The 44,431-nt window shown below is 46.7% G+C and carries 45 protein-coding genes; 41 read left to right on the top strand and 4 right to left on the bottom strand.

Going from position 1 to position 44,431, the window contains the following annotated elements:
• The first annotated feature begins 220 nt into the window (after window positions 1–220).
• Window positions 221–802, top strand: coding sequence for a TetR/AcrR family transcriptional regulator (locus LKD36_RS15295; RefSeq protein WP_308460136.1), 582 nt, complete (start codon window positions 221–223; stop codon window positions 800–802).
• 133 nt (window positions 803–935) lie between these two features.
• Complete coding sequence (locus tag LKD36_RS15290) at window positions 936–2,465, top strand: sodium/proline symporter (RefSeq protein WP_308460135.1); 1,530 nt, start codon at window positions 936–938, stop codon at window positions 2,463–2,465.
• Window positions 2,466–2,537: 72 nt separating this feature from the next.
• Here LKD36_RS15290 and glgD read toward each other — a convergent pair whose 3' ends face one another.
• Both glgD and LKD36_RS15280 read right to left on the bottom strand, forming a co-directional pair.
• Window positions 2,538–3,680, bottom strand: a complete 1,143-nt coding sequence (glgD, locus tag LKD36_RS15285; protein ID WP_118771567.1) for a glucose-1-phosphate adenylyltransferase subunit GlgD — start codon at window positions 3,678–3,680, stop codon at window positions 2,538–2,540.
• Window positions 3,674–4,882, bottom strand: a complete 1,209-nt coding sequence (locus LKD36_RS15280) for a glucose-1-phosphate adenylyltransferase (RefSeq protein ID WP_308460134.1) — start codon at window positions 4,880–4,882, stop codon at window positions 3,674–3,676. Before LKD36_RS15280 ends, glgD begins: the two co-directional genes overlap by 7 nt.
• A 251-nt stretch (window positions 4,883–5,133) precedes the next feature.
• Here LKD36_RS15280 and LKD36_RS15275 point away from each other — a divergent pair, with 251 nt between their 5' ends.
• The 14 genes from LKD36_RS15275 to LKD36_RS15210 all read left to right on the top strand — a co-directional run bounded on the left by LKD36_RS15275 (window position 5,134) and on the right by LKD36_RS15210 (window position 17,790).
• Window positions 5,134–5,280: a hypothetical protein gene (locus LKD36_RS15275; RefSeq protein WP_308460133.1), complete on the top strand. Its 147-nt coding sequence runs from the start codon at window positions 5,134–5,136 to the stop codon at window positions 5,278–5,280.
• A 97-nt stretch (window positions 5,281–5,377) separates the two neighbouring features.
• Window positions 5,378–6,460, top strand: a complete 1,083-nt coding sequence (locus tag LKD36_RS15270) for a sensor histidine kinase (RefSeq protein ID WP_118771565.1) — start codon at window positions 5,378–5,380, stop codon at window positions 6,458–6,460.
• Window positions 6,450–7,157 carry a response regulator transcription factor gene (locus tag LKD36_RS15265; RefSeq protein ID WP_308460132.1) on the top strand — a complete coding sequence of 236 codons (708 nt, stop codon included), beginning with the start codon at window positions 6,450–6,452 and terminating at the stop codon, window positions 7,155–7,157. The genes LKD36_RS15270 and LKD36_RS15265 overlap by 11 nt, the downstream gene beginning before the upstream one ends.
• 46 nt (window positions 7,158–7,203) lie before the next feature.
• Complete coding sequence (locus LKD36_RS15260; RefSeq protein WP_118771563.1) at window positions 7,204–7,854, top strand: endonuclease III domain-containing protein; 651 nt, start codon at window positions 7,204–7,206, stop codon at window positions 7,852–7,854.
• A gap of 92 nt (window positions 7,855–7,946) precedes the next feature.
• Window positions 7,947–9,146 carry an iron-containing alcohol dehydrogenase gene (locus LKD36_RS15255; protein WP_308460131.1) on the top strand — a complete coding sequence of 400 codons (1,200 nt, stop codon included), beginning with the start codon at window positions 7,947–7,949 and terminating at the stop codon, window positions 9,144–9,146.
• Between the two features lie 15 nt (window positions 9,147–9,161).
• Window positions 9,162–10,532 (top strand): aldehyde dehydrogenase, encoded by a 1,371-nt coding sequence (locus LKD36_RS15250; protein WP_308460130.1) that lies wholly within the window; start codon window positions 9,162–9,164, stop codon window positions 10,530–10,532.
• Between the two features lie 88 nt (window positions 10,533–10,620).
• Window positions 10,621–11,097 carry a GNAT family N-acetyltransferase gene (locus LKD36_RS15245; protein WP_118771561.1) on the top strand — a complete coding sequence of 159 codons (477 nt, stop codon included), beginning with the start codon at window positions 10,621–10,623 and terminating at the stop codon, window positions 11,095–11,097.
• 141 nt (window positions 11,098–11,238) lie between these two features.
• Complete coding sequence (locus LKD36_RS15240; RefSeq protein ID WP_308460129.1) at window positions 11,239–12,048, top strand: tRNA threonylcarbamoyladenosine dehydratase; 810 nt, start codon at window positions 11,239–11,241, stop codon at window positions 12,046–12,048.
• On the top strand, window positions 12,045–13,247 hold the full coding sequence (locus LKD36_RS15235; RefSeq protein ID WP_118771559.1) for an ATP-binding protein: 1,203 nt from the start codon (window positions 12,045–12,047) through the stop codon (window positions 13,245–13,247). The genes LKD36_RS15240 and LKD36_RS15235 overlap by 4 nt, the downstream gene beginning before the upstream one ends.
• Window positions 13,204–14,244 (top strand): [FeFe] hydrogenase H-cluster radical SAM maturase HydE, encoded by a 1,041-nt coding sequence (gene hydE, locus LKD36_RS15230; protein ID WP_308460128.1) that lies wholly within the window; start codon window positions 13,204–13,206, stop codon window positions 14,242–14,244. The genes LKD36_RS15235 and hydE overlap by 44 nt, the downstream gene beginning before the upstream one ends.
• Before the next feature lie 38 nt (window positions 14,245–14,282).
• Window positions 14,283–14,567, top strand: coding sequence for a type II toxin-antitoxin system HicB family antitoxin (locus LKD36_RS15225; RefSeq protein WP_118771557.1), 285 nt, complete (start codon window positions 14,283–14,285; stop codon window positions 14,565–14,567).
• Window positions 14,568–14,572: 5 nt separating this feature from the next.
• Entirely contained in the window at window positions 14,573–15,247 is a 675-nt protein-coding gene (locus tag LKD36_RS15220) for a response regulator transcription factor (protein ID WP_118771556.1), read from the top strand.
• Entirely contained in the window at window positions 15,247–16,650 is a 1,404-nt protein-coding gene (locus LKD36_RS15215; protein WP_308460127.1) for a sensor histidine kinase, read from the top strand. The genes LKD36_RS15220 and LKD36_RS15215 overlap by 1 nt, the downstream gene beginning before the upstream one ends.
• A 60-nt stretch (window positions 16,651–16,710) precedes the next feature.
• Window positions 16,711–17,790, top strand: coding sequence for a PepSY domain-containing protein (locus LKD36_RS15210; RefSeq protein WP_308460126.1), 1,080 nt, complete (start codon window positions 16,711–16,713; stop codon window positions 17,788–17,790).
• Between the two features lie 593 nt (window positions 17,791–18,383).
• Here LKD36_RS15210 and LKD36_RS15205 read toward each other — a convergent pair.
• Entirely contained in the window at window positions 18,384–19,985 is a 1,602-nt protein-coding gene (locus tag LKD36_RS15205; RefSeq protein WP_308460125.1) for a CTP synthase, read from the bottom strand.
• Window positions 19,986–20,215: 230 nt separating this feature from the next.
• Here LKD36_RS15205 and ftsH point away from each other — a divergent pair, with 230 nt between their 5' ends.
• The 4 genes from ftsH (at window position 20,216) to LKD36_RS15185 (ending at window position 26,019) form a co-directional block, all read left to right on the top strand.
• Window positions 20,216–22,126: an ATP-dependent zinc metalloprotease FtsH gene (ftsH, locus tag LKD36_RS15200; protein WP_308460124.1), complete on the top strand. Its 1,911-nt coding sequence runs from the start codon at window positions 20,216–20,218 to the stop codon at window positions 22,124–22,126.
• Window positions 22,127–22,220: 94 nt separating this feature from the next.
• Window positions 22,221–24,035, top strand: coding sequence for an excinuclease ABC subunit UvrC (gene uvrC / locus LKD36_RS15195; protein WP_308460137.1), 1,815 nt, complete (start codon window positions 22,221–22,223; stop codon window positions 24,033–24,035).
• A 95-nt stretch (window positions 24,036–24,130) separates the two neighbouring features.
• The gene (gene hprK, locus LKD36_RS15190; RefSeq protein ID WP_118771551.1) at window positions 24,131–25,060 is read left to right on the top strand and encodes an HPr(Ser) kinase/phosphatase; all 930 of its coding nucleotides are present in this window, start codon (window positions 24,131–24,133) and stop codon (window positions 25,058–25,060) included.
• 20 nt (window positions 25,061–25,080) lie between these two features.
• Complete coding sequence (locus LKD36_RS15185) at window positions 25,081–26,019, top strand: ROK family glucokinase (RefSeq protein ID WP_308460123.1); 939 nt, start codon at window positions 25,081–25,083, stop codon at window positions 26,017–26,019.
• An 83-nt stretch (window positions 26,020–26,102) separates the two neighbouring features.
• Here LKD36_RS15185 and typA read toward each other — a convergent pair whose 3' ends face one another.
• Window positions 26,103–27,926, bottom strand: a complete 1,824-nt coding sequence (gene typA / locus LKD36_RS15180) for a translational GTPase TypA (protein ID WP_308460122.1) — start codon at window positions 27,924–27,926, stop codon at window positions 26,103–26,105.
• A gap of 200 nt (window positions 27,927–28,126) precedes the next feature.
• On the opposite strand from typA, the gene LKD36_RS15175 reads away from it, so the two are divergent.
• The 21 genes from LKD36_RS15175 to eutH form a co-directional block, all read left to right on the top strand.
• Entirely contained in the window at window positions 28,127–28,756 is a 630-nt protein-coding gene (locus LKD36_RS15175; RefSeq protein WP_118771571.1) for a single-stranded DNA-binding protein, read from the top strand.
• A 263-nt stretch (window positions 28,757–29,019) separates the two neighbouring features.
• Window positions 29,020–29,316: a BMC domain-containing protein gene (locus tag LKD36_RS15170; RefSeq protein ID WP_118771548.1), complete on the top strand. Its 297-nt coding sequence runs from the start codon at window positions 29,020–29,022 to the stop codon at window positions 29,314–29,316.
• A 111-nt stretch (window positions 29,317–29,427) separates the two neighbouring features.
• Window positions 29,428–30,564 carry a 1-propanol dehydrogenase PduQ gene (locus LKD36_RS15165; RefSeq protein ID WP_118771547.1) on the top strand — a complete coding sequence of 379 codons (1,137 nt, stop codon included), beginning with the start codon at window positions 29,428–29,430 and terminating at the stop codon, window positions 30,562–30,564.
• Between the two features lie 23 nt (window positions 30,565–30,587).
• Window positions 30,588–30,938, top strand: a complete 351-nt coding sequence (locus LKD36_RS15160; RefSeq protein WP_118771546.1) for a BMC domain-containing protein — start codon at window positions 30,588–30,590, stop codon at window positions 30,936–30,938.
• Window positions 30,939–30,966: 28 nt separating this feature from the next.
• Complete coding sequence (locus tag LKD36_RS15155; RefSeq protein ID WP_178755788.1) at window positions 30,967–31,404, top strand: EutP/PduV family microcompartment system protein; 438 nt, start codon at window positions 30,967–30,969, stop codon at window positions 31,402–31,404.
• Window positions 31,405–31,426: 22 nt separating this feature from the next.
• A complete protein-coding gene (gene eutA, locus LKD36_RS15150) occupies window positions 31,427–32,857 on the top strand; it encodes an ethanolamine ammonia-lyase reactivating factor EutA (protein ID WP_118771544.1) in 1,431 nt (476 codons plus the stop codon).
• An 18-nt stretch (window positions 32,858–32,875) separates the two neighbouring features.
• Window positions 32,876–34,243 (top strand): ethanolamine ammonia-lyase subunit EutB, encoded by a 1,368-nt coding sequence (locus LKD36_RS15145; protein WP_118771543.1) that lies wholly within the window; start codon window positions 32,876–32,878, stop codon window positions 34,241–34,243.
• A gap of 20 nt (window positions 34,244–34,263) precedes the next feature.
• Window positions 34,264–35,163 carry an ethanolamine ammonia-lyase subunit EutC gene (gene eutC, locus LKD36_RS15140; RefSeq protein WP_118771570.1) on the top strand — a complete coding sequence of 300 codons (900 nt, stop codon included), beginning with the start codon at window positions 34,264–34,266 and terminating at the stop codon, window positions 35,161–35,163.
• A 19-nt stretch (window positions 35,164–35,182) separates the two neighbouring features.
• A complete protein-coding gene (eutL, locus tag LKD36_RS15135) occupies window positions 35,183–35,833 on the top strand; it encodes an ethanolamine utilization microcompartment protein EutL (protein WP_118771542.1) in 651 nt (216 codons plus the stop codon).
• Between the two features lie 65 nt (window positions 35,834–35,898).
• The gene (locus LKD36_RS15130) at window positions 35,899–36,450 is read left to right on the top strand and encodes a BMC domain-containing protein (RefSeq protein WP_308460121.1); all 552 of its coding nucleotides are present in this window, start codon (window positions 35,899–35,901) and stop codon (window positions 36,448–36,450) included.
• Between the two features lie 19 nt (window positions 36,451–36,469).
• A complete protein-coding gene (locus LKD36_RS15125; RefSeq protein WP_118771540.1) occupies window positions 36,470–37,945 on the top strand; it encodes an acetaldehyde dehydrogenase (acetylating) in 1,476 nt (491 codons plus the stop codon).
• 21 nt (window positions 37,946–37,966) lie between these two features.
• Window positions 37,967–38,248: a BMC domain-containing protein gene (locus LKD36_RS15120; protein WP_118771539.1), complete on the top strand. Its 282-nt coding sequence runs from the start codon at window positions 37,967–37,969 to the stop codon at window positions 38,246–38,248.
• A gap of 48 nt (window positions 38,249–38,296) precedes the next feature.
• Window positions 38,297–38,578, top strand: coding sequence for a BMC domain-containing protein (locus LKD36_RS15115; protein WP_118771538.1), 282 nt, complete (start codon window positions 38,297–38,299; stop codon window positions 38,576–38,578).
• A gap of 73 nt (window positions 38,579–38,651) precedes the next feature.
• Window positions 38,652–39,455, top strand: coding sequence for an ATP-binding protein (locus tag LKD36_RS15110; RefSeq protein ID WP_308460120.1), 804 nt, complete (start codon window positions 38,652–38,654; stop codon window positions 39,453–39,455).
• Window positions 39,452–40,066, top strand: a complete 615-nt coding sequence (gene pduL, locus LKD36_RS15105) for a phosphate propanoyltransferase (protein WP_308460119.1) — start codon at window positions 39,452–39,454, stop codon at window positions 40,064–40,066. The genes LKD36_RS15110 and pduL overlap by 4 nt, the downstream gene beginning before the upstream one ends.
• 10 nt (window positions 40,067–40,076) lie before the next feature.
• On the top strand, window positions 40,077–40,892 hold the full coding sequence (gene eutJ / locus LKD36_RS15100) for an ethanolamine utilization protein EutJ (RefSeq protein ID WP_118771535.1): 816 nt from the start codon (window positions 40,077–40,079) through the stop codon (window positions 40,890–40,892).
• Between the two features lie 31 nt (window positions 40,893–40,923).
• Complete coding sequence (locus LKD36_RS15095) at window positions 40,924–41,709, top strand: hypothetical protein (RefSeq protein ID WP_308460118.1); 786 nt, start codon at window positions 40,924–40,926, stop codon at window positions 41,707–41,709.
• Window positions 41,706–41,987, top strand: a complete 282-nt coding sequence (locus tag LKD36_RS15090) for a EutN/CcmL family microcompartment protein (RefSeq protein WP_118771533.1) — start codon at window positions 41,706–41,708, stop codon at window positions 41,985–41,987. The genes LKD36_RS15095 and LKD36_RS15090 overlap by 4 nt, the downstream gene beginning before the upstream one ends.
• 18 nt (window positions 41,988–42,005) lie before the next feature.
• Complete coding sequence (locus LKD36_RS15085) at window positions 42,006–43,355, top strand: 4Fe-4S dicluster domain-containing protein (RefSeq protein WP_118771532.1); 1,350 nt, start codon at window positions 42,006–42,008, stop codon at window positions 43,353–43,355.
• A 3-nt stretch (window positions 43,356–43,358) separates the two neighbouring features.
• The gene (locus LKD36_RS15080; RefSeq protein ID WP_118771531.1) at window positions 43,359–43,898 is read left to right on the top strand and encodes a BMC domain-containing protein; all 540 of its coding nucleotides are present in this window, start codon (window positions 43,359–43,361) and stop codon (window positions 43,896–43,898) included.
• Window positions 43,899–43,970: 72 nt separating this feature from the next.
• A partial coding sequence (gene eutH / locus LKD36_RS15075) for an ethanolamine utilization protein EutH (protein WP_308460117.1) occupies window positions 43,971–44,431 on the top strand: 461 nt, incomplete at its 3' end.

The raw sequence follows: 44,431 nt of genomic DNA, 5'->3' as shown, positions 1-44,431 counted from the left end.
GGCAGAGGTGGAAGCGCAGTAATGCGTGAAGCTGACTGTTACTAATAGGTCGAGGGCTTAACCAAGAGGTTTAGGTGGAAAGGTTTTGGAAAGAAAAAGTATTGACTGTATGCAGTTTTGAAGGTACAAACGTAAGAGATCATCACGAAAGTGATGATCTTTTTTTTCGGGAAAATTCATGATATACTGACAGAAGTAAAAAAATTGGAGAACTACGATAATGGCAAAGAAGAATCAGAAGAAGACAAAAAGTAAAATTGTATCTGCAGCATGGAAGCTTTTTTACGAACAGGGATATGAAGACACGACGATTGAGGAAATTATCGAAGAATCTGGCACATCGAAAGGCTCTTTTTATCATTATTTTGAGGGAAAGGACGCGCTGCTGGGTTCTCTGGCATATATGATGGACGAAAAATATGAGGAATTGGAGCCAACGATTTCAGAGGATGCCGATTGCTATGAGGTGCTTCTCTATCTGAATCGTGAACTTCTGACGATGATAGAAGAATCCATCAATGTGGAACTTCTTACAAGACTTTATTCCACACAGTTGACGACGCACGGGGAACGTCCTCTTTTGGATCATGGACGGACTTATTATAAATTATTGAAAAAGATTATCTCGAGAGGAAGGGAAAAGAAAGAACTGCGCACAGATATGAGTGTCAGTGAAATGGTGCGATATTATGCCATGTGTGAACGGGCGCTGCTTTACGAATGGTGTCTGAGAAAGGGAGAATACTCTCTTTCAGAAGAAGCGGAACGAAAATTTCCCATGATGATCGGTAGTTTGAAATAGACGAAATACTAGAATACATTCTGTACTTTACTCTGTATTGCATCCTATTCCAAATTGTAGTAGAATGCAGAGAAAGCGCGAAAACACAAGGTTTTTGCACAGAATAAAAGCAGAACGAGAGGAAGAATGTGTTATGAATACAGTACAGATACTGATGATGCTCACTATCCTGATTTACCTGGCAGCCATGATATGGATCGGTGCCATTCTTTCAGGAAAAAACAGAACAACGGATGATTTCTATCTGGGAGGACGAAAACTTGGCCCGTTTGTGACGGCGATGAGTGCAGAGGCCTCTGACATGAGCAGCTGGCTTCTTATGGGACTTCCAGGAGTTGCCTATCTGACCGGAACGGCAGATGCAGCGTGGACCGCCATTGGTCTGGCCATCGGAACCTATGTGAACTGGCTGGTAGTAGCGCAGAGACTTCGACATTATACACATGTGTGTAACAATTCTACGACGCTTCCGTTATTCTTTTCCAACCGTTACCGTGATGAGAAAAGAATCCTGTCCGTGATTGCAGCAGTACTGATTATTATTTTCTTTGTACCCTATACTGCATCCGGATTTGCAGCCTGCGGAAAATTATTTTCCAATTTGTTTGGTGTCAGCTATCTTCCGGCTATGATTATCAGTGCGATTGTAATCGTAGCTTATACGACACTGGGTGGATTCCTGGCAGCAAGTACAACAGATTTTGTGCAGAGTATCGTAATGACTCTGGCAATTGTTGTAGTATTTGGATTTGGAATTTCCAAAGTGGGAAGTTTTGATGCAGTTATCGAAAATGCGCAATCAATGGCAGGATATTTCAGTCTGACACAGATCTATGATCCTGTAACGAATTCCGCATCACCATATGGTCTGTTGACGATTTGTTCTATGCTTGCATGGGGACTCGGATATTTTGGTATGCCGCATGTATTACTTCGTTTTATGGCTATTGAAGATGCAAAGAAATTGAAACTTTCCAGAAGAGTAGCAACTGTGTGGGTAGTTATCTCCATGATTATTGCTGTATTCATTGGTGTGGTTGGAAATGCAATGACAAAGGCAGGTGTGATTCCGGTACTGGAAGATCCGGAGACGATCATCCTGGTAGTGGCAGATCTGATTTCCAGACATGGATTCCTGGCAGCCATTGTAGCAGGACTGATTCTGGCAGGTATTCTGGCAGCAACGATGTCTACTGCAGATTCTCAGCTCCTGGCAGCATCCTCCAGTGCTTCCCAGAACATTCTGAAGGAAGTCTTTGTTAAAGACATGAGCGAGAAGACCGGAATGGTAGTAGCACGTGTGACGGTGATGATTATTGCAGTTATTGCCATGTTTATTGCGAGAGATTCTGACAGCTCTGTATTCCAGATCGTATCTTTTGCGTGGGCAGGATTTGGTGCCTCCTTTGGACCGCTGGTACTTCTGGCACTGTTCTGGAAGCGTTCTACTCTGCAGGGAGCCTTAAGCGGAATGGTATGCGGTGGTGCCATGATATTCATCTGGAAGTTCCTGGTTCGTCCTATGGGCGGTGTGCTTGGTATCTATGAGCTGCTTCCGGCATTTCTTGTGGGACTTGCAGTAAACATCATTGTCAGCTTGCTGACACCGGCTCCGTCTCAGGAGATTCAGGAGGAGTTCGATAAAGTAGCAGCAATGAAATAATTATACATAAAGAACGTAAAATAACCCCGGATCCGAATAGATCCGGGGTTTCTCTTTATGCTCGTACAGATGTTATACCGTATGGAATTTGGCAATGTAGACAGGATAGGTCTCGGTGCCTTTCATTTCTTTACCGGCGGTTACGATAACATTTTTATCTGTGATCAGATACTCAATGTCAGCGCCTGCTTCAACGACGGTATCCTGCATGAGGATACAGTTCCTGACTTTTGCACCTTTGGCAATCTTGACACCTCGGAACAGAATACTGTTCTCAACCTCGCCCTCGATCAGGCATCCGTCAGCAACCATTACATTGTGTGCAGAAGCACCTTCCACATAGCGGGTCGGTGTATCATCACGGACCTTTGTATAGATCGGAGACGGAGAGAAGAGTGCATCCAGATTGTATTCATCCAGAAGCTTCATGTTCTCGTCGAAATAAGTCTTGATACTGGAAACGCATGCTACGTATCCGTCGTATTTATAACCCTGAATATTCAGTTTGTTGATCTGTGGAATCAGCACATCCCTTTCGAACCACTCCTGACCAAGAAGAGAAGCTTCTGTAATCAGGTCAATCAGAAGTTCCCGATCCATGATAATAATATTCAGGGAAAAATTCTGGATTCCTTCATCCTTGGAGTTTACAAGAATTTTGGTTACTTTGTTTCCATCCAGCTGCAGGGTATAATAATATCCCTTGGAATTATCACGTACTTTCGTGAACCCTTCCGGAATCTCCTGCTCATGATATACGATGGTAATATCAGCACCGCTTTCTGCATGTTTTTCTATCAGATCGGTAAAATCAAAGTTGACAGCCAGATGGCAATCTGCCAGTACGACATATTTTTCTTTATGGCCTTTCAGAAATTCAAGTACATTGGCTAACGCACCGGCACGTCCTCTGTAAGGTTTGGAGGATTTGTCTGCATAAGGCGGGAAAATGCTTAAGCCACCGTTTTTACGAACCATATCCCATGCACGACCAGAACCAAGGTGGTCGATCAGGGACTGATAATTATTGTTGACAATAACACCAATAGAATCGATTCCACAATTGGACATACTGGAAAGGATAAAGTCAATCATACGGTAACGGCTTGCAAAAGGAATGGAAGCCATCAGCCGCACATTTACCAGATCCGGTACAAAAGTATCATAGCTGTTGGGAAAGATGATTCCCAGTGTGTTCATGTTGGAGTTTACCATTGCTCTTCACCGCCTTTTACATTATTTCTGACCATGGCTTTGGGTCCGATCACAGCCCCTTCACCAATCGTAATACCGGAGCCGACAGTAGCTACTCCATGCTCATCACCTTCAGGCATGGCTCCAACCACGGCATTCTCCTTGATCGTTACATTTTCGGCAATAATACAATGGCGTACAACGGCACCTCGCTCGATAGTGGTACCGCCCATGACAACGGCATCTTCCACGACAGCACCTTCCGCTACTTTGACACCGGCGAAGAGAACGGAGTGTTTTACAGTTCCCTTGATACGGCATCCGTCAGTGATCATGGAGTCATGTACATCTGCAGAAGCACTGATCTTGTGTCCGGTCATGCCGCTGTTGCGACTGTAGATCTTCCAGTTGTTATCAAACAGGTTGATACCGCTGTGCTCTGGATCCATAACCTCCATATTAGCTTCCCACAGAGAAGAGATGGTTCCGACATCCTTCCAGTATCCGTTGAAATGGTAAGCATACATCTTGCGGTTATCTCTGAGGAGATTCGGGATAATGTTGTTACCAAAGTCATTTTCGGAGGTTGGATCCTGCTCATCTTCTTCCAGATATTTGCGAAGGATATCCCAGTTGAAGATGTAGATACCCATGGATGCAAGATTGGATTTCGGATTCTTCGGCTTCTCCTGGAACTCCGTAATCCGGTCATTTTCATCCGCTACCATCAGACCGAAACGGGAAGCCTCGTCCCATGGAACTTCCATGACAGCGACACTGAATTCGGCCCCTTTTTCCATGTGGAATCGAAGAAAATCGCTGTAATCTTGTTTACAGATCTGGTCTCCGGATAAAATGATGACATATTCAGGATCATAACGTTCAATAAATGAAATATTCTGATAGATGGCATTTGCTGTACCTTTGTACCAGTCGGAGCCGGATGCTTTTTGGTACGGCGGAAGAACATGAACACCACCATAAAGACGATCCAGATCCCAGGGCTGTCCATTTCCAATATATTCATTAAGAACAAGCGGTTGGTACTGGGTAAGAATACCTACCGTGTCAATACCTGAATTAATGCAGTTTGAAAGCGGGAAATCGATAATACGATATTTACCGCCGAATGGAACTGCAGGTTTTGCAAGTTTTTCGGTCAGTGCATAGAGTCTGGAACCCTGGCCACCGGCCAAAAGCATTGCGATCATTTCCTTTGCCATAATACTCCCCTCCTGAAGTGATATCTCATATACAATATTACTACAATGCCGAGAAAAATGATAGATGTTTTGTGCAAAATTTGCATACATTTCATGTGAAATAAAATTTACAAATTTCGACGTTAAAAATCAGCTAAGAAAAATGAATAGGAATTAACATCACGTTAAGATCGGCATTGACATATAGAAAGAAAAAAATACCTGTGATATGATTCCGATGATCAGATTTTAATGAGAAAAGAGGAGTGACTATGGGTAATTTAGGAAATATGCTGCTGGTAGCATTCATGGTAGTTCTGGGAGGCGTTCCCACAATCTATATTCTGGTGAGTCTGCCGGTAATTCTTGTTCAGAAAATTTACGGAATCGTAAAAAATGGAAAATCATTCTTTGATTAGAAAAAGAGAGGCTTTGCGACAGAGCCTCTTTTTTCTCAGATTGACATCAAGGGTGTTGCTGGGATATGATAAGGTCATTAAAAACGGAGAAAAAAGTATGGAAAAACTGAAGAGCCAGATTACGGTCAAAGATACTCTGATTACCATCGGAATTCTGGGTGCAACATCCGTTGCAGTTTATCTTCTGCAGCAATTTGTAAGTTCCAATTCAGACAGCCATGTGCCGCTGCTGTTTGTGCTTGCAGTTTTATTTATTTCCAGATTTACAGATGGATATATTTATGGACTTGTCGCATCCATGGTAGCAGTAGTAGGTGTTAATTATGTGTTTACCTACCCCTATTTTGAATTTAATTTTACGATTACAGGGTATCCGCTTACATTTTTGAGCATGCTGGCGGTTTCGATCAGTGTCGGAACACTTACGACACAGATCAAGCAGCAGGAGCAGATTAAGTTGGAAGTGGAAAAGGAGAAGATGAGGGCCAATCTTCTGAGAGCGGTTTCTCATGATATCCGGACTCCGCTTACCTCTATCGTCGGATCGGCTTCCGGTATTCTCGACAATCATGAGATTTTGACAGAAGAGAAGAAGATGGAGCTGGTACAGGATATCAAGGATGAGGCACAGTGGCTGATCCGGATTGTGGAGAATCTTCTGTCTGTCACACGAATTCATGGAGATAATACGCAGATCAAGACAGAAGAAGAGGTTGTGGAAGAGATTATCAGCAGTGCAGTGATCAAATTTGCAAAGCGGTTCCCGGATGTAAAAATAGATGTGGAGATGCCGCAGGAATTTCTTATGGTGCCCATGGATGGAATTCTGATTGAGCAGGTATTGGTCAATCTGCTGGAAAATTCGGTACTGCATGGAAAGACAACAAAACTGATCCGGATTGTAGTAATTCATGAACCCGGAAAACTTTTAGTTGCTGTGGAGGATGACGGCCAGGGAATTAAGCCGGAAGTGCTTCCGGAGATGTTTGAAGGGAAGATCCATTCTGAGGAGGATGGAGAAGAATATGATGCCAAGCGGAATATGGGCATTGGGCTATCTGTGTGCAAGAGCATTATCACGGCACATAAGGGCGGTGTGAAAGCGGAAAACATGAGCGCAGGCGGTGCCAGAGTGATGTTCTGGCTGCCTATGGAGGAGGACGAGACAGATGGAGATTAAAGACAGAGTCCTTGTCATTGAAGATGATAAAAGTATCCGGAATTTTATGAAGACGATTCTGGAAGCAAATAATTATGAAGTGATCATGGCGGTGAACGGGGCGGAAGCCTACAGCATGATTACATCCCAGTGCCCGGATGTGGTGATACTGGATCTGGGTCTTCCAGATATGGACGGCATGAAGATTTTAAAGAGTGTCAGAGAATGGTCCGGTATGCCGATCCTTGTGGTATCCGCCAGAAGTCACGAGCGGGATAAGGTGGAAGCACTGGATCTGGGAGCTGATGATTACATTACAAAGCCTTTTGGCACTTCTGAACTGCTTGCCAGACTGCGGACTGCGATCCGCCATGCAAGGTTTTCTTATCTTACACCGGAGGGAATGCAGACAGGGACTTTCCGTTCCGGTGATCTTGTGATAGACTATGATAAACACCGGGTTTACGTGGGAGAGCAGGATGCGGGTCTTACGCAGAATGAATATAAGATCGTGAGTCTTCTTGGAAAGTATGCGGGAAAAGTACTGACCTATGATTTCCTTATCAAGGAAATCTGGGGACCAAACATGAAGAATGATAACCGGATTCTGCGCGTAAACATGGCAAACATCAGAAGAAAGATAGAACATAATCCGGCTCAGCCTCAGTACATATTTACCGAGGTGGGTGTTGGTTATCGGATCGTGGATCCAGACTAGCGCGCTGTGGGTATGATGCCGGAATGTGGATTTGGGGATCATAACCATGAACGAAGAACAGAAGAAAGAGCGGACGCTGGAGATCATCAAGCGCCTGAAAAATGAATATCCGGATGCAGACTGTACGCTGGATTATGATGATGCATGGAAACTGCTGGTCAGTGTGAGGCTGGCAGCCCAGTGTACCGATGCCAGAGTAAATGTAGTAGTAGAGGATCTCTATAAAAAGTTTCCGAGCGTGGATGCACTGGCAGCAGCGAATGTAGATGAGATCGAGGAGATCGTTCGCCCATGTGGACTTGGTAAGAGCAAGGCACGGGATATCAGTGCCTGCATGAAGATGCTGAAAGAGGAGTACGGTGGGAAAGTGCCGGATGATTTCAACAAACTGCTGGCATTACCGGGTGTTGGCAGAAAGAGTGCCAATCTGATTATGGGAGATGTATTTCACAAACCTGCCATTGTTACGGATACCCATTGCATTCGACTGGTGAACCGGATGGGACTTGTAGATGGTATCAAGGATCCGAAGAAGGTGGAGATGGCGCTGTGGAAACTGGTACCGCCGGAAGAGGGCAGTGATTTCTGTCATCGTCTGGTGAACCACGGAAGAGATGTCTGTACCGCCAGGACGAAACCTCATTGTGAAAAGTGCTGTCTCAATGACATCTGTGAGAAGGCAGGAGTGGAAAAATAAGAGAAAATGAAAGGCCAGGCTTTAAAAAGCTTGACCTTTTTTTCGTTTCGCGTCAGTATAATAAGAAGAAATAGTTTGAGGAGCAAAATATTATGTTTGTATTAAGAAGAATCTACTGCCGCGTATTTCAACTGGCATTTCGTGCAGCACTGCCGGTGCTGCCTTATCGCAACCCGAAAATCATCCCTTCTGATGCCGGTATTCCTGATGTTTTGAGAAAGCATGGAGTCGGTTCCGTCATGATCGTGACGGATGCCGGTATTCGTTCCCTGGGTCTGACTGCGTTCCTGGAAAAAACGCTGAAAGAAAATGATATTTCCTATTGTATCTATGACAGAACGGTCGCCAATCCGACCATCTGGAACGTGGAAGAGGCGAAGGATCTGTATCTGAAGGAAGGCGCTCAGGCAATTATTGCATTCGGAGGCGGTTCTTCCATGGACTGTGCCAAGGCGGCCGGTGCGAGAATTGTAAAACCGCATCAGAGTATCAGCCAGATGAAAGGACTTCTGAAAGTACACAAAAAACTGCCATTGCTTATTGCAATTCCGACCACAGCAGGAACCGGAAGCGAGACGACTCTGGCTGCAGTCATCACGGACAGTGAGAAACATTATAAATATCCGATTAATGATTTCAGCCTGATTCCCCGATATGCGGTGCTTGAGTATCATGAAACGGTCGGCCTTCCGAAGATGATTACGGCAACGACCGGTATGGATGCCCTGACCCATGCGGTGGAAGCCTATATCGGAGGTTCTACGACAAAAGAGACGAGAAAGATGGCAGAAGAGGCGGTGACGCTGATTCATCAGCATCTGAAAAACGCATATGATGACGGACATAATAAGGAAGCAAGAAAAGGCATGCTTAAGGCTGCTTACTGTGCCGGTGTGGCATTTACCAAGTCCTATGTAGGTTATGTTCATGCAGTGGCACATTCGCTGGGCGGACAGTATGGCACTCCGCACGGACTTGCCAATGCGGTTATTCTTCCGGTGGTGCTTCGAATGTATGGACCGGCCTGCGAGAAAAAACTGGCATGTCTTGCAAGAAAAGCAGGGGTTGTGGATGAGAAACTGAATGACAGAGAGGCCTCCAGAGATTTTATCCGGTGGATCCAGAAAATGAATGATTCCATGGGAATACCAAGGACGATCTCCGGTATCCATGAAAAAGATATCTCCATGATGGCGAAACATGCTGATCAGGAGGGTAATCCGCTGTATCCGGTACCAGTACTCATGAACCGTAAAGAACTGGAGCAGATTTATTACAAAGTGAAAGAATAGGAGTATCGCATGTCCATGACAATAGAAGAAATGATAAAAAAACAGCAGGAATATTTTGCAGCAGGAAAAACATGTGAGCTTGCGCAGCGTATTCAGGCATTGAATCGGCTTGAGCAGGGAATTTTAAACTGTGAGCAGGAGCTATATGCAGCACTGAAAAAGGATCTGGGAAAATCCAGAGCCGAAAGCTACATGTGCGAGGTGGGACTGACGCTCTCTGAACTTCGTTTTGTGAAAAAGCATGTGCAGAAATGGAGCCGGGAGAAACGGGTTCCTACCCCACTGGCACAGTTTCATGCCAGAAGCTTTACTGTACAGGAACCTTACGGCGTGGTGCTCGTCATGTCACCGTGGAATTATCCGGTGCTTCTTACGCTGGAACCTCTCATCGGTGCGCTGGCAGCAGGAAACTGCTGTGTACTGAAACCGTCTGCTTACTCACCGGCAACATCTGCGGTGATGAAAAAGATGATTGCAGACGTATTTCCCGAGGAGTATGTAACGGTTATAGAAGGTGGTCGCGAGGAAAACCAGAACCTTCTTTCTCAGAAATTTGATTATATTTTCTTCACCGGCGGTGTGCAGGTGGGAAAGATGGTCATGGAAAAAGCAGCTGCAAATCTGACTCCTGTTACTCTGGAGCTGGGAGGAAAGAGTCCCTGTATCATTGATAAAAGCGCCAATCTGAAACTGACGGCGAAAAGGCTTGCTTTTGGAAAATATCTGAATTGCGGACAGACCTGTGTGGCACCGGATTATGTGCTGGTGCACGAAGCGGTGAAGGAGGAGTTCTTAAAGCTCCTGAAATCGGAAATCCGTGCCATGTACGGGGAAGATCCTCTGAAGAATCCGGACTATGGAAAGATGATCAACCGGAAACATTTTGACCGGGTATTGGGACTTATGAAAGAAGAAAAACTGATTCTGGGCGGAGAAAATGATACGGCGTCATTACGGATTGCCCCTGCTGTTATGGATCAGGTGACAGAGGATGACGCAGTCATGCAGGAAGAAATCTTTGGACCTCTTCTGCCGGTACTGACTGTTGGATCCATGGAAGAAGCCATTGCTTTTGTAAATCGCAGACCGAAACCGCTGGCACTGTATCTTTTTACAGAAAATCGGGAAACAGAGAAAAATGTACTGGAATATACTTCCTTTGGAGGCGGCTGCATCAACGATACCATTATTCATCTGGCTACATCCCAAATGGGATTTGGCGGCGTCGGAAACAGTGGAATGGGCTCTTATCATGGAAAGAAAAGTTTTGAGACCTTCAGTCATGAGAAAAGCATCGTGAAAAAATACACATGGATGGACCTGCCTATGCGTTATCAGCCTTATACCGGATGGAAAGAAAAACTGGTGCGGATGTTTGTGAAATAGAGGCTGCCATTGACAGACTGCCCCGACTGAGGGTATGATAAAAAAAGAGAAACTGGCACTGGGGGCGCCAACAGAAGGGGGATAAAAAATGCAGGTAACGATCAAAAAAGGAGTTCCGGAAAGACTGGAAGATTATGTGGATGTGATGCGTGACAGTGCGCTCTGGGATCATTATTATGTCCCGGATGAGAGCCTTTTGAGAGATACGCTGGCAGAAGGACTGAGAGATGGAACGGTATTTATTGCAGAGACCTCTTCCGGAGAGGCGGCAGGTCTGATGATTTGTGAATGGAAGGGAATGTTTGGACTGTGGCCCTATCTGGCACTTCTTGGCGTGAAGAAGAATTATCGGGGAATGGGCATCGGACATCAGTTCCTGGATACATTTGAAGCAATCGGAAGGGCAATGGGAGTCAGAAATCTCTTTATTTGTGTCAGTGGGTTTAATCCAAGAGCCAAGGCTCTTTATATGTCAAAGGGTTATAAAAAGGTGGCTTTGATCTCAGATCTTTATAAAGATGGCGTAAATGAAAATGTGCTGATGAAAAAGATTGGCTCATCATAAATAATTCTTGACCTTTCGTTGAGAATAGGGCAGAATTGTAAAAGTATTTTAAGAGACTGGACATAAACGAAAGATAGGCTCTGCCCGGGGATAAATGCGGACAGAGCTTTTCAATGTCCGGCAAAGGAGATGATGGAATCAATGTTGAATCAGTTTTCAAGAACAGAACTTTTACTTGGAAAAGAGAATATGGAACGCCTGGCAGATGCCAGAGTAGCTGTTTTCGGTATCGGCGGCGTGGGTGGATATACTGTGGAGGCGCTGGCAAGAAGCGGTGTGGGCACTCTGGACCTTGTCGATGATGATAAAGTGTGCCTGACCAATATTAACCGCCAGATTATTGCAACCCGCAGTACCATTGGAAAATATAAGGTGGATGTGGCAAAAGATCGCATTCTGGATATTAATCCCCATGCGGTGGTTCATACTTACAAGACGTTTTACATGCCGAACACGGCAGATCAGTTTGATTTCAGCCAGTATGATTATGTGGTGGATGCTATTGATACGGTGACTGGTAAAATTCAGCTGGTGGAGCAGGCGAATGCCTGCGGCGTACCGATTATCAGTTCCATGGGAGCCGGCAATAAGCTGGATCCGTCTGCTTTTGAGGTGGCTGACATTTACAAAACTTCTGTCTGCCCGCTGGCAAAGGTGATGCGCCGGGAGCTGAAGAAGAGAAGAATCCGCCACCTGAAAGTGGTATATTCCAAAGAACAGCCCTTAGAGCCTATCGACGATATGGCGATCAGCTGCAGAGAACATTGCATCTGCCCGCCGGGTGCTGTGAGAAAATGTACGGAGCGACGGGCAATTCCAGGAAGTACGGCATTTGTTCCGTCTGTCGTAGGTCTTATCATCGCCGGTGAAGTCGTCAAAGATCTGACCGTGAACCGGAAGGAAAAAGCACTAAAACAGCCGGAGACCACGGTAACAGGAGGTCAGGAATGAAAGTAATTACCATAGAAGAGCTGGAAAAGCTGGCTCCCGGAGAGGCAACCATCGTGGATGTGCGTCCCGAAGAGGAATTCCGGAGAGGTACTTTTGAAGGAGCCATCAACATTCCCATGAAAGAATTTTCAGACCGGATGGATGAGATTCCAAAAGATAAACCGGTCTGGTTACTTTGTCATACCGGAGAGCGTAGTGTGGAATATGTGGAGCTTCTCTGCCTGTCTGGCTATGATGCAGGAAATGTGGAAGGGGGGTACCGTGCATTCTTGCGCCTTCAGCTGGGAAGATTTATTTCCGAAGAAGACATCATGAAGGAGAAAACCAAAGAAATCGAGCGGAGCCTCATTAAAAAGTTCAGAAAATCCATCTGGAGAGCTTTTACCAAAGCAGTACAGAAATACGATCTCATCCAGCCGGGGGACAAGATCGCAGTCTGCATTTCCGGCGGTAAGGATTCTATGCTTATGGCAAAGCTTTTACAGGAACTGCAGCGTCATGGAAAATATCCTTTTGAACTGGTATTTCTGGTCATGAATCCGGGATACAATGCGGATAACTGGAAGATTATTCAGGATAATGCGAAGGTTCTGGGCATTCCGCTGACTGTTTTTGAAAGTGATATTTTTAACATTGTAGCAGAAGTGGATAAAAATCCCTGCTATTTGTGCGCCAGAATGAGAAGAGGCTATCTTTATTCCCATGCGAAAGAACTGGGCTGCAACAAGATTGCTCTGGGACATCATTTTGACGACGTGATTGAAACCGTACTTATGGGAATGCTCTATAGCGGAAAAGTCGAGACGATGATGCCGAAGCTTCACAGTAAGAATTTTGAAGGTATGGAGCTGATCCGGCCTATGTATATGGTAAAAGAGGCGGATATCAAGGCATGGCGCGATTATCACCAGCTGCATTTCATTCAGTGTGCATGCCGTTTTACTGAGAACTGCGCCACCTGTGGAGGAGCAAAGGGCTCAAAGCGGGATGAAATGAAAGAGTTGGTTGCAAAATTCCGTGAAACCAGTGACGTGATTGAGTATAATATTTTCAACAGTGTGCATAATGTCAACCTGCGGACCATTATCGGTTATCACAAGGATGACATGGAATATAATTTCCTGGATGACTATGACGATTGGGGGAAGACAGGTCATGGAGAAAATAGCACAGAAGTTTCTGGAGAATCAGAATCTTAATAAAGAAGAGTTCGTAAAGCTGATCCGGTGTGCCCATGATCCGGAGGTAAGAGAGCTTCTGGCAGAGCGTGCACTGGAGCTCCGAAAGAAATATTATGGGGATAAGGTCTATACCAGAGGTCTCATTGAGTTTACCAATTACTGTAAAAATAACTGCTATTACTGCGGTATTCGCAGGGGCAACCGGAATGCGAAACGCTACCGGCTGACAGAAGAGGAGATCCTTGCCTGCTGTGAAAATGGATATGAGCTGGGATTCCGGACCTTTGTACTGCAGGGAGGGGAAGATCCGTATTACAGCGACGAACGGATGGAACACATTATCCGAAGGATAAAAGAAAAATATCCGGAGTGTGCTGTGACCTTGTCCATAGGGGAACGTTCTATGGAGAGTTACCAAAGATTCCGTAAGGCCGGGGCAGACCGGTATCTTCTGCGTCATGAGACAGCGGATGAAACCCATTACCGGACGCTCCATCCAGAAGAAATGAGCCTTCAGAACCGTATGGAATGTCTTAAAAATCTGAAAATCCTTGGGTATCAGGTGGGGGCAGGATTTATGGTGGGTTCACCTAACCAGACCGAAGAATGTCTGGCAGAGGATCTTCTGTTTCTTAAGGAACTGGAGCCTCAGATGGTGGGCATTGGTCCCTTCATTCCTCACCACGATACAGCATTTGCAAAGGAACCGGCAGGGAGCGTGGAACTGACATTGTATCTTTTGTCTGTAATCCGGATTTTGCTGCCGAAGGTACTTCTTCCGGCAACGACGGCCCTTGGCACCATGGATCCTCGAGGAAGAGAAAAAGGGCTTGCCGTGGGAGCCAACGTGGTAATGCCGAATCTGTCTCCGGTGAAAAACCGGAAGCAGTATGAACTCTATGACAATAAAATCTGCACCGGTGAGGAAGCGGCAGAATGCCGCGGCTGTCTTTCCAGAAGAGTGGAAAGTGTAGGCCTTCATCTGGTCAGCGACCGCGGAGACGCAGTGGAATAACGATTCGCGTAAACAGCGAAGCGAAAGGAGAATGCAATATGAAATTCACATATCCGGCAGTGATTGGAAAAGAAGAAAATGGTTCCTGGAAAGCAGTACTTCCGGATCTGGCCTGCTGTGAGGCGGAGGCAGAAACTCTGGAGGAAGTGATTGAGAAAGCCAATGCAGCCCTTTACGACTGGATTGAACTGGAACTTTCCGAGGATGAGGTGAATCTTCCCCCGATTTCGGATCCAAGAGATCTGGAACAGCATCTGAAGGAGGGGCAGCAGGTCAGACAGATCTGCGTAAATATCCGTTTGTTTGATGGATGGGATGAGTAAAAATTATGAGACTATTGGTAGCGGAAGACGAACGGGATTTAAATGAGATTATCCTGCAGAAGTTAAAATCAGAGGGATACAGTGTGGATGCCTGCTATGACGGGGCAGAAGCCATGGATATTCTCTCTTATACAGAGTATGATGCAGTACTTCTGGATATTATGATGCCGAAAGCGGATGGATATCAGGTACTGGAGGCTCTGCGCGCGTCAGGAAAAGAGACTCCGGTTTTGTTTCTGACGGCGAGAGATGCCATTGAAGACCGGGTAAGAGGGTTGGATAGCGGAGCCTGCGATTATCTGGTAAAACCATTTTCACTGGAAGAACTGGCGGCAAGAGTCCGGGCGGCACTCCGCATTTCTCATGGAAAATCCACCAATCTGTTGACAATTGATGATCTGACGGTGGATTGTGGATCCCATCGTGTGACCCGCGGTGGAAAACTCATCGAACTTTCCGCAAAAGAGTATGCACTTCTGGAATATCTCATGCTGAATCAGGGCATCGTGTTATCCAGAGAAAAGATAGAAAACCATATCTGGAATTTTGACTATGAAGGCGGAACTAATGTGGTAGACGTTTATATCAGCTATCTGAGAAAGAAAATCGACGGTGGACATGAAAAGCGTCTGATTCACACCGTACGTGGCCGCGGCTACGTGCTCAGGGAGGAAGCATAGTGAAAAAATGGTCCATCCGTATGAAGATCACATTATGGTTTGCAGGGGCACTGGTTTTGATGGTGGCTCTGACTTATGGTGTTCTTTTATCGGTCAGTCATCAGGTGATTCAGAAGACCGTCAGGGACGGACTGATCGAGACGGTGGAAAATAATGTAGATGAAATTGAATTTTATGAGACTCTGGATGAGATGAATCTTGCCGGCGATGTAGATCAGTTTATGGCCTGGAAGGACGGATATCTGGAAGTAGATGACGACTTTCTGGATCAGGTGAACGGGATCTATACGGCATTGTATGACAGCAGCCAGAGTCTTCTTTATGGAGAAAATCCGATTGCCATGGAAAGTCTGGAAATACCGTTGGAAAATGCAGTAATCCGGAAATTGAAAGTGGAAGGTGTGCTGTATTATATCTTTGACCGGGAGCTTGAAGGAGAAGGTCTTGACGGTCTCTGGCTCAGAGGCGTAGTATCCGAAGAGCAGACCCGTGCGGAAATGTCTTCAATTACCCGGCTTTCCCTAGTGCTTATGCCGGTTTTGCTGATATTGGCGGTCATTGGAGGCTACATAATTGCAGGAAGAATGCTGTGGCCTGTCCGGAAAATATCGGAGACTGCGGAAGAAATCTGCAATGGAAACGACCTGAAAAAGAGGATTGATGTGGGAGAAGGGCAGGATGAACTGCATCAGCTGGCAGCAGGATTCAATGGTATGTTTGAGCGGCTTGACCAGGCCTTTGAGATGGAAAAGCAGTTTACCTCAGATGCTTCCCATGAGCTCCGTACACCGGTGGCAGTGATACTTGCCCAGTGCGAACTGATGATGGGCGAGGAAAAAAGTCCGGAAGAATATCAGCACGCGTTGAACGTTATTGAGAGGCAGAGCCGGAAAATGTCAAAACTGATTCAGGATCTGCTCATGTATACCAGATTGGAACTGAAGACAGATAAATACAAAAAAGAACAGGTATCTCTATCAGAAATTGCAGAATCTGTATGCGAAGATATGGCACTGATCCGTAGAAAGGGGATTACCCTTACCAGGCAGGTGCAGGAAGGAATTACCTGTTCCGGAAATCAGATGTTATTGACGCGGCTGCTTGTGAACCTTATTTCCAATGCCTATCGTTATGGAAAAGAAAATGGTCATATTTTGGTAAAGCTTGAAAAAAACACGGATGAGATCAGACTTTCCGTGGAAGATGACGGAATTGGAATTGCACGGGAAGAGCAGGAAAGAATTTTCAGAAGATTTTATCAAACTGACAGTTCCAGAACCGGAGAAGGAACAGGTCTTGGACTTTCCATGGTGCGGCAGATTGCTGAATTTCATGGCGGAACGGTTCAGGTGGAAAGTGTTCCGGGAAAAGGAAGTATTTTTACGTTTCTAATGTTTCTCTAATCTTTGTATTGTATGCTGTACCCATAACAAAGAACAACTGTCAGGAAAGGGGATTACAGTATGAAGAAGAGAACCATTATGACTACCGCCTGTGCAGCTGCAGCATTGGCGCTGCTTGGAACAGGAACCGTATTTGCAGCGGGAAGTATTGCCGAAAAGTCATCCATAGGAGCGGGAAATGCCATTAATTTCGCATTTGCGGATGCCGGAATTGATCCGGTAAGCGCCACAGATGTGGAAGCAGACTTTGATTATGAGCAGGGACAGTTCATTTATGATGTAGAATTTACTGCCAATAACACAGAATATGATTACTGGATCAAAGCATCCAGCGGTGCAGTTGTAAAGAAGGATGTAAAACTGCTTCCGGGAGCCCAGACTACGGCAAAGGAAGAGAAAAAAGAAGAGGCAAAACAGGAAACCGGCAGCAATGCAGTAAAAGAAGAGATAAAGCAGATTACGCTGGAAGAGGCGAAAAACAAAGCACTTACAGATGCAGGACTGAAAGCAGCGGAAGTGACATTTACAAAAGAAAAGGCTGACACAGAAGACGGTGTGCCGGTTTATGAAGTAGAATTTTTTAAAGACAATACAGAATACGAATATGAAATTGATGCAGTGAGCGGCAGCATCAGAAGCAAGAGCAAAGAGACCGAGACAGTCGTACAGAGCCAGCCACAGCAGTCCAGTCAGTCTAAGCAGGAAACGAAGACGGAAGTAAAGCAACAGCCAAAGCAGGAAACGAAGACGGAAGTAAAGCAACAGCCAAAGCAGGAAACAAAGACAGAAGTAAAAACGGCGGCTCAGCCGGCGGCATCGAGCACCATCAGCGTTGATAAAGCAAAAGAAACTGCCACCAGTCATGCAGGATTGAAAGTGGCAGACGTGACGTTCTCCAAGGCAAAGCTTGATAATGATGATGGAAGGCTGGAATATGAGATTGAGTTCTTCCGGGATGGAGTAGAGTACGATTATACCATTGATGCAGTGAACGGTTCTATTCTGGAATGCGATTCGGAATACCAGGAGACAGATGATGTCAATGATGATTTTGATGATGACGACTGGGACGATGATGATGATCATGACGATGATGATGATGACGATGATGATGATGACGATGATGATGATGACGATTGATAAAAACAGAAGTTTGTACACAAAATGACACTTTCAATGCGAAAAAGTACAAAAAAGGGTTCTCCATAAAAGGAGAACCTGAAAAGGGAGGATGCCGGAGACTGCTACTCCGGCATTATTATGAAAAAGTTTATTTAAAATGTTACTGGCTGTCTTTGTTTTGATGGTTTTATTATATGCAATAATCGTGAAGGAATCATGTGCATATCGTGAACCTTTTTTGAAGGATAAATGAACAAATTATGAACAACACCATATTTTCATGAAGATTTTTCGTTTGTGTGAGAGTTTGTTTTGTGAATGGAATCTTTTGCAGAAAAAATTACAGTGAAATGTAAAAAAACTGAAAATTCTACGGATCTATTTCAATAGCATTGACATCCGAAAAAAAGAGGTTATAATACAAATCATCAGAAGAAGATACGACTTCTGATAATTGAAAAGCGGAAACCAGTTATCAAGGGAGATAGCACTGAAGATCAGTACTGTCTCTTTATTTTTTGCTTTTCTCTATCCCCTTAGTAGTATATATATTCAACGCAAAAACTCTCAGGTTGTCCGGCCTGAGAGTTTTTGTGTTATATCTATTATTTTTATTTCGCCTTCAGTGCGGCTGCTACGAATCCCTTGAACAGCGGATGTGGGCGGTTTGGTCTGGATTTGAGTTCCGGGTGAGCCTGTGTGGCAATGAAGAACGGGTGATTCGGGAGTTCGATGATCTCCACAATTCTTCCATCCGGAGACAGTCCGGAGAGGGACATGCCATGATCTACGAGAGTGGAACGGTAATCGTTATTTACCTCATAACGATGCCGGTGACGTTCGTGGATCAGTTCTTCGCCGTACAACTCATAGGCCTTGGAGTTTTTATCAAGAACACATGGGCAGGAGCCGAGACGTAAGGTTCCGCCGATATCCTCCACGCCGTTCTGATCCGGCATCAGTGCAATGACCGGATAAGCGGTGTTCGGGTCAAGCTCGATGCTGTGTGCGCCTTCCAGACCGACTACGTGGCGGGCAAACTCTACGATGGAGAGCTGCATGCCGAGGCACAGGCCGAGGAATGGTACATTGTGTTCGCGGGCATACTGGATAGCGGTGATTTTGCCTTCGATTCCGCGGTGGCCAAAGCCCCCCGGCACGAGGATACCGCTCACGTCAGAGAGCAGTTCGTTCACATTTTCAGGAGTTACAGTCTCAGAGTCAATCCATTTGATATTGACTACGGCGTGGTTGTCAATGCCGCCGTGTTTCAGTGCTTCTACTACAGAAATGTAGGCGTCATGAAGCTGGATGTATTTTCCGACAAGGGCAACGGTCACTTCGGTGGTCGGATGACGCAGTTTGTTAACCATTTCGGTCCAGTCGGTCAGATCTGGTTCCGGGCATGGCAGATTCAGGCACTCGCAGGCTACCTGAGCAAGATGCTCCTGCTCCATGGCAAGCGGTGCTTCATAAAGGTATTCTACATCCAGATTCTGCAGTACGTGATCCTTCGGCACATTACAGAACAGGGCAATCTTGTCTTTGATGCCTTTTTCCAGCGGGAGTTCTGTACGGCATATGATGATGTCCGGCTGGATGCCCATTCCCTGCAGTTCTTTGACAGAAGCCTGAGTCGGTTTGGTCTTCATCTCACCGGATGCTTTCAGATAAGGAATCAGGGTTACATGAAGGAGAATGGCATTGTTGTGTCCTACCTCATGCTGGAACTGGCGGATGGCTTCCAGGAATGGCTGGCTCTCAATATCACCGACGGTTCCTCCGATTTCGATAATCGCGATATGTGTATCTTCGGAAGTGAAATTCCGATAGAAACGGCTTTTGATCTCATTGGTGATGTGTGGGATAACCTGCACGGTTCCTCCGCCGTAATCACCGCGGCGCTCCTTCTGAAGAACAGACCAGTAAACCTTACCGGTTGTTACGTTGGAATTTTTATCAAGACTCTCGTCGATGAAGCGCTCATAATGTCCCAGATCAAGATCGGTTTCGGTTCCATCGTCGGTGACGAACACCTCACCGTGCTGTACTGGATTCATGGTACCAGGGTCAATATTAATATAAGGATCGAATTTCTGCATGGTTACTTTATAACCGCGTGCTTTCAGAAGACGGCCCAGAGATGCGGCAGTGATTCCCTTGCCGAGTCCTGATACAACGCCTCCGGTGACAAATACATACTTTACTGGCATATGGCTGATTCCTCCTGAATGTATATATTAAAAAATTTTACCAAATTAAAAAAACATTATTTATTATATCTCCGCCACTTCCAAAAATCCATAAAAAACATACTAAAAATTTTACGGAATTTAGATTTATACTTATTTAATAATTCGTCACCAAATTTTCATCGGAGGTGTATTGATTTATAAAGGAAGGTTCACTATAATAAGAAGTGCTACGCGCAAGGAGGAAAAAGATGGACAAAAACACGACTCCGAACAGAAATGGAGACAACAAGAATAACGGAAGATTTCCAAAGAACACCCAGAACATGATGATGTTTCTGGTGTTTCTTATGATAGGCTTTCTTCTCTGGGGCTTTGTGCGGGATCAGTACACGCAGGCCACGACACAGGAAGTTACCTACGATAAATTTCTGGAAATGCTCGAAAACGATGAGATTGCATCCGTAGAGGATACGGGCGCGACCTGGGAGATCACTCCGAAGAGTGAGGAAAACAAGACGGTTAAAGTTACTTATTATACAGGAAAGATGGACGATGAAGGACTCCTGCCTCTCATGAAGGAAAAGGGCGTGGAGATTAAACCGTACATTCAGGATACCTGGTCAGTGATCATATGGAATATCATCTCAATTCTGGCACCGATCCTGCTTCTGTGGCTGGCATTCGGCCTGCTCATGCGCCGGATGGGCGGCGGTGGCGGCATGATGGGTGTCGGCAAGAGCAAAGCCAAGGTATATATTGAAAAAGAGACAGGTGTCACATTTAAGGATGTGGCAGGTGAGGAAGAGGCGAAGGAATCTCTCGTAGAGGTGGTGGATTTCCTTCATAATCCGGTGAAATATACGGAGATCGGTGCAAAGCTGCCGAAGGGCGCACTGCTTGTGGGACCTCCCGGAACCGGCAAGACACTGCTGGCAAAAGCCGTGGCAGGAGAGGCACATGTGCCGTTCTTCTCTCTGGCAGGTTCTGATTTTGTAGAGATGTTCGTGGGAGTGGGTGCTTCCCGTGTACGTGACCTTTTTGAGGAGGCAAAGAAAAATGCCCCCTGTATCGTATTCATCGATGAGATCGATGCCATCGGTAAGAGCCGTGATTCCCGCATGGGTGGAAATGATGAGCGAGAACAGACTTTAAACCAGCTGCTTGCAGAGATGGATGGATTTGAGAGCAATCAGGCCTGCATCATTCTGGCTGCAACTAACCGTCCGGAAGTTCTCGATCAGGCCCTGCTTCGACCGGGTCGTTTTGACCGCCGGATCATCGTGGAGCGTCCGGATCTGAAAGGCCGTGAGGACATTCTGAAAGTACATGCGAAAAATGTGAAGATGGATGAGACGGTGGATCTGGCAGCAGTGGCGCTGGCTACCAGCGGAGCTGTAGGTGCCGATCTGGCAAATATGATCAATGAGGCAGCTATCCTGGCAGTAAAACACGGACGCAGAGCTATCTGCCAGAAAGATCTCTTCGATGCCATGGAAGTAGTACTCATGGGTAAAGAGAAAAAGAACAAGATCTTAAGCGAGGAAGAACGAAAAATTGTTTCTTACCATGAAGTTGGCCATGCGCTGACCAGTGCCCTGCAGAAAGATGCGGAACCGGTACAGAAGATCACGATCATTCCGCGTACCAGCGGAGCTCTTGGATATGTGCTGCAGACACCGGAGGAGGAGAAGTTCCTGCTCTCCAAGAATGAGATTCTGGCACGTCTGGTAGTCTGCATGGGCGGACGCGCTGCGGAGGAAGTGGTATTTGACTCCATTACCACAGGTGCTTCCAATGATATTCAGCAGGCAACCAATCTGGCGAGAGCCATGGTTACTCAGTACGGTATGTCCGATAAGTTTGGTCTTATGGGTCTGGAGTCCAGAGAGAGTATGTATCTCGACAATGGCAGCGTCTTAAACTGCAGTGACGAGACCGCATCCCATGTGGATGAGGAAGTCATGCGGATTTTGAAAGAAGCGTATGACGAGGCAAAACAGTTGCTCACCGAGAACCGGGAGTATCTGGATAAGATTGCTGAGTTCCTGATTGAAAAAGAAACCATCACCGGTAAGGAATTTATGGAGATTTACCACAAAGTCCGTGACGGCAGTGACAAGGAAGAATACCATCAGGAAGAACTGATTTTTGCGGAATAAGAAAATAAGAAGCTGAGGAAGAGCCGTCAGAACGCAGTGAATGTCCTGCGCTTTGGCGGTTTTCGTTATCCGGAAAAAGGAGAAGCAAATGGCAATATTTAATATCGAAGAAGAACTGAAAAAGCTTCCGTCCAAACCGGGCGTTTATCTCATGCACGACGACAAGGATGCTATTATCTATGTGGGAAAGGCCATTTCACTGAAAAACCGGGTACGACAGTATTTCCAGTCCAGCCGGAATAAGGGTGTAAAAATTGAACAGATGGTGACCCATATTGCCAGGTTTGAGTATATTATCACGGATTCGGAACTGGAAGCGCTGGTGCTGGAATGTAATCTTATTAAGGAACATCGTCCTAAATACAATACCATGCTGATGGATGACAAGACTTATCCGTTTATTAAGGTGACAGTACAGGAAGAGTTTCCGAGGGTATTGTTTGCCCGGCAGATGTACAAGGATAAGGCAAAATACTATGGACCCTATACATCTGCAGGGGCAGTGAAGGATACCATAGATCTCATTCATAAACTGTATGGCATCCGGACCTGCAACAAGCAGCTGCCAAAGATGCAGGGAAAAGAGCGGCCGTGTCTGAATTATCATATTCATCAGTGTCCGGCACCTTGCCAGGGATATATTTCAAAGGAAGAATACGCAAAGTCTGTCAAAAAAGTACTGACTTTTCTAAATGGTGATTATACACCGATCCTGAAGGAACTGGAAGAGAAAATGCTGGAGGCTTCGGAGGAGATGGAGTTTGAAAAAGCCATCGAGTACCGGGAACTTTTAAACAGTGTGACCAAGATTGCTCAGAAACAGAAGATTACCAGCAGTGACATGGAGGATAAAGATGTCATTGCCATGTCTGTAGATCAGCATGATGCGGTGGTACAGGTGTTTTTTATCCGGGATGGCCGCCTCATTGGAAGAGACCATTTCTGCCTGCGGATTGCAAACGGGGACAGCCGGCCAGAGGTACTGTCTGCTTTTATCAAGCAGTTTTACGCGGGAACCCCGTACATTCCCAGAGAAATCATGCTGCAGTATGAGATCGAGGATGCGGCACTCATAGAAGAGTGGCTGAGCGGCAGAAAAGGTCAGAAGGTGCATATCCAGGTGCCGAAGAAGGGCCAGAAGGAAAAGTTGGTGGAACTGGCGAAGAAGAATGCGGATATGGTGCTCATGCAGGATCGCGAGCGCATCCGCAGAGAGGAAGGCCGCACCATCGGTGCCATGAAAGAGATTGCAAATCTTCTGAATCTTCCGAAGCTGGAACGGGTAGAAGCCTATGATATTTCCAATATCAGCGGTTTCCAGACGGTTGGCTCCATGGTAGTTTTTGAGAAAGGCCGGCCTAAAAGGTCTGATTACCGGAAATTCAGGATTCGCGGCGTGCAGGGTGTGGATGACTATGCCAGTATGGAGGAAGTGCTGACCAGACGTCTTTCCCACTATGAAAATTATCCGGATCTGATTATGATGGATGGTGGCCGTGGTCAGGTAAATATTGCTCTGAAAGTTATGCAGCAGCTGAATATCGAGGTGCCGGTCTGCGGTATGGTAAAGGATGACAAGCATCGGACCAGAGGAATCTATTTTCATAACATAGAATTGCCTGTTGACCGGGACAGTGAAGCGTTCCGGCTGGTGACCAGGATTCAGGATGAGGCCCACCGGTTTGCCATCGAATATCACCGTTCTCTCCGAAGTAAGGAGCAGGTGCATTCAGTATTGGATGATATTCCTGGTATTGGTCCTGCGCGGAGAAAAGCGCTGATGAAATCTTTCCAGACACTGGAAGACATCAAGTCTGCCACGGAGGAGGAACTGGCAAAAGTGGAGGGTATGAACAGCCGCTCTGCGCGTCAGGTTTTTGAGTTCTTTCATATTGCGAAGAACGAATAAAGAAGGTATACTGGAACTATGAAAGACCGAAAGAAGACAGTACCGCCCCGTGGGTGGAAAATCCGGTCAATTAAAAGAGAACAGGAGAAACGACGATGCCGACAGTATCATTAAATAAGATGATTGAGAAGCTTGATCTGAAAAATCTGACGCCGGATATTGCAACAGACGGAATTGAGATCAGCAGCCCGGATATCAACCGTCCGGCACTTCAGCTGGCAGGCTATTTTGAACATTTTGCCTGCGAGCGGGTACAGATTATTGGATATGTAGAATACACCTATCTGAAAAATCAGGATAAAGAGGAGAAGCTGAAGAACTATGAGAGGTTCATGTCCAGCAAGATCCCCTGTGTCATCTATGCATCACGGACCGAACCGGATGAAGAGATGTATGAGATGGCGAGAAAATATCACAAACCGCTGCTGTTCAGCAACCGTATGACCTCTCCGCTCATGGCGGAAGTTATCCGTTGGCTGAATGTGGAGCTGGCCCCCTGCATTTCCATTCACGGCGTGCTGGTGGATGTATACGGTGAAGGTATTCTGATCATGGGTGAAAGCGGTATCGGTAAGAGTGAGGCGGCACTGGAGCTGATTAAGCGCGGACACCGACTGATTACTGATGATGTAGTGGAGATTCACAAAGTCAGCGACGATACGCTGGTGGGAACTTCTCCGGAGATTACCCGTCATTTCATCGAGCTGCGCGGTATCGGTATCATCGATGTCAAGACTCTGTACGGTGTTGAGAGTGTAAAGGAGACCCAGAATATTGATCTGGTTATCCGTCTGGAAGAGTGGGACAAAGACAGAGAATACGACCGCCTGGGACTGAACGAAGAGTACACGGAATTTCTCGGAAATAAAGTCGTCTGCCATTCCATTCCGATCCGTCCGGGCCGGAACCTTGCTATTATTGTAGAGTCTGCGGCAGTCAACCACAGACAGAAAAAGATGGGCTACAATGCGGCTCAGGAGCTGTACCGCCGTGTACAGGAGAGCATTAACCGCAATAAGAAATAGAGAATCAGGGGGAAAGGAATATGCAGGAATACTGTTTTGGAATTGATGTGGGAGGTACCACGGTAAAGATGGGACTGTTCCGCACAGATGGAGAACTTCTGGAAAAATGGGAGATCCCAAGCCATACGGAAAATGAAGGAGCTGCGATCCTGCCGGATATTGCGAAAGCGGCGCTTGGCAAGCTGGAGGAACGAGGAATTGATAAAAAGGATGTAGCGGGTATCGGTATTGGTGTGCCGGGTCCTATTGATGCCAATGGTGTGGTTCCGCATACAGCCAATCTTGGATGGGGATATAAAGAAGTAACCAAAGAGCTCACTGAATTGACCGGACTGCCCAGCAAGGGCGGAAATGATGCGAATGTAGCAGCATTAGGCGAGATGTGGAAAGGTGCGGCAGCAGGCCATAAGAGCGGTGTTATGGTAACTCTTGGAACAGGAGTTGGCGGCGGTGTGATTATTAATGGAAAAATTATTACCGGCGCACACGGAGCAGGTGGTGAAATTGGACACATCCATGTGGACGATGAAGTGCCTGGCGCCTGCGGCTGTGGAAATCATGGATGTCTGGAACATGTGGCTTCCGCCAACGGTATTGTCCGTCTGGCAAAATGGATGCTGGAACAGAACGCTGTGAAAACGGTTCTGGATCCGGAGACCATGTCGGCACGGGAGATTTGGGATGCAGTAAAAGATGGGGATACATTTGCCTGTGAAGTAGCAGAGCGTTTCGGAAAATATCTGGGACTGGCACTGTCTGCAGTGGCAGGAACTGCAGATCCGGAAGTATTTGTCATCGGCGGCGGTATGTCCAGAGCCGGACAGATCGTCATTGATTACATTCAGAAATATTATGTGAAATATGTATTCCGCGGATGCAGGGATGCAGAGTTTATTCTGGCAAGTCTTGGAAATGATGCCGGTATGTATGGCGCAGCCAAGCTGGTGATTGAAGAATAAGAAGGAATATGATATATAACAAAAGGGCATACCGTTCATCGAATGATGAACGGTATGCCCTTTTTGCATAGAACCGCATCCGATTATTTACGGATAGCAGCTCTCTTTCTCATGGTCGGGTCCAGAATTTTCTTGCGAATTCTTAATGTCTTCGGAGTGATCTCAAGAAGCTCGTCAGTGTCGATGAACTCCAGAGCCTGCTCAAGACTTAATACTCTCGGCGGAGTCAGCTTCAGAGCCTCGTCAGCGCTGGAAGAACGGGTATTGGTCAGCTTCTTGGTTTTGCAGACATTGATCTCAATATCTTCTGCCTTGCCGGTCTGTCCGATAACCATACCTGCATATACTTTTACGCCAGGTCCGATGAACAGGGCACCACGTTCCTGGGCATTGAAGAGACCGTAGGTGATGGACTCACCGGACTCGAATGCGATCAGGGAACCCTGTTTGCGGTACTGGATATCTCCCTTGTACGGCTCATAACCGTTGAAGATAGTGTTCAGAACGCCGGTACCTTTGGTGTCGGTCATGAACTCTCCGCGGTATCCGATAAGGCCTCGTGCCGGGATGGAAAATTCCAGACGGGTGGAACCGTTGCTGTTGGTATGCATGTTGCGGAGTTCCCCTTTACGCTCACCCAGCTTCTGAATAACGCTTCCGGAGAACTCGTCATCTACATCAATGTAAGCCAGCTCCATCGGCTCCAGCTTCTTGCCATTTTCGTCATAGTGATAAAGTACTTCGGCTTTGCTGACAGAGAACTCATAACCTTCACGACGCATGTTTTCGATCAGGACGGACAGATGAAGCTCACCACGTCCGGATACTTTGAAACTGTCAGTACTGTCAGTCTCCTCCACACGAAGGCTGACATCGGTGTTCAGCTCACGGAACAGACGGTCGCGCAGATGACGGGAAGTGACGAATTTTCCTTCTGTACCGGCGAGCGGGCTGTCATTGACATTAAACTGCATGGAGATGGTCGGCTCAGAAATCTTCTGGAACGGAATTGCTTCCGGCGCTTCCGGTGCACACAGAGTATCTCCGATATGCAGATCTGAAATACCGGAAATGGCAACAATGGAACCGATGGTTGCGTTCTGCACTTCTACCTTATTCAGACCGTCGAATTCATAGAGACGGCTGACTTTTACTTTTCGCATCTTATCCGGATCATGATGGTTTACGATAACCACATCCTGGTTCACGGAGATGGTACCGCGGTCTACTTTTCCAACGCCGATACGGCCTACATATTCGTTGTAGTCGATGGTACTGATCAGTACCTGGGTCGGTGCTTCCGGATCACCTTCCGGAGCCGGAATATAATTCAGAATGGTATCGAACAGCGGAGTCATATCCTTGCCCTGTTCGTTCGGATCCAGGGAAGCGTAGCCGCCCTTTGCGGAAGCATAGACAAACGGGCAGTCCAGCTGCTCATCAGTAGCGTCCAGATCCATCAGAAGCTCCAGAACCTCGTCTACGACTTCTTCCGGTCTTGCTTCCGGACGGTCGATTTTGTTGATGCAGACGATTACCGGAAGATTCAGCTCCAGCGCTTTCTTCAGAACGAATTTGGTCTGGGGCATGGAACCTTCGAAAGCATCTACCACAAGGATAACACCGTTTACCATTTTAAGGACACGCTCTACTTCGCCGCCGAAGTCTGCATGACCGGGAGTATCGATGATGTTGATTTTTACATCCTTATAAAAGACTGCCGTGTTTTTGGAAAGAATGGTGATACCTCTTTCTCTTTCAATATCATTGGAGTCCATGACACGTTCTGCCACTTCCTGATTGGCACGGAACACGCCGCTCTGTTTCAGAAGCTCATCGACCAGGGTGGTCTTGCCGTGGTCTACATGAGCGATGATTGCTATATTTCTTACATCTTCACGTTTCATACTAAAAACCTCTTCTTTGTTGTCTCACTCAATATCCTACAAATTTAATAGTGTAACATATTTTGCCCGGAATACAAGCTTTTTTCGCATCAGGCGCATAATTTTTAACTTTTTTGGAATATTTGGAAAAGAACGGGAATATATTTTATAGACAATGTACGAAAAGAGACACTTCGTCAAAAGGAAGGGAGAACAAAATGATGTCAGATAAGATGATTGAAAACAACCAGGTGTCGATTGTAGGGGAAGTCGTGTCCGACTTCACATTCAGCCATGAAGTTTTTGGGGAAGGCTTCTATATGCTGAATGTATCTGTAAAACGGCTAAGCGATTCATGTGATATTATTCCGCTGATGATTTCCGAGCGGCTGATTGATGTGAATGCGGATTACCGGGGAGCCTATATCCGTGCGGCGGGCCAGTTTCGGTCCTACAATCGGCACGAGGAGAAGAAGAACCGTCTGGTTCTTTCTGTATTTGTAAGGGAACTGGAGTTTACGGATGAAGAAGTGGAGAATGCCAAGACTAATCAGATCTTTCTGGACGGATATATCTGCAAACCACCGGTCTATCGGAAAACACCGCTTGGACGTGAGATTGCGGATATTTTACTGGCTGTCAACCGGCCTTATGGAAAATCTGATTATATTCCCTGCATCTGCTGGGGAAGAAATGCCCGTTTTGCATCCGGATTTGAGGTGGGAGGCCACACACAGATCTGGGGAAGAATCCAGAGCCGCGAGTACATGAAAAAACTGAGTGAGGAGGAAAGTGAGAAAAGAATTGCATATGAAATATCTGTGAGCAAACTCGAGTATCTTGAATCATAGTATTGTATAATATTTCCTCCGGCTGACAGATACAAATGTCCGCCGGAGAAAATCTGTGGTGAAAATTTTGAAAAAAAAGACAGAAAATGAAAAGTTTTTATGCAGATATGACAAATACACCTTGCTTTGTGACAGAATGTCGAGTATAATATGAGCAAGATTGAAAATAAAATAACAAAAATGAGTAACGTGTGAGCAGAGATCCTATGCCATGGGACTTGCTCATTTAATGTTTATAAAGAAATAAAGAGGAACTACGCATTATGGCTGGTTTGAAAATCAGAGTAATGAAAACAGTCTCTGAGGGGACGAAGAAAATTATCATGCGCAGGGCGAGAATGGAAGGGTTAGATATTCTGTTCCATGAGAATGCCGCGCTTGCATTGTGTAATGGAAATGTCTGTGACCTGATTTATGCCAGCGATCTGGCACAGAAGGCATCCGATGTAGAGGTGTTTGAGATCAATGGAAATTGTCCGCAGCATCTGACCTGTCTGGCAATTTTAGGTACGGCAGCTGCTGTAGATGAAGCAGTAAAGAGGATTCAGAGCGAACTTTGATTTATGATGAAAACTGAATAACGAGAACAGATCAGGATCGTTATTGGAGGAAGCGAAAATGAGATGTTTTTTCTCATATGATGAAGATGGCGGAAACAGGAGGAAAAAGCAATGGGAAATTATTATGTGAAGCCAAGAATCTACATGGAGAGAGAAGGTCTGCGTGAAATCCTTAAGGGTGTGACGCGGGCCTTTATTGTAACTGACAAATTCATGCATGAGAGCGGAAAAGTCAGTTACCTGACCGACGTACTGGATCAGATGGGAATTGCTTATGAGATCTTTTCAGAAGTAAAACCGGATCCGGATATTGCCACGGTTACGAAAGGGATTGGCCTTATGACGGATTTTAAACCACAGGCACTTCTGGCATTGGGCGGAGGATCGCCGATTGACTGTGCAAAAGCCATCAACTATCTGTCGGCCAGAGAAGGATTTTCTGAAAAATGCAAGTTTGTGGCAATTCCGACTACCAGTGGAACCGGAACGGAAGTAAGTCGCTTTTCAGTCATCAGTGACCCGGAAAAGTCCGCAAAATATCCGTTGGTTGCAGATGAACTTCTTCCGGATGATGCAATTCTGGATGCGGAGCTTACGAAGACGGTACCGCCATCTATTACAGCAGATACAGGAATTGATGTCCTGACACATGCAATAGAGGCATTTGTATCAAAGAATGCAAACGATTTTACGGATGCAGCAGCAGAAAAAGCCATCAAGCTGGTTCGTAGTAATCTGTTAAAAGCCTATAAGACTCCGGATGACCTGAATGCAAGACAGCATATGCATCATGCCTCCTGTCTGGCAGGAATGGCATTCAGCAACGCAGGACTTGGACTGAATCATGGCATGGCACATACACTGGGAGGACATTTTCACATTCCCCACGGACGTGCCAATGCAATTCTTCTTCCATATGTAATGGCCTACAACTGTGGATGTCACGATAAGCTGACTGTACATGCAAAGCGCTATGCGAGAATCGCAAGACTGGCACGGCTCGAGGGCAGCAGTATCCGACAGAGTGCATTTAATGTCATCCGTTCTACCAAACAGCTTATTAAACAGCTGAATATTCCGACCAGTATTGCCGAAGCAGGAGTCTCCAGAGAAGATTTTATGGCAGCACTGGATGAGATGGTAAATGCGGCCATGAACGATGCATGCACCGCAACAAATCCAAGAGACTGTACGCCAGAGGAGGTCAGAGACCTGTTCCTGGCTGCCTATGAAGGCAGAAGAATTTAGAGACAGGCAAAGGAGGAAATCCAATGTTTGAGGAATCCCATAAAGAACGAATCATACAGGAGTTTGTTCCTGGCAAACAGGTAACACTGGCTCATGTGATTCCCCATCCGGTAGAAGCCCTGTATGCGAAAATGGGTCTGATTGATGCAGAAGGAGCAATCGGAATCTTTACCATTACTCCCAGTGAGGCAGCTATTATTGCGGCAGATGTAGCCAGCAAGGCAGCCGGCATCCAGATTGGATTTGTGGATCGGTTTAATGGATCCCTGATCATCACAGGTGATGTGGCAGATGTGGAGGCAGCACTTCACGATGTTATGCATGTGCTGTGTGACAAGATGGGATTTGCAGGAACAACGATCACAAGATCGTAGAAAGACAGGCTCTGCGATGGATCAGAAGATGAAAAGACGAATTATTATGATTGGCCGTTCCATGGCAGGGAAGACAACTCTTTGTCAATATTTAAGCGACCAGCAGCTGAAATACAAGAAAACGCAGGCAGTTGAGATCATTAATAAAAATATGATTGACACACCGGGAGAATATCTGGAACGTACCTATATGCGTGGTGCACTGATGGTATCAGCAGCGGATGCAGACACCATTGTCCTTGTGCAGGATGCGACGGAAAACGGTACCATGTTTCCACCTGGATATTCCAGCAGTTTTGCAAAGCCCTGCATCGGGGTGGTTACCAAAAGTGACAAGGCAACTGAAAAACAGCTGGAGGATGCACAGAAGTATCTGAAGATTGCAGGAGCAAAAGAAATCTTTGTTACCAGCAGTTATGAAGGTACCGGATTTGAACCATTCCTGAAATATTTTGAAGACAAGTGATTTGTGATGGAAGGAGATCCCCATGAAAGAAACCATATTAAGTGTTGGAATTGATATTGGGACATCCACGACGCAGCTGATTTTCAGTAAACTGACGATCGAGAATGAAGCCAGCAGCTATGTGGTACCCCGGATCAATATCGTGGATAAGGAAGTTACCTACCGGAGCAAGATTTATTTTACACCGCTTCTTTCCCAGACCGAGATTGATGCGGAAAAGGTGAAAAAGATCATCGAAGCGGAATATAAGGCCGCCGGAATGAAACCGGAAGACCTGCAGACCGGAGCGGTGATCATTACCGGAGAGACTGCCAGAAAGCACAATGCCAATACGGTACTTGCTTCTTTAAGCAGCATGGCAGGTGATTTTGTAGTAGCAACTGCAGGACCGGATTTGGAATCTGTTCTTTCTGCAAAAGGAGCAGGGGCAGATGCATTTTCCGAAGAACACCGGCAGGCAGTAGCGAATATTGATATCGGAGGCGGAACCAGTAATATTGCATTGTTCCAGAAGGGAAACCTGAAGGGAACGAGTTGTCTCGATATCGGAGGAAGACTGATTAAGATTGAAAATGGTCGGATCAGTTATATTTTCCCGAAGATTCAGAAACTTGCAGAAGCCCATGGCATTCACATCGCAGTGGGTGACCGGGCAGAGGAAACCGTTCTCTATAAGATCTGCGAATATATGGCAGATCAGCTGGCCATGGCAATTCATGCCAGAGAAGCAGACAGTCTTCACGCAGGGCTTTATACAAATGACGGAAAACCACTGACCAGTGAGCCTAAAATTGACGCCATTACTTATTCAGGCGGAGTGGCGAGCTGTTATTATAATGGAGAACCTGCCAATGTGTTCGAATATGGAGATGTTGGAGTACTTCTTGCCAGAGCAGTGAAAAATAATGCGGCTCTGAAACAGGTTCTTACATATCCCGCGGCTGAGACGATCCGTGCAACGGTAGTCGGAGCGGGAACCCATACTACAAATGTTAGTGGCAGCACCATCAGCTACAGTGATGGACAACTGCCCATAAAAAACATTCCGGTTCTGAAACTTACGGAGGATGAGGAACAGAACCCGGTTATGTTCAAGGAATCCTTACGTCGGAAGCTGAAGCTTTACGAAACGGAAGGTGCGCTTGAACAGGTTGCCATTGTTTTTTCAGGCAGATATCATACCAGTTTTCTGGAGATTCAGGAACTGGCACAGATGGTTGTTGATGGGGCGGAAGAGGTAATTGCCGGACCACACCCCCTCATCCTGGTCATCGAAAATGATATTGCCAAGGTGCTTGGAAACGCCATTAATGTACTCCTGAAGCGCCAGAAAAAATTTATCTGCATTGATGGGATCTTTGCAAATGATGGTGACTACATCGACATCGGAGAACCGGTAGCGCAGGGGCGCGTCGTTCCCGTTGTCACAAAAACTCTAATCTTCAATACATGATAAAGGAGAGTGAACAGGTTGATTTTAAAAACAAAATTATTCGGCAAAGTGTACGAATTCAAATCTCTTCGCGAAGTCATGGCGAAAGCCAATGAAGAGAAGTCCGGTGACAAACTGGCAGGTATCGCAGCAGAGTCCGCAGAGGAAAGAGTAGCTGCGAAAGTAGTACTTTCCCATATCACCCTGGAAGACCTTCGCAACAATCCGGCAGTTCCTTACGAGGAAGACGAAGTAACCAGAATCATTCAGGACGGTGTCAACGAGGCAATCTACAAAGAGATTAAGGGTATGACGGTTGCTGAATTCCGTGAGTGGATCTTGAGCGAGACCACCACAACGGACATGATCAAACGTGCATCCAGAGGTCTTACCAGTGAGATGGTAGCCGCTGTATGTAAGCTGATGACCAACCTGGATCTGATCTATGCGGCAAAGAAGATCCGTGTATCCGCACATTGCAACACCACCATCGGCCTTCCGGGAACATTCTCATCCCGTCTGCAGCCGAACCACACCACAGATGATCCGAAGGGTATCATGGCATCCGTAATGGAAGGCTTAAGCCTTGGCTGCGGTGACGCAGTTATCGGTCTGAACCCGGTAGATGATTCTGTAGAGAGTGTTGCGAGAATTTTAAGAAGCTTTGATGAGTTTAAGAACAAATGGGAAGTTCCGACTCAGATCTGCGTACTTGCACATGTAACCACCCAGATGGAAGCTATGGATAAATTAGGAGCACCGATTGACCTGATGTTCCAGTCTATTGCAGGTTCTCAGAAGGGTAATGAAGCATTTGGCCTGAATGGCTCTATGCTTGATGAAGGACATGATATGATGCTTCACGAAGCAACCAGTACCGGCCCGAACGTTATGTATTTCGAGACTGGACAGGGTTCCGAGCTTTCCTCCGATGCACATCATGGATGGGATCAGGTAACCATGGAGGCTCGTTGTTATGGATTTGCTAAGAAATACAGTCCGTTCCTTGTAAATACTGTAGTTGGTTTCATCGGACCAGAGTATCTGTATGATTCCAAGCAGGTTACCCGTGCAGGTCTTGAGGATCACTTCATGGGCAAACTGACCGGTATCCCGATGGGATGTGACGCATGCTACACCAACCATATGAAAGCTGACCAGAACGATATCGAGAACCTGGCAACTCTTCTGGTAGCCGCAGGCTGCAACTACATCATGGGTGTACCGCAGGGTGATGACTGTATGCTGATGTATCAGTGTACCGGATATCATGAAGCAGCAAGCTTAAGAGAGGTCTTCGGTCTCCGTCCGATCAAGGAATTCGATCAGTGGCTGGAGAAGATGGGATTCTCAGAGAACGGAAAACTGACACCGCTTGCAGGTGATGCATCCGTTTTCTTAAAATAAGCAGGAGGTGAAAAACTTTGGTGAGCGAGAAAGATTTAAGAGATATCATTGCACAGGTGCTTACAGAGATGAATGTGAGCGATGGCGCAACTGCTTCTGCAGTGGAAGCTGCTGTAGCAGGAAAAGCCTCCCCACAGAATGGCACTGAAATTGAGGACGGCTGTTGGGACGATGTAGCAGCTGTCGATCTGAGAAAACAGTATCTGGTAGAAAACCCGGTAGCAAAGGAAGCATACTATGATCTGAAACAGTACGCTCCCTGCCGTCTGGGTATTGGCAAAGCTGGTGCTCGTTATAAGACACTTCCGGTACTGGAATTCCGTGCAGCACATTCTGCAGCACAGGACGCTGTATTTAATGATGTAGATCAGGACTTTATTGATAAAATGGGTCTGTTTACCGTGCAGACCAAATGTGACAGCAAAGATACTTATCTGACCCGTCCGGATCTGGGACGTGCGTTAAGCGATGAGGCAGTTGCCACAATCAAAGAAAAATGCAAGATGCATCCGACCGTACAGATCTATGTATCTGACGGCTTAAGCTCCGCAGCAATCGCAGCCAATGTAGGTGATGTACTGCCGGCTATTGAGCAGGGACTTAAGAGCTATGGCATTGATTACGGTACTCCGTTCTTCGTAAAATATGGTCGTGTAGGAGCAATGGACCAGATCTCTGAGATTACAGGTGCGGATGTTACCTGTGTACTGATCGGTGAGAGACCTGGACTGATTACCGCAGAGTCCATGTCCGCATATATTGCCTACAAAGCAACTGTTGGAATGCCGGAGGCAAGAAGAACCGTTGTATCCAACATCCATAAAGACGGAACCATTCCGGCAGAGGCCGGAGCACATATTGCTGATATCATCAAGAAGATCCTTGATGCAAAAGCAAGTGGTACAGATCTGAAACTTTAAGTCGAACGGAGGGAATAAAATGAAACGCGATCCATTGAAAGCATCAGTGCTTGCAACCAAACTCATCCCGAATGTAAGTCCGGGAATGGCAAAAGAATTAAATCTGACACCGGAGCAGAGATCCCTTGCACTGCTCACTGCAGACTGTGATGATGTTACGTATACTGCACTGGATGAGGCTACCAAAAAAGCGGATGTTCAGGTTGTATACGCAAAGAGCTTCTACGGTGGTGCTGCTAATGCAAACACCAAGCTGGCAGGAGAAATTATTGGTATTCTGGCAGGCCCGAATCCGGCAGAAGTAAAGAGTGGTCTTGAAGCAGCTGTTGATGTCATTGAGAATCAGGCTCATTTCGTATCTGCAAACGATGACGATACCATCTGCTACTATGCACACTGCATTTCCAGAACAGGTTCTTACCTTTCTGAGGGCGCAGGTATCAAAGAGGGCGAGGCTATTGCATATCTGATCGCACCGCCTCTTGAGGCTATGTATGGTGTGGATGCAGCTCTGAAAGCAGCAGACGTAAAAATGTGTGTTCTGTATGCTCCGCCTTCAGAGACCAACTTCGGTGGCGCACTGCTGACCGGAAGCCAGTCCGCATGCAAGGCAGCATGTGATGCATTTGCAGCAGCTGTAGAGTTTGTAGCAGACAATCCTATCGCATAAAATCAGAGCATAAGATTTAGTTCCCGCGGAGCAACAGCCGCGGGAAAGACAAGAGGTACGAATATATGCAGGCATTGGGAATGATTGAAGTATATGGTTACCTTACAGCAGTCGAAGCTCTGGACAGCGCACTGAAAGCAGCGAATGTTTCCAGACTGGGTGTGGAAAAAGTAAGAGGCGGACTGGTGACAGTATTAGTGGAAGGGGATGTGGGAGCCGTAAAGGCAGCTATGGATGCTTCCGCAGCAGCGGCTGAGAGAGTCGGCACCGTCATCAGTGTTCATGTCATTCCGCGTCCGGCGGATGATGTGACCAGAATGCTCAAAGGTGGAAAAGAACCGGAAGAGCCAACTCCTCCAGAGCCGGAAAAGCCATCTGAACCGGAAATATCGTCAGAACCGGATACACTGTCAGAACCTGAATCTGAAGCCGTGAAAGCGGAAGAAGGGGAGAAAGCTCCTCAGGATGTGACGGTGGAAGAGATGCAGGCCATGGGGGTGGATGCGCTCCGAAGATTGGCAAGGGCACTTGAGATCAAGAACATGACCCGCGCTGAGATCCGTTTCGCGAAGAAACAGGAGCTGATTCAGAAGATAACAGAGTTTAAAGAATCATAGTATATAGGAGAAGTTGCTTATGCAGTTATATGATAAAGACCTGTTGTCAGTGCAGGAAGTGCGTGAGCTGGTAGAGAAAGCCAAAGCGGCTCAGGAGGAATTAAGCCAGAAGTCGCAGGCAGAGGTAGATGCCATCGTAAAATCTATCGCTTATGCAGGTGTGCGCAATGCAAAGCGTCTGGCAAAACTGGCTCATGAGGAAACCGGTTTTGGTATTGAGGCTGACAAGGTAATTAAGAATATATTTGGTAGCCGTGATGTGTATGAGCATATCAAGGATATGAAAACCATTGGAGAACTTGGATATGATGAAGAGAAGAAAGTCCGCACGATAGCAGTTCCGGTAGGTGTGATTGCCGGACTGATTCCATCCACGAACCCGACTTCTACTGCATTTTATAAATCTGAGATTTCCATAAAAGCAGGAAATGCGATTGTATTTTCACCGCATCCGAATGCAAGAAACTGTATTCTGGAGGCAGTAAAAGTAATTCGTCAGGCAATTGCTGAAGCAGGAGGCAATGAAAATCTGGTATCCTGCATCACCATTCCGACTATTCAGGCAACAGATAACCTGATGAAACATCCGGATGTGGCACTGATCCTTGCTACTGGCGGAAGTGCCATGGTAAGAGCCGCTTATTCATCCGGAACACCGGCGATTGGAGTAGGTCCCGGAAACGGACCGGCATACATTGAAAAGACCGCAGATCTGCCGCTGGCAGTAAAACGGATTATGGACTCCAAAACCTTTGATAACGGCACGATCTGCGCATCTGAACAGTCCGTTGTATGTGATAAGGATATGGAAGATGCTGTAAGGGCAGAGATGGAGAAACAGGGAGCCTATTTCCTGACAGACGAGCAGATTGCAAAACTCGGAAAATTCATCTTAAGAGCAAACGGCACTATGAATCCTATGATTGTAGGAAAGAGTGCACAGGTCATTGCAGATCTGGCAGGTATTGATATTCCGGCAGGAACTAAAGTACTGGTAGCAAAAGAAACTGGTATCGGACGTGGTCATCCATATTCCAATGAGAAACTGGCACCGATTCTGGCATTCTATACCGCAGATGATTATAAAGAGATCTGCAGACTGGTGCAGGATATTCTGCATTATGAGGGAGCAGGACATACGTTTAGTATGCATACCAAGGATCCGGAAATGGTAAACTATTTTGCCATGAGAGTTCCGGCATCCCGTATCATTGTCAATACACCGAGTGCCCTTGGAGGTATCGGCGGCACTACCGGATTGATGCCGGCCTTGACACTTGGCTGCGGAGCCATTGGCGGAAGTGCTACCTCCGAAAATGTAGGACCGATGAATCTGCTGAACAAACGTCATGTGGCAGAAGGACTTCTGGAGCTTGATGAGATCAAAGCAGGACTCCCGACCTGTACGGATGGCATGTGCAGCGGACCGAAGGCAGAAGATGTTGATATTGATGCAGTAGTGAATGAGATCGTAAAAAGACTTCGTTCTATGTAGATAAGAAAAGGAGAATGAAAAATGGCAGTAACACAGGCATTAGGAATGATTGAAACAAAAGGACTTGTAGCTTCTATCGAGGCAGCAGATGCAATGGTAAAGGCAGCAAACGTAACTCTGATCGGTAAGGAGCATGTAGGCGGCGGACTGGTAACCGTTATGGTACGCGGCGATGTAGGAGCTGTAAAAGCAGCAACAGATGCAGGCGCAGCAGCAGCTGAGCGTGTTGGCGAACTGATTTCCATCCATGTAATCCCGAGACCGCATGAGGAAGTAGAGGCAATTCTTCCGCATCTCGGCTAAGAGATTCGCTGTCACAGACAGAACATACAGATCAAGGAGGAATGAGAAATGGCAGTAACACAGGCATTAGGAATGATTGAAACAAAAGGACTTGTAGCTTCTATCGAGGCAGCAGATGCAATGGTAAAGGCAGCAAACGTAACTCTGATCGGTAAAGTGCATGTAGGCGGCGGACTGGTAACTGTTATGGTACGCGGCGATGTGGGAGCTGTGAAGGCAGCAACAGATGCAGGCGCAGCGGCAGCTGAGCGTGTTGGCGAACTGATCTCTATTCATGTAATTCCGAGACCGCATGAGGAAGTTGAGGCTATTTTACCCTCTTTATCATAAGTGAGTAAGTACCGGCCGCCCGTGTATTCGGACGGCCGGACAGTATAGGAGATAAGGAGGTGGCTTGACTGCGATGAAGGTAATTACAGAAGCAATTCTGCGGGATGAGTTACGGGCATCCAAGCCGGAGACTTATGTCATACCGGAGGGACAGATCCTCTCACCGGCAGCAAGAGAATATCTGCAGCAGTTAAAGATCAAGATTATCAAAGAAAAAGATAAGCCGCTCCCGAAAGAAAAAGTGGAGATCACGGCTACAGAGGTTCCGGGAATCCCGGAAAGTGCAGTCGTCACTCCGGCACCGCCGAAACCCAAATATGTGGATGACGCGACAGGTGCTTTCTATTATGAGAAGCCGGAGCATATGACCCAGCTTGTCAGAAATGTTCTGGTGAACAAGGATGACAAACGGATTGTATTCCGTGGAAAACTGGACAGTCTGGAAGCTCTTTTTGTGCTGAATCAGACGATTCTGCTGGAAATGCAGGAAGATCAGGAATTTATCGATGATCTGGAGGATATTCTGGTAAGTCTGCGTGAGATGATGCGTTGTGATGTACTGGATGAACCATTTACCAGAGAGACGATTATCGGACTGACTCATGAGGAGCTGCGGGCACATTCCCACAATCCTATGAAATATTATAAAGTAAAGCAGATGGTTCTGCCGAGTTATAAGCTTGGAAAGACCTATGCACTTCTGAATCAGCTCAGAACGGCAGTCCGCGAAACCGAAGTAGCGGCCGCAGCCGCGTTCCATAATGGAAAGAGTTATGACAGGGCAGATATCATAGAAGAACTGAACCGAATGTCCAGTGCCGTACACATTATCATGTGTAAATATCTGGCAAAGATCCAGAATCAGGAGACGTCATGAAGCAGTTTATTGAATCGGTAGTGGATTCTATCGTACAGAGTGGACTGGTAGAAGTAGAAGTATCTGCCAGACATGTGCATTTGACGCAGGAGGATGTGGAACTGTTATTCGGAAAAGGGGCAGTGCTTCATCCGAAACGTCCGCTGTCTCAGCCGGGACAGTTTTTAAGTGAAGAACGCGTGACGCTCATCGGACCGAAAGGGAAGAAGGAACGCGTGGCAGTATTAGGACCAGTGCGGAAAGCAACACAGGTGGAACTTTCCATCAGTGACTGCGTGGCACTGGGAATAAAAGCTCCGGTAAGAGAATCCGGAGATTTAAGAGATGCAGGACCGGTGGTCATTGAAGGACCGAAGGGTACACTTGACGCATCTTCTGCTGTAATCGTGGCAAGAGCCCACGTACATGTTCCGCCGCAGGTAGCCGCAAAGCTTGACCTTCAGGATAAGGAACGTGTCAGCGTACAGATTATGACTGAGAGACCAGTGACTTTTGATAACGTTGTCATTCGTGTCAGTGATCAGTTCCGTTACAAAATGCACATTGATTTCGATGAGGCAAATGCGGCGCAGGTCAGTGGATTTACTCTCGGAAAAATATTAAAGCAGTAAAGGAACACAGATGGATATTCAACGGGTAGAGACATACATGAAACGGGTAGCCGAATCCGAGACAAAGACCTTCACTCCGGTAGGAGACAAACTGAAAGTCGGTCTGGATCTGGGTACCGCATACATCGTAATGGTGGTGCTGGATGAGGAAAACAATCCCATTGCCTGTGAGAAACAGGCGGCAGATGTACTTCGGGACGGCGTAGTCGTCGATTATCTCGGAGCACTGAACATTGTAAAAGCTCTGAAGGCAAAACTGGAGCAGCGAATTGGAAAAGAACTGGTAAACTGTGCTATTGCCATGCCGGCAGGAACCGACGACAGCGTCAAGACACATACCTATGTGGCGGAAGGTGCGGAGCTGGAAGTGACTGCAGTTCTGGATGAGCCGAGTGCAGCCAATGCTATTTACCAGATATCGGACGGCGTGATTGTGGATATCGGAGGCGGTACTACAGGACTTGCACTCTTAAAAGATGGCAAGGTTGTGGAGATCGCAGACGAACCGACAGGTGGTACGCACCTGACTTTGGTGCTTTCCGGAAATTACCATATTCCGTTTGCAGAAGCAGAAGCCATCAAACAGGATTATTCCAGACATCGGGAGATCCTTCCGATTCTGAAACCGGTTATTGAGAAAATGGCAACGATCGTAAAGAAAAACATCGTTTCAAAAAATGTGGATACCATTTATCTGTGTGGAGGTACCTGCTGTCTGACCGGTATGGAAAAGATTATTGAAAAGGAGACGGGAATCCCGACGATCAAGCCGGCAGATCCGTTCCTTGTCACACCGACAGGCATTGCCATGAACTGTAAAGTGTAATGAGTATAAAAAATGGAAAGGAGGGGAGCGCGTGGAACTGGATGCTATGATCAGTGAGATCTGCAGAAAAGTACAGGAGCGTGTGGCAGAGCTGGAAAAAGAAGAAGTATCGGCAGAACCGGCGGCAGTGCCGTCTGAAGATAACAGGCCGGCACTTCTGATTCTGGCGGAAGACCATGGAATGCGGTGCCATCCGGTGCTGGAAAGCAAAAAACTTGCAGAATGCTACCGGGTAGAATGTGCTTTGCTGAAAGAAGAAGACTGCGATGTGGCTTCCTATGAAGGCGTGATCGCATTTACACTGACCAATGAAGCCCTTGGAAAGATTGCCAACGGAATCTTCGATACCGATTACACCAGAAGATTCGGAACCGCACTTCTCCTTGGAAAAAGGATATTTATTGCGGAGGAAGAAGTGGAACTGTATCGCTATAAGGATACCGCGCCGGCCGGCTACTACAGCCGTCTGGAGGAAAACTTAAAATTCCTTCAGCAGAACGGAGTGACCATTGTTCCCTTAGATCAACTGGAAGCGGTTGTTCTGGGAGAAAACGTTCCGGAAGAAACAGAGGCTGCTCCGAAGAAAGAAGAATCCACCGGAGAAAAAGAACAGCCAGTCTCCGGATCAACCCTACGGCTGGAAAAACGCATCATTACAGAGAGAGATGTGATCAGTGCACGGGAAGGAAAGGCTGCCTGCATTCTGGTAGGAAAGAAGGCAATTCTGTCAGATCTTGCCAAAGAGTATGCGAAGAAATATGGAATCAGCATTGCTCGTGACGAAGGAGAGACTGGCGGGAAAGGAAGCCGAGTATGAAAATAGGACGTGTAATTGGAAACATCTGGGCAACACGGAAAGATGAGAATCTCTCCGGATTAAAGCTCCTGGTGGTGCAGCCACTGAATCTTCTGAACGACCAGCCCATTGATACGCCCATTGTAGCGGCAGATATTATCGGTGCCGGTGTGGGAGAGAAGATTCTCTATGTAGGCGGAAGCTCAGCGCGTGGTGCAGCAGGAGGTCCCCATATTCCGGTGGATGCAACGATCGTCGGAATCGTGGATGACCAGGAAGTTGACGAAGCGCTGATATAAGACAGGCGGTGATCAAGTATGGAAATGGTGGAAGCCATTCAGAAAGCGGGAGTAGTGGGAGCCGGAGGAGCCGGCTTCCCGACCCACGTAAAACTGAATGCGAAGGCAGAGTATTTTATCGTCAATGCAGCGGAATGTGAGCCGCTGATCGAGACAGACAAATATCTGTGCCGTACCTATGCAGAAAGAATTGTAGCGACAGTAGAGAAGATTGCCGCACATCTGGAAGCAGCGCATGCAGTGATTGCATTAAAAGCAAAATATGTAAGAGAGACAGAAGCTCTTCAGAACGCAGTAAAAGCACTGGGAGCCAATGTAGAGATCTTTACCATGCGGACCTACTATCCGGCCGGTGACGAGCAGGTGCTGGTCAATCAGGTAACCGGACGGGTGGTTCCGGAAAGGGGACTTCCTCTGAATGTAGGATGCGTGGTAGAAAATGTCGGCACAGTCCTCAATATTGCCGATGCACTGGAAGGAAAACCTGTGGACGAGAAGTTTCTCTCCATTACAGGTGCGGTGGAGACTCCGGTGATGTGTCACGCACCAATTGGTACGCCGATTACGGAAGTCCTGAAAAAAGCAAAACTTCTGGTAAATGATTATGTGGTGATTCTGGGAGGTCCCATGATGGGAAAAATGCAGAAGACCAGAGAAGAGATTGAAAATGCGGTTGTTACCAAGACCACAGGCAATCTTCTGGTGCTTCCGAAGAATCATTATCTTGTAAAACGTGCTGCCATGAGTGTGGAACGTATGGCACGTCAGGCGGCAACAGCCTGTCTTCAGTGCAGAGCCTGTACAGATCTGTGTCCGAGACATCTGCTGGGACACAATGTGCAGCCCCATATGATTATGAGAACCATTTGGAGACAGAAATCTATTACGGATCCGGCAGAATTTGAGCGGGCTTTCGGCAGTGCGGCAAACTGCAGCAGCTGCGGTACCTGTGAGATGTTCTCCTGTCCGATGGGACTGTCACCGAGGAAGATGAACGATTATGCGAAAGGACTTTTGAGAGAGAGAGGAATTCAGCCGGAGAAGAATCAGCATCCGCAGGCGAGCGACATGCTGGAGCACAGGAGAATTCCTACCGGACGCCTGATCGCCCGTCTTGGATTGGACGAATATGTATTCCACGGTCTGCCGGAGCTTTTTGAAGTAGAACCGGAAGAGGTATTCATTCCATTATCACAGCATATCGGCAAACCGGCAGTTCCGGTAGTGACTGCAGGGGATGCTGTAAAGAAGGATGACCTGATTGCAGGCAGTGCAGAGGGATTATCCGCAAACATCCATACAGGCTTTGATGGAGTTGTAAAAGAAGTGACTCCGAAAGGCATTCGGATCAGTAGAAGGGAGGCGTAAGAGATGGGAAGAGCGATCGGCATGGTAGAGCTGTCCAGTATTGCCAGAGGCATTGAGACCAGTGATTCTATGTTAAAAGCCGCGCAAGTGGAACTTTTACGTTCTGTCACTGTCTGTCCGGGAAAATATATGGTGATTGTAGGCGGTGATACCGGTGCTGTCAGAGCATCTTTGGAAGCAGGAAAAGCAGCAGGTGGAGAATTTGTAGTGGACACTTTGCTGATTCCAAGCGTACATGAACAGGTCTTTCCGGCAATTTCCGGCACAGTAGAAGTGACGGATCCTCAGGCTGTTGGCGTGATTGAGTACTATTCTATTGCTTCAGCCATTGAAGCAGCGGATGCAGCAGCGAAAGCAGCTCAGATTACTTTAATCGAAGTTCGGACCGGCTATGCCATCGGCGGAAAGGGATTTGTAGTCCTGACCGGAGATGTAGGAGCTGTCCGTGCAGCTATTGATGCAGCAAAACAGGTAAGCGAGCTGTATGTGGAAAGCACGGTTATTCCGCGTCCCGCACCGCAGCTTTTGGAATCTCTGTTATAGGCTGTGTTTCGGCATAAGTCTGGGGGAGCAGAGCATAAGCTTTAAAGAAACACAAAAAAAGGAGGAACGGGTATGTTTCAGGAGTTACTTGACAACCTTACAAATGTAGGGGTATTTACAAGCAGCGTACAGGAATGGGTCAGCACTCTTTCCATCAACAAGGTGATCATCTTTATCATGATGATTTTCATGATCGTTGGTGCGATTGACAAGATCCGCGGTAACAAATTAGGATATGGCGAGCAGTTTGATGAGGGATTTAACGCAATGGGTCCTCTGGCAGCAGCCATGGCAGGTGTTGTAGCAGCGGCTCCGGTACTTGCAATCATTTTGAAACCGATTATTGTTCCGATCTACACCTTGCTGGGCGCCGACCCGTCCATGTTTGCGACCACGCTTCTGGCATGCGATATGGGTGGATATCCACTGGCAATGCAGATGGCAGGAAGCGAAGCCGTTGGTAACTTCTCAGGTCTGATCCTGGGAACCATGATGGGACCGACCATCGTATTTACCATCCCGGTTGCACTGTC

This window comes from Hominiventricola filiformis, from assembly GCF_020686965.1.
Classification (GTDB): domain Bacteria; phylum Bacillota; class Clostridia; order Lachnospirales; family Lachnospiraceae; genus Hominiventricola; species Hominiventricola filiformis.
This window is presented reverse-complemented; position numbering and strand designations above follow the sequence as displayed.

Coding starts and splice junctions, on each gene's coding strand:
- pduL (WP_308460119.1), top strand. CDS start 39,452: ATGAAGCAGTTTATTGAATCGGTAGTGGATTCTATCGTACAGAGTGGA.
- LKD36_RS15205 (WP_308460125.1), bottom strand. CDS start 19,985: ATGCCAGTAAAGTATGTATTTGTCACCGGAGGCGTTGTATCAGGACTC.
- typA (WP_308460122.1), bottom strand. CDS start 27,926: ATGAAACGTGAAGATGTAAGAAATATAGCAATCATCGCTCATGTAGAC.
- hprK (WP_118771551.1), top strand. CDS start 24,131: ATGCCGACAGTATCATTAAATAAGATGATTGAGAAGCTTGATCTGAAA.
- hydE (WP_308460128.1), top strand. CDS start 13,204: ATGGAGAAAATAGCACAGAAGTTTCTGGAGAATCAGAATCTTAATAAA.
- LKD36_RS15165 (WP_118771547.1), top strand. CDS start 29,428: ATGGGAAATTATTATGTGAAGCCAAGAATCTACATGGAGAGAGAAGGT.
- LKD36_RS15080 (WP_118771531.1), top strand. CDS start 43,359: ATGGGAAGAGCGATCGGCATGGTAGAGCTGTCCAGTATTGCCAGAGGC.
- LKD36_RS15225 (WP_118771557.1), top strand. CDS start 14,283: ATGAAATTCACATATCCGGCAGTGATTGGAAAAGAAGAAAATGGTTCC.
- LKD36_RS15240 (WP_308460129.1), top strand. CDS start 11,239: ATGTTGAATCAGTTTTCAAGAACAGAACTTTTACTTGGAAAAGAGAAT.
- LKD36_RS15260 (WP_118771563.1), top strand. CDS start 7,204: ATGAACGAAGAACAGAAGAAAGAGCGGACGCTGGAGATCATCAAGCGC.
- LKD36_RS15155 (WP_178755788.1), top strand. CDS start 30,967: ATGAAAAGACGAATTATTATGATTGGCCGTTCCATGGCAGGGAAGACA.
- LKD36_RS15210 (WP_308460126.1), top strand. CDS start 16,711: ATGAAGAAGAGAACCATTATGACTACCGCCTGTGCAGCTGCAGCATTG.
- glgD (WP_118771567.1), bottom strand. CDS start 3,680: ATGGTAAACTCCAACATGAACACACTGGGAATCATCTTTCCCAACAGC.
- eutJ (WP_118771535.1), top strand. CDS start 40,077: ATGGATATTCAACGGGTAGAGACATACATGAAACGGGTAGCCGAATCC.
- LKD36_RS15250 (WP_308460130.1), top strand. CDS start 9,162: ATGACAATAGAAGAAATGATAAAAAAACAGCAGGAATATTTTGCAGCA.
- LKD36_RS15295 (WP_308460136.1), top strand. CDS start 221: ATGGCAAAGAAGAATCAGAAGAAGACAAAAAGTAAAATTGTATCTGCA.
- ftsH (WP_308460124.1), top strand. CDS start 20,216: ATGGACAAAAACACGACTCCGAACAGAAATGGAGACAACAAGAATAAC.
- LKD36_RS15125 (WP_118771540.1), top strand. CDS start 36,470: ATGCAGTTATATGATAAAGACCTGTTGTCAGTGCAGGAAGTGCGTGAG.
- LKD36_RS15115 (WP_118771538.1), top strand. CDS start 38,297: ATGGCAGTAACACAGGCATTAGGAATGATTGAAACAAAAGGACTTGTA.
- eutL (WP_118771542.1), top strand. CDS start 35,183: ATGAAACGCGATCCATTGAAAGCATCAGTGCTTGCAACCAAACTCATC.
- LKD36_RS15265 (WP_308460132.1), top strand. CDS start 6,450: ATGGAGATTAAAGACAGAGTCCTTGTCATTGAAGATGATAAAAGTATC.
- LKD36_RS15235 (WP_118771559.1), top strand. CDS start 12,045: ATGAAAGTAATTACCATAGAAGAGCTGGAAAAGCTGGCTCCCGGAGAG.
- LKD36_RS15275 (WP_308460133.1), top strand. CDS start 5,134: ATGGGTAATTTAGGAAATATGCTGCTGGTAGCATTCATGGTAGTTCTG.
- LKD36_RS15170 (WP_118771548.1), top strand. CDS start 29,020: ATGGCTGGTTTGAAAATCAGAGTAATGAAAACAGTCTCTGAGGGGACG.
- LKD36_RS15255 (WP_308460131.1), top strand. CDS start 7,947: ATGTTTGTATTAAGAAGAATCTACTGCCGCGTATTTCAACTGGCATTT.
- LKD36_RS15090 (WP_118771533.1), top strand. CDS start 41,706: ATGAAAATAGGACGTGTAATTGGAAACATCTGGGCAACACGGAAAGAT.
- LKD36_RS15270 (WP_118771565.1), top strand. CDS start 5,378: ATGGAAAAACTGAAGAGCCAGATTACGGTCAAAGATACTCTGATTACC.
- LKD36_RS15110 (WP_308460120.1), top strand. CDS start 38,652: ATGAAGGTAATTACAGAAGCAATTCTGCGGGATGAGTTACGGGCATCC.
- LKD36_RS15085 (WP_118771532.1), top strand. CDS start 42,006: ATGGAAATGGTGGAAGCCATTCAGAAAGCGGGAGTAGTGGGAGCCGGA.
- LKD36_RS15185 (WP_308460123.1), top strand. CDS start 25,081: ATGCAGGAATACTGTTTTGGAATTGATGTGGGAGGTACCACGGTAAAG.
- LKD36_RS15175 (WP_118771571.1), top strand. CDS start 28,127: ATGTCAGATAAGATGATTGAAAACAACCAGGTGTCGATTGTAGGGGAA.
- LKD36_RS15290 (WP_308460135.1), top strand. CDS start 936: ATGAATACAGTACAGATACTGATGATGCTCACTATCCTGATTTACCTG.
- LKD36_RS15160 (WP_118771546.1), top strand. CDS start 30,588: ATGTTTGAGGAATCCCATAAAGAACGAATCATACAGGAGTTTGTTCCT.
- LKD36_RS15220 (WP_118771556.1), top strand. CDS start 14,573: ATGAGACTATTGGTAGCGGAAGACGAACGGGATTTAAATGAGATTATC.
- LKD36_RS15245 (WP_118771561.1), top strand. CDS start 10,621: ATGCAGGTAACGATCAAAAAAGGAGTTCCGGAAAGACTGGAAGATTAT.
- LKD36_RS15280 (WP_308460134.1), bottom strand. CDS start 4,882: ATGGCAAAGGAAATGATCGCAATGCTTTTGGCCGGTGGCCAGGGTTCC.
- LKD36_RS15130 (WP_308460121.1), top strand. CDS start 35,899: ATGCAGGCATTGGGAATGATTGAAGTATATGGTTACCTTACAGCAGTC.
- LKD36_RS15120 (WP_118771539.1), top strand. CDS start 37,967: ATGGCAGTAACACAGGCATTAGGAATGATTGAAACAAAAGGACTTGTA.
- eutA (WP_118771544.1), top strand. CDS start 31,427: ATGAAAGAAACCATATTAAGTGTTGGAATTGATATTGGGACATCCACG.